General features: G+C 51.1%; 56 protein-coding genes (2 of these 56 cut by a window edge). 17 read left to right on the top strand and 39 right to left on the bottom strand.

The window, feature by feature from the left end; all coding sequences use genetic code 11:
* From fusA to fkpA, 8 genes are all read right to left on the bottom strand, one after another.
* Positions 1–761: the 5' portion of an elongation factor G gene (gene fusA / locus BZG81_RS01165; RefSeq protein WP_025744278.1), read on the bottom strand. It extends 1,336 nt beyond the left edge of the window; the window shows 761 of its 2,097 coding nt (coding positions 1–761); it begins with the start codon at positions 759–761; its stop codon lies off the left edge, out of view.
* A 75-nt stretch (positions 762–836) separates the two neighbouring features.
* Positions 837–1,307 carry a 30S ribosomal protein S7 gene (rpsG, locus tag BZG81_RS01160; RefSeq protein WP_025673237.1) on the bottom strand — a complete coding sequence of 157 codons (471 nt, stop codon included), beginning with the start codon at positions 1,305–1,307 and terminating at the stop codon, positions 837–839.
* A 97-nt stretch (positions 1,308–1,404) separates the two neighbouring features.
* Positions 1,405–1,779, bottom strand: coding sequence for a 30S ribosomal protein S12 (rpsL, locus tag BZG81_RS01155; RefSeq protein ID WP_025673238.1), 375 nt, complete (start codon positions 1,777–1,779; stop codon positions 1,405–1,407).
* Positions 1,780–1,956: 177 nt separating this feature from the next.
* Entirely contained in the window at positions 1,957–2,247 is a 291-nt protein-coding gene (gene tusB / locus BZG81_RS01150; RefSeq protein ID WP_077676571.1) for a sulfurtransferase complex subunit TusB, read from the bottom strand.
* Positions 2,248–2,256: 9 nt separating this feature from the next.
* On the bottom strand, positions 2,257–2,610 hold the full coding sequence (gene tusC / locus BZG81_RS01145) for a sulfurtransferase complex subunit TusC (RefSeq protein ID WP_025744274.1): 354 nt from the start codon (positions 2,608–2,610) through the stop codon (positions 2,257–2,259).
* A 9-nt stretch (positions 2,611–2,619) separates the two neighbouring features.
* Complete coding sequence (tusD, locus tag BZG81_RS01140) at positions 2,620–3,012, bottom strand: sulfurtransferase complex subunit TusD (protein WP_077676570.1); 393 nt, start codon at positions 3,010–3,012, stop codon at positions 2,620–2,622.
* Positions 3,009–3,698, bottom strand: a complete 690-nt coding sequence (locus BZG81_RS01135) for a helix-turn-helix transcriptional regulator (protein ID WP_174566330.1) — start codon at positions 3,696–3,698, stop codon at positions 3,009–3,011. The genes tusD and BZG81_RS01135 overlap by 4 nt, the downstream gene beginning before the upstream one ends.
* A 162-nt stretch (positions 3,699–3,860) precedes the next feature.
* Positions 3,861–4,643 (bottom strand): FKBP-type peptidyl-prolyl cis-trans isomerase, encoded by a 783-nt coding sequence (gene fkpA / locus BZG81_RS01130; RefSeq protein WP_077676569.1) that lies wholly within the window; start codon positions 4,641–4,643, stop codon positions 3,861–3,863.
* Positions 4,644–4,769: 126 nt separating this feature from the next.
* On the opposite strand from fkpA, the gene BZG81_RS01125 reads away from it, so the two are divergent.
* A complete protein-coding gene (locus tag BZG81_RS01125; protein ID WP_077676578.1) occupies positions 4,770–5,753 on the top strand; it encodes a WD40 repeat domain-containing protein in 984 nt (327 codons plus the stop codon).
* Between the two features lie 12 nt (positions 5,754–5,765).
* Positions 5,766–5,987: a SlyX family protein gene (locus BZG81_RS01120; protein ID WP_025744270.1), complete on the top strand. Its 222-nt coding sequence runs from the start codon at positions 5,766–5,768 to the stop codon at positions 5,985–5,987.
* A 113-nt stretch (positions 5,988–6,100) separates the two neighbouring features.
* On the opposite strand, the gene slyD is transcribed toward BZG81_RS01120, so the two are convergent.
* The 4 genes from slyD to kefG are packed head-to-tail and all read right to left on the bottom strand — an operon-like array spanning position 6,101 to position 9,229.
* A complete protein-coding gene (slyD, locus tag BZG81_RS01115; RefSeq protein ID WP_077660305.1) occupies positions 6,101–6,592 on the bottom strand; it encodes a peptidylprolyl isomerase in 492 nt (163 codons plus the stop codon).
* Between the two features lie 50 nt (positions 6,593–6,642).
* The gene (locus tag BZG81_RS01110; protein WP_025744269.1) at positions 6,643–6,846 is read right to left on the bottom strand and encodes a YheV family putative zinc ribbon protein; all 204 of its coding nucleotides are present in this window, start codon (positions 6,844–6,846) and stop codon (positions 6,643–6,645) included.
* A 9-nt stretch (positions 6,847–6,855) separates the two neighbouring features.
* On the bottom strand, positions 6,856–8,655 hold the full coding sequence (gene kefB, locus BZG81_RS01105) for a glutathione-regulated potassium-efflux system protein KefB (protein ID WP_077676568.1): 1,800 nt from the start codon (positions 8,653–8,655) through the stop codon (positions 6,856–6,858).
* Positions 8,645–9,229 carry a glutathione-regulated potassium-efflux system ancillary protein KefG gene (kefG, locus tag BZG81_RS01100; RefSeq protein WP_077676567.1) on the bottom strand — a complete coding sequence of 195 codons (585 nt, stop codon included), beginning with the start codon at positions 9,227–9,229 and terminating at the stop codon, positions 8,645–8,647. Before kefG ends, kefB begins: the two co-directional genes overlap by 11 nt.
* 192 nt (positions 9,230–9,421) lie before the next feature.
* Between kefG and BZG81_RS01095 the strand changes: the two genes are divergently transcribed.
* The 6 genes from BZG81_RS01095 (at position 9,422) to crp (ending at position 14,967) form a co-directional block, all read left to right on the top strand.
* Positions 9,422–11,350 carry an ABC transporter ATP-binding protein gene (locus BZG81_RS01095; RefSeq protein ID WP_077668930.1) on the top strand — a complete coding sequence of 643 codons (1,929 nt, stop codon included), beginning with the start codon at positions 9,422–9,424 and terminating at the stop codon, positions 11,348–11,350.
* A gap of 8 nt (positions 11,351–11,358) precedes the next feature.
* Entirely contained in the window at positions 11,359–11,838 is a 480-nt protein-coding gene (locus BZG81_RS01090; protein ID WP_101494532.1) for a TIGR02444 family protein, read from the top strand.
* Positions 11,822–12,793, top strand: coding sequence for a hydrolase (locus BZG81_RS01085; protein WP_077660310.1), 972 nt, complete (start codon positions 11,822–11,824; stop codon positions 12,791–12,793). Before BZG81_RS01090 ends, BZG81_RS01085 begins: the two co-directional genes overlap by 17 nt.
* 147 nt (positions 12,794–12,940) lie before the next feature.
* Entirely contained in the window at positions 12,941–13,159 is a 219-nt protein-coding gene (locus BZG81_RS01080) for a YheU family protein (RefSeq protein ID WP_025744266.1), read from the top strand.
* 56 nt (positions 13,160–13,215) lie between these two features.
* A complete protein-coding gene (locus BZG81_RS01075) occupies positions 13,216–14,085 on the top strand; it encodes a phosphoribulokinase (RefSeq protein WP_025744265.1) in 870 nt (289 codons plus the stop codon).
* Between the two features lie 249 nt (positions 14,086–14,334).
* Positions 14,335–14,967 carry a cAMP-activated global transcriptional regulator CRP gene (gene crp, locus BZG81_RS01070; protein WP_025673251.1) on the top strand — a complete coding sequence of 211 codons (633 nt, stop codon included), beginning with the start codon at positions 14,335–14,337 and terminating at the stop codon, positions 14,965–14,967.
* A gap of 119 nt (positions 14,968–15,086) precedes the next feature.
* On the opposite strand, the gene BZG81_RS01065 is transcribed toward crp, so the two are convergent.
* From BZG81_RS01065 to rpe, 9 genes are all read right to left on the bottom strand, one after another.
* Positions 15,087–15,878 carry a DUF1338 domain-containing protein gene (locus BZG81_RS01065; RefSeq protein ID WP_077646906.1) on the bottom strand — a complete coding sequence of 264 codons (792 nt, stop codon included), beginning with the start codon at positions 15,876–15,878 and terminating at the stop codon, positions 15,087–15,089.
* Between the two features lie 10 nt (positions 15,879–15,888).
* Positions 15,889–17,370, bottom strand: coding sequence for a succinylglutamate-semialdehyde dehydrogenase (astD, locus tag BZG81_RS01060; RefSeq protein WP_077577179.1), 1,482 nt, complete (start codon positions 17,368–17,370; stop codon positions 15,889–15,891).
* 1 nt (position 17,371) lies between these two features.
* Entirely contained in the window at positions 17,372–18,394 is a 1,023-nt protein-coding gene (gene astA, locus BZG81_RS01055; protein WP_077461564.1) for an arginine N-succinyltransferase, read from the bottom strand.
* Between the two features lie 28 nt (positions 18,395–18,422).
* Positions 18,423–19,640: an aspartate aminotransferase family protein gene (locus tag BZG81_RS01050; RefSeq protein ID WP_077668927.1), complete on the bottom strand. Its 1,218-nt coding sequence runs from the start codon at positions 19,638–19,640 to the stop codon at positions 18,423–18,425.
* Positions 19,641–20,046: 406 nt separating this feature from the next.
* Positions 20,047–20,625 (bottom strand): anthranilate synthase component II, encoded by a 579-nt coding sequence (locus BZG81_RS01045; protein WP_077461562.1) that lies wholly within the window; start codon positions 20,623–20,625, stop codon positions 20,047–20,049.
* Between the two features lie 96 nt (positions 20,626–20,721).
* Positions 20,722–23,067 carry an ExeM/NucH family extracellular endonuclease gene (locus BZG81_RS01040; RefSeq protein WP_077676566.1) on the bottom strand — a complete coding sequence of 782 codons (2,346 nt, stop codon included), beginning with the start codon at positions 23,065–23,067 and terminating at the stop codon, positions 20,722–20,724.
* Between the two features lie 222 nt (positions 23,068–23,289).
* Positions 23,290–24,303, bottom strand: a complete 1,014-nt coding sequence (gene trpS / locus BZG81_RS01035) for a tryptophan--tRNA ligase (protein WP_198533612.1) — start codon at positions 24,301–24,303, stop codon at positions 23,290–23,292.
* 60 nt (positions 24,304–24,363) lie between these two features.
* A complete protein-coding gene (locus tag BZG81_RS01030; protein ID WP_077676564.1) occupies positions 24,364–25,044 on the bottom strand; it encodes a phosphoglycolate phosphatase in 681 nt (226 codons plus the stop codon).
* A gap of 9 nt (positions 25,045–25,053) precedes the next feature.
* A complete protein-coding gene (gene rpe / locus BZG81_RS01025; RefSeq protein WP_025744259.1) occupies positions 25,054–25,728 on the bottom strand; it encodes a ribulose-phosphate 3-epimerase in 675 nt (224 codons plus the stop codon).
* Positions 25,729–25,878: 150 nt separating this feature from the next.
* Here rpe and BZG81_RS01020 point away from each other — a divergent pair, with 150 nt between their 5' ends.
* Positions 25,879–26,067 carry a DUF2970 domain-containing protein gene (locus tag BZG81_RS01020; protein ID WP_037367268.1) on the top strand — a complete coding sequence of 63 codons (189 nt, stop codon included), beginning with the start codon at positions 25,879–25,881 and terminating at the stop codon, positions 26,065–26,067.
* Between the two features lie 36 nt (positions 26,068–26,103).
* On the opposite strand, the gene BZG81_RS01015 is transcribed toward BZG81_RS01020, so the two are convergent.
* The 9 genes from BZG81_RS01015 to pilM form a co-directional block, all read right to left on the bottom strand.
* Positions 26,104–26,934: a Dam family site-specific DNA-(adenine-N6)-methyltransferase gene (locus BZG81_RS01015; RefSeq protein WP_077461556.1), complete on the bottom strand. Its 831-nt coding sequence runs from the start codon at positions 26,932–26,934 to the stop codon at positions 26,104–26,106.
* Positions 26,935–27,006: 72 nt separating this feature from the next.
* A complete protein-coding gene (locus BZG81_RS01010) occupies positions 27,007–28,608 on the bottom strand; it encodes an AAA family ATPase (RefSeq protein ID WP_077676563.1) in 1,602 nt (533 codons plus the stop codon).
* Between the two features lie 11 nt (positions 28,609–28,619).
* Positions 28,620–29,699 (bottom strand): 3-dehydroquinate synthase, encoded by a 1,080-nt coding sequence (aroB, locus tag BZG81_RS01005; protein WP_077676562.1) that lies wholly within the window; start codon positions 29,697–29,699, stop codon positions 28,620–28,622.
* Between the two features lie 19 nt (positions 29,700–29,718).
* A complete protein-coding gene (gene aroK / locus BZG81_RS01000; RefSeq protein ID WP_025739049.1) occupies positions 29,719–30,237 on the bottom strand; it encodes a shikimate kinase AroK in 519 nt (172 codons plus the stop codon).
* Positions 30,238–30,381: 144 nt separating this feature from the next.
* Positions 30,382–32,127, bottom strand: a complete 1,746-nt coding sequence (locus tag BZG81_RS00995) for a type IV pilus secretin PilQ (protein ID WP_077676561.1) — start codon at positions 32,125–32,127, stop codon at positions 30,382–30,384.
* Positions 32,128–32,139: 12 nt separating this feature from the next.
* Positions 32,140–32,652 (bottom strand): pilus assembly protein PilP, encoded by a 513-nt coding sequence (locus tag BZG81_RS00990; RefSeq protein ID WP_077676560.1) that lies wholly within the window; start codon positions 32,650–32,652, stop codon positions 32,140–32,142.
* 8 nt (positions 32,653–32,660) lie between these two features.
* The gene (locus BZG81_RS00985; RefSeq protein ID WP_077676559.1) at positions 32,661–33,266 is read right to left on the bottom strand and encodes a type 4a pilus biogenesis protein PilO; all 606 of its coding nucleotides are present in this window, start codon (positions 33,264–33,266) and stop codon (positions 32,661–32,663) included.
* Positions 33,266–33,844 carry a PilN domain-containing protein gene (locus BZG81_RS00980; protein ID WP_158011818.1) on the bottom strand — a complete coding sequence of 193 codons (579 nt, stop codon included), beginning with the start codon at positions 33,842–33,844 and terminating at the stop codon, positions 33,266–33,268. The genes BZG81_RS00985 and BZG81_RS00980 overlap by 1 nt, the downstream gene beginning before the upstream one ends.
* Positions 33,841–34,755 (bottom strand): pilus assembly protein PilM, encoded by a 915-nt coding sequence (gene pilM / locus BZG81_RS15445; RefSeq protein ID WP_108743451.1) that lies wholly within the window; start codon positions 34,753–34,755, stop codon positions 33,841–33,843. Before pilM ends, BZG81_RS00980 begins: the two co-directional genes overlap by 4 nt.
* A 141-nt stretch (positions 34,756–34,896) precedes the next feature.
* Here pilM and BZG81_RS00975 point away from each other — a divergent pair, with 141 nt between their 5' ends.
* Positions 34,897–37,395: a penicillin-binding protein 1A gene (locus BZG81_RS00975; RefSeq protein ID WP_077676557.1), complete on the top strand. Its 2,499-nt coding sequence runs from the start codon at positions 34,897–34,899 to the stop codon at positions 37,393–37,395.
* A gap of 68 nt (positions 37,396–37,463) precedes the next feature.
* On the opposite strand, the gene oxyR is transcribed toward BZG81_RS00975, so the two are convergent.
* Positions 37,464–38,372: a DNA-binding transcriptional regulator OxyR gene (gene oxyR, locus BZG81_RS00970; protein ID WP_077461548.1), complete on the bottom strand. Its 909-nt coding sequence runs from the start codon at positions 38,370–38,372 to the stop codon at positions 37,464–37,466.
* 147 nt (positions 38,373–38,519) lie between these two features.
* On the opposite strand from oxyR, the gene BZG81_RS00965 reads away from it, so the two are divergent.
* The 3 genes from BZG81_RS00965 (at position 38,520) to BZG81_RS00955 (ending at position 41,157) form a co-directional block, all read left to right on the top strand.
* Positions 38,520–39,251 carry a glutathione peroxidase gene (locus BZG81_RS00965; protein WP_025744251.1) on the top strand — a complete coding sequence of 244 codons (732 nt, stop codon included), beginning with the start codon at positions 38,520–38,522 and terminating at the stop codon, positions 39,249–39,251.
* 52 nt (positions 39,252–39,303) lie between these two features.
* Positions 39,304–40,755 carry a dihydrolipoyl dehydrogenase gene (locus BZG81_RS00960; protein WP_077676556.1) on the top strand — a complete coding sequence of 484 codons (1,452 nt, stop codon included), beginning with the start codon at positions 39,304–39,306 and terminating at the stop codon, positions 40,753–40,755.
* A gap of 162 nt (positions 40,756–40,917) precedes the next feature.
* Positions 40,918–41,157, top strand: coding sequence for a DUF3624 domain-containing protein (locus tag BZG81_RS00955; RefSeq protein WP_077676555.1), 240 nt, complete (start codon positions 40,918–40,920; stop codon positions 41,155–41,157).
* Between the two features lie 17 nt (positions 41,158–41,174).
* Here the strand turns inward: BZG81_RS00955 and argH are convergent, their stop codons facing one another.
* Genes argH through argC form a run of 4 tightly spaced genes read right to left on the bottom strand, consistent with a single transcriptional unit; the run spans position 41,175 to position 46,163 of the window.
* Positions 41,175–43,061, bottom strand: a complete 1,887-nt coding sequence (gene argH, locus BZG81_RS00950; protein ID WP_077676554.1) for an argininosuccinate lyase — start codon at positions 43,059–43,061, stop codon at positions 41,175–41,177.
* A gap of 35 nt (positions 43,062–43,096) precedes the next feature.
* Positions 43,097–44,308: an argininosuccinate synthase gene (locus BZG81_RS00945; RefSeq protein WP_077676553.1), complete on the bottom strand. Its 1,212-nt coding sequence runs from the start codon at positions 44,306–44,308 to the stop codon at positions 43,097–43,099.
* A gap of 55 nt (positions 44,309–44,363) precedes the next feature.
* The gene (argB, locus tag BZG81_RS00940) at positions 44,364–45,143 is read right to left on the bottom strand and encodes an acetylglutamate kinase (protein ID WP_077676552.1); all 780 of its coding nucleotides are present in this window, start codon (positions 45,141–45,143) and stop codon (positions 44,364–44,366) included.
* 9 nt (positions 45,144–45,152) lie between these two features.
* Positions 45,153–46,163, bottom strand: a complete 1,011-nt coding sequence (argC, locus tag BZG81_RS00935) for an N-acetyl-gamma-glutamyl-phosphate reductase (RefSeq protein ID WP_077676551.1) — start codon at positions 46,161–46,163, stop codon at positions 45,153–45,155.
* 532 nt (positions 46,164–46,695) lie between these two features.
* On the opposite strand from argC, the gene ppc reads away from it, so the two are divergent.
* The 3 genes from ppc (at position 46,696) to BZG81_RS00920 (ending at position 51,401) form a co-directional block, all read left to right on the top strand.
* On the top strand, positions 46,696–49,329 hold the full coding sequence (gene ppc, locus BZG81_RS00930) for a phosphoenolpyruvate carboxylase (protein WP_077461540.1): 2,634 nt from the start codon (positions 46,696–46,698) through the stop codon (positions 49,327–49,329).
* Between the two features lie 189 nt (positions 49,330–49,518).
* Positions 49,519–50,796, top strand: a complete 1,278-nt coding sequence (locus BZG81_RS00925; protein WP_077676550.1) for an O-acetylhomoserine aminocarboxypropyltransferase/cysteine synthase family protein — start codon at positions 49,519–49,521, stop codon at positions 50,794–50,796.
* A gap of 56 nt (positions 50,797–50,852) precedes the next feature.
* A complete protein-coding gene (locus BZG81_RS00920; protein ID WP_077660328.1) occupies positions 50,853–51,401 on the top strand; it encodes a PadR family transcriptional regulator in 549 nt (182 codons plus the stop codon).
* 104 nt (positions 51,402–51,505) lie between these two features.
* Here the strand turns inward: BZG81_RS00920 and metF are convergent, their stop codons facing one another.
* The 3 genes from metF to metB all read right to left on the bottom strand — a co-directional run bounded on the left by metF (position 51,506) and on the right by metB (position 56,364).
* Complete coding sequence (gene metF / locus BZG81_RS00915; protein WP_025744244.1) at positions 51,506–52,405, bottom strand: methylenetetrahydrofolate reductase; 900 nt, start codon at positions 52,403–52,405, stop codon at positions 51,506–51,508.
* Between the two features lie 281 nt (positions 52,406–52,686).
* A complete protein-coding gene (locus BZG81_RS00910) occupies positions 52,687–55,128 on the bottom strand; it encodes a bifunctional aspartate kinase/homoserine dehydrogenase II (RefSeq protein WP_077676549.1) in 2,442 nt (813 codons plus the stop codon).
* Positions 55,129–55,203: 75 nt separating this feature from the next.
* Positions 55,204–56,364: a cystathionine gamma-synthase gene (metB, locus tag BZG81_RS00905; RefSeq protein WP_077676548.1), complete on the bottom strand. Its 1,161-nt coding sequence runs from the start codon at positions 56,362–56,364 to the stop codon at positions 55,204–55,206.
* Positions 56,365–56,550: 186 nt separating this feature from the next.
* Here metB and metJ point away from each other — a divergent pair, with 186 nt between their 5' ends.
* Positions 56,551–56,868 carry a met regulon transcriptional regulator MetJ gene (gene metJ / locus BZG81_RS00900; RefSeq protein ID WP_025673335.1) on the top strand — a complete coding sequence of 106 codons (318 nt, stop codon included), beginning with the start codon at positions 56,551–56,553 and terminating at the stop codon, positions 56,866–56,868.
* Between the two features lie 83 nt (positions 56,869–56,951).
* Here metJ and BZG81_RS00895 read toward each other — a convergent pair whose 3' ends face one another.
* Positions 56,952–57,671, bottom strand: the 3' portion of a protein-coding gene (locus BZG81_RS00895) for a malic enzyme-like NAD(P)-binding protein (RefSeq protein WP_077461535.1). Its footprint extends 525 nt past the window's final position; the window shows 720 of its 1,245 coding nt (coding positions 526–1,245); the start codon falls outside the window, past its right edge; it ends in the stop codon at positions 56,952–56,954.

Genomic DNA, 57,671 nt, shown 5'->3' with positions numbered 1-57,671 from the left:
TGACGTAGCGCTTTCTTGATTTCTTCTTCGGACAATTCGCCTTCTTCAAGGTATTTGTCCATCAGTTCTTCAGACGCTTCAGCAGCAGACTCAACCAGGAAGTTGTGCCACTCTTCTGCTTGCTCTTTCAGATCGTCTGGAATTTCTTCATAGGTATACGTCATACCCATGTCTTCTTCATTCCAGTTGATCGCTTTCATTTTGATCAGATCGATAACGCCCTTGAACTGGTCTTCTGCACCGATGTTCAAGTGAATTGGCACAGGGTGTGCACCAAGGCGGTTTTTGATTTGATCAACAACGCGCAGGAAGTCAGCGCCCGCACGGTCCATCTTGTTGACGAATACCATACGCGGTACTTCGTACTTGTCAGCCTGACGCCATACGGTCTCAGACTGAGGCTCAACACCTGATGAACCACAGAATACAACCACAGCTCCATCAAGCACACGCAAAGAACGCTCAACTTCGATGGTGAAGTCAACGTGTCCAGGGGTGTCGATGATGTTTACACGGTGCTGTTTAAACTGCTGATCAGAACCGGCCCAGAAAGTGGTGGTCGCCGCAGAGGTAATAGTGATACCACGCTCTTGTTCTTGCGACATCCAGTCCATGGTCGCGGCACCGTCGTGTACTTCACCGATTTTGTGTGACAGACCTGTGTAAAACAGGATCCGCTCGGTAGTCGTGGTTTTACCGGCGTCTACGTGAGCACAAATACCGATGTTACGGTAGTGCTCGATAGGGGTTTTACGAGCCACAATAGTATCCTCTTGCTAAGGTTAACCTTAGAAAATGGGTTTGGCGTGCTCCGAGCGGAACACGCCATGAAGGCATTACCAGCGGTAATGTGCGAACGCTTTGTTCGCGTCTGCCATACGGTGAACGTCTTCACGTTTCTTAACAGCAGTACCTTTGTTTTCTGATGCGTCTAGCATCTCGCTTGCTAGGCGCTGAGCCATAGATTTTTCACCACGCTTACGAGCGGCTTCAACCAACCAACGCATAGCCAGGGCATTACGACGCACTGGACGTACTTCTACTGGCACTTGGTAAGTTGAACCACCTACACGGCGAGATTTCACCTCGACCGCTGGGCGTACGTTTTCAAGAGCTTGTTCAAATACAGCCAAGTGCTCTTTACCAGAACGCTCAGCCATGATGTCTAGAGCACCATAAACGATTTTTTCAGCAGTTGACTTCTTACCGTCAACCATCAGGATGTTTACAAATTTTGCCAGCAATTCGGATCCGAACTTAGGATCTGGAAGAATTTTACGCTGACCAATTACGCGACGACGTGGCATGGATTATCTCCGTTGTCTTCTTCAGGTTTTATCCAAAACTTTTCAGTTTTTTCAAAATTCAATTGTTTGAGTGTTTGGCCTTACTTAACGGAATCCATTAAGACTTAGGACGCTTCACACCGTACTTAGAACGACCTTGTTTACGGCCGTTAACGCCTGCACAGTCAAGTGCGCCACGAACAGTGTGGTAACGCACACCCGGCAAGTCTTTAACACGACCGCCGCGGATCAGAACAACACTGTGCTCTTGCAGGTTGTGACCTTCACCACCAATGTATGAGGTGACTTCAAAGCCGTTAGTCAAACGTACACGGCATACTTTACGCAGTGCGGAGTTTGGTTTCTTTGGAGTAGTAGTGTAAACACGAGTACATACACCACGTTTTTGTGGACACGCTTCCAGCGCAGGCACGTTGCTTTTCGCAACTTGCTTCAAGCGTGGTTTGCGGACCAGCTGGTTAATAGTTGCCATTAAATAGCTCCTGATATTACTTAACGTATAAGTGTGAAAAATCTAGCCCCAATACAACAGGGACGCGAAATTTTAGGCGTCGGGGTATAGGGTGTCAAGATTTATACAGAGATCTTTGCATTGTTTGTTTTTCAAGCAGCGCGCAGGGGGCGTTTTTACGCTATACAGGCTAAGGTATTACCATGTCATTTGCGTGACATGCTCGACGCTCAAGCTTACTAATTTGTTCATCTCAATCATCACCGCGCTGGGATGAAGCTTATCGCCGAGTCCTCGAGCGTGAACATCATCACTGAGCAAATAAACAACATGATTCCCGGTAAATAAGCGCGTCGTCCACTCGCTGTTATCTACTCCCGCCAGTACCGCATCACCGATTAGTACAATCACACTGTCCTGATCGATGTAGTTTAAGCACAACGTTAGCGCTTGGTCACGATAGGGAGACGATTTCACGATATGAAGCACGTCGACTCCTTAAAAATGTAGTATACGGTCGCACTCTGACAACCGCTTTTTGACTTGTTCAAGCGCCAGGACTTGAGTGGGTAAGACGGTCTCGGCGTGCTCCAGCCCACGAGATGCCAATGAAGCGCGGCATACATAGATGTCCTCGACGTCACACAGCGGTAGCATTTTAAAGCTGGCAATGTAATCGCGGCTCAGAATCTGTTGCGGTTGCTGGCCCGCTATAAGTTGTAGAACCCCATCACCAATAAAAAAAACCGATAAGGTGTCGCAAAACGCCGAGGTAGCGAGTAGCGCATCTAGCCCTTCTCGACCGCTCGCCGACCCGTGGGGCGATGTAGAAAATACAAACCCTATTTGCATAAAGCCCTCTTAAAATTGCATCACTCGGTCAGCGGTTAACAAAGCGTCAGCCAATGCGCCTAAGCCTGCCTGAGAGAATCCTTCTGCCAAGGTCGCCGTCGATAATTGATGCTGCGTCGCTTCTTGCTCACTGATAATCCCGCGTCGTAATGCCGCGGCAACACAAGTTTCCAGCACAACACCGTGATCGAACGCCAACCGCTGCCACGCTTCCACCAAATCAAATTCATCATTTGCGGGCACTGTGGTTGCGGCGCCATTCAGTACACCTTCTTGATAGAAGAAGACTTTACTCACCTGGTGCCCCGCCTTTATTGCTGCACAGGCAAACTGATAGGCGGTGCGTGCCAACTGTGATCCATACGCTGGCTCGGTCACGACTAACACATAACGCAGACTCATGATTCGATCTCTTCTGTTTTGCGCTGTCTAACGTAAAGGTAGACCGTATGTTTCGAGATGTTGAGACGAGATGCCACACGATGAATGGCATCTTTAATATCAAAAATCCCTTTGTCATAGAGCGCCATGACTATCTGACGGTTTTTAGTGTTGTTAGACACCGTTTTGTCGGCATTGACTTCTTCAACTGTCCGTTCAACGGTTTGATCCACCAGCTCTTCCACGTCACTGGCAAAGTTTACTGAAGAGGCCGCTTGTTTGGCGAGATCATCCGGAATGAAGGCTTGTAGTACCTGTGAAAAAGGCGCATCTAAATTGATGTTGATACACAATAGCCCGATGATACGATTATCCCCATTGCGAATCGCTACCGTGATCGACTTCATCAAGGTGCCACTTTTCGCTCGGGTAAAATAAGCCCGTGAAAAATTACGCTCTGAGCCTTCAATATCGCGCAGCATCCGCAGCGCAAGATCGGTGATTGGCGATCCCACTTTTCTACCCGTGTTTTCACCATTCGCGATCTTGATCGCTGATTTATTTAAATCGTCTAATGCGTGCAGCACGATTTCACAATGTTCACCAATCAGCGCCGCAAGCCCATCCACTACCGCCGCATAAGACCGCAGAATAACACTGTCTTGTTGATTCAATGGATTAGACTCAATGAGCTCATTTTCCGTCATCACGTTCGCGCCAAAGCCTTCTGTCGGTACCACGTACGCCTATCCTTATTCGACCGTCAATCTAAATGTCTCTGCGCACAGTTTAACAGAATTTAAGCCTAAAAATGCAAAAAGCCCCGGCGATGCCGGGGCGGATATTACACAGTCAGACGAGGCTGTCGTTTAGCCTTCGCTCGCCGCGTCTTTTTTGGTATCGTCTTTTATTTCAAGCAGTTCAACATCAAACACTAGGGTTGAGTTGGCAGGAATCGATGCGGTATCTTGATCACCGTAAGCCAACTCAGGTGGCACAACAAAGGTAAATTTAGAGCCAACAGGCATTAGCTGCACACCTTCAGTCCAGCCTGGAATCACGCGGTTAAGCGGGAAGGAAGCTGGCTCACCACGATCGTAAGAGCTATCGAACTGGGTACCGTCAGTCAAGGTGCCTTTGTAGTGAACAACCACGGTATCTTCTGCGGCTGGCTTATCGCCCTCGCCCATGCTATCCACTTTGTAAAGCAAGCCAGATTCCGTTTCTTTAACGCCGTCTTGCTGGGCAAAGTCAGCCCGGTATTTTTCACCTTCCGAAATCGCGGCTTCTGCTTTCTCTTTGGCTTGCTGTTGCGCCAGTTTAGTCACGCGCTGATCAAGCGATTGCAGCGCCGCTTGCGCTTGCTCATCGGTCAGTTTTGATTCCCCTTGAAAGACATCTTGCACCCCTTGCAGTACCACCTCTTTATCAAGCTCTAAGCCGATGTCTGCCTGTTGCTCTAAGTTAGCGTTGAGGTATTGGGCTAAAGACGCACCGATCGCGTAGGCTGCTTTGTCGTCATCGTTGGCAAACGCTGCTTCCGCTTGTTCGGCCGCTTGATTGGTTTGCTCTACTTTAGCGTCGTCTTGCTGACAGCCGACGGCAAAGGCAACGGTTGCCGCGAGTAGCGACATCTTCATTACTGATTTCATTGGGTACTCCGTTGATGACAAGGATAAATCCTCGTATGGTTGTTACTGACGCATCAACAATGCGAAAGCCTGATTCTATCAATATACTCGTGGTTATATGGCTGCAAACACTGGAACTCAAGCATGATGCCCAAAATCCGCCACATTATTTGCATTTTTATAGTTATTAACAGCTTAACCGGTTGTTGGCAGTCTGGCAAAGAAGCCCAGCGCTGGTCAATCCATCCGGAAGGGGCGACCAGTTTTAGCCTCAGTCGTGACGGCCGTTTTGCCCTGATCGCGTCTGAAGAAACGGATATTGTCCTGTGGGATCTGGTCACTAATCAGCAGCTGGCCGAACTCGGTGCGCAAGATCCGGACGCCAATCCGGTCGTTGTTAGTCATATTTCCGATAATAAGCGCTATGCCATTACCACAACAGCACAAAACTTTGCCGTCTGGGACCTGGCCTGGAGCCAAGCTCAAGGGTTATGGTCCATTTCTGAAGGCATCATACGCGATGCCGCGATCAGTAATAACGGTGAAAAATTGGTGCTAGCGTTGTCGAATGGAAAAGCATTATTTATCGACTTAGGCACGGGAAGGCGCTTAGAGTTCCTCGCCCACCGCGATAAAATCAATGCAGTCTCGATTTCCCCCAACGGCGCCTATGTGCTCTCAGGTGGCAATGACCATCACGCCTACTTCTGGGATACCCAGTCTGGCCAGATCATCAATGACTTTGCTTATGATCGGCGAGTGAAACAAGTCGCCTTGCATCGTGAGGGGAAGTACGCATTTGTCTCTGACGGTGGCAACCGCGCTGTGATTTGGGCCCTACCCAGTGGCGAGAAAGTCAGTGAATTGGATATCTTTGCCCGCCAAGCCATTTATGTCAGTGCCCGGTTTTCCGATGATGGTACCTTGCTAGCCACCGGTTCACCGTCACAACGGGTCGAATTGTGGGATGTGAAAACGGGTAAAAATATAGGTCGTTGGCAAGCATTGGCCCAGCCAGATACTCGCCCACCCAGCGCAGTGGTGTATGATGTAGCGATTGATCCAACTGGACGTGTTATTTCAGGTACCTCGGCCGGGATTGCCCAAGCTTGGTTAACCGACGCGCAATAACGAGAGAGCAATATGAGCGAGATAGATAAGTTACAACAGCAAATTGATGATCTTGAGTACAAAGTGGCGTTTCAAGAAGACACGATCGACCAGCTCAATACCGCATTGACGCGACAACAAGGTGATATTGAGCGCATGACGGTCCAAATCCAGTACCTTGTCAGCAAGCTCCAACATGTTGAGCCAGAGAATATTGCTAGCCAAGCTGAAGAAACACCCCCCCCGCATTATTGAAACCACACCGTATGCGTGACGATTAGCGCGCGGTCACGACGGCCAAATAAAAAAAGGCGCCAAACGGCGCCTTTTATTCGATGGGACTCACTACCACTCATCTATCGTCGTGATTAGTGGTCGTGGCCACATTCTTCACCGTCTTGGTGAATGTGCCCGTGTGAAAGCTCGTCTTCAGTGGCTTCACGCACATCAACGATTTCCACTGAGAAGGACAGGGTTTGGCCTGCAAGCATGTGGTTGGCATCAACAACAACTTCATCACCTTCAACCTCAGTCACTTCGACTGGGATCTGGCCTTGGTCGGTTTCAGCCATAAAACGCATACCAACTTCAACTTGATCGACGCCTTGGAACACGTTAGCCGGTACACGTTGTACCATGGCTTCTTGGTAATCACCGTAAGCTTCGTCTGGGCCTACCGTCACTTCAAAGTTCTCGCCTTTTTCACGGCCTTCCAGCGCGCTCTCAAGTCCGACGATCAAGTTACGATGACCGTGTAGGTATTGGAGAGGCTCTTGTGCTGTTGATTCATCAACAAGTGCACCGTCTTCATTTTTTACTTGGTAAGCCAGGCTGACTACCACATCTTTTGCAATTTTCATGCTCGCTCCGAGACCGGAAGGTAAATGGACTGCCGATGATAACGGATCCCCTACTCCGGTTTAAAGATCCCAATGACATTCTCTGCCGACTCGGCGCCAGAGTGTGACTGTTGTGCCGATTCCGGTAACCGACTATCATGGTAATCGCAGCTGACACATTCCACTTTGTCAATGTTATTCTCACGCCACACTCGCAATGTATCGCGTTGTTGGCACGACGGACAGGCAGCGCCTGCGATAAAACGTTTTTTCACATCAACACCTTATTCGTCTCGATTCCAACTTTGATGCCGCTCACTATCACCGCGCATTTCTCGGTCAAAAATTTCTTCCAGCTCTTTGCGCGCTTCTTTAACTCGTGATGCAGTCGCGACATCTTGACTGTGCTGAGGCAATAAATCTTCCAGCACCCGCATATCGAGTTTACGGAACAATATTTCTGCGCGTTTCGCTTTGTATGGGTGCATGCCTAGGGACTCTAACGTTTGCCGCCCAAGATCCAGCGCGCCCAAAAAGGTTTCCCGAGAAAACTGATCGACACCGTGCGCCATCAACTGATACGCCTCGACACGACTACGCGCACGCGCCATTACTTTTAGATTAGGGAAGTGATGGGCACAAAGATCAACAATCTCCATCACTTCGTCTGGCGAATCGGTACAAATCACGATCGCTTCAGCCGTCTTTGCACCAGCGGCACGTAATAAATCGAGTTGCGTAGCATCACCATAATACACTTCGTAGCCATAGCGGCGTAGTAACTTGATTTGAGTCGGATCACGTTCCAGGATGGTCACCCCGATTTTATTGGCGAACATCAAGCGACCGACTACCTGACCAAACCGACCAAATCCGGCAATGATGACTCGCGAGTCAGTCTCAGTAAATGGCGCTTGCGGAGGCAAGGATTCAGGCTCGTTAAAAGTACGCGCAAACCAACGCTGCTGGAGCGAGAGAATTAACGGTGTAGTCATCATCGACAAGCTCACGACCACAAGCAAAAAGGCATTTAATTCTTTATCCAATAGCCCTTGGCTACGCGCGGCAGTGAAAATCACAAAGGCAAACTCTCCCCCCTGACTGAGCAATACCGCCATTTGACTGCGCGCCTTGGGCGCGACACCAAACGCACGCGCCAGTCCATACAGTAAGCAGGCTTTACCACCGACTAACGCAGCCACGGCACCGATGATCGCCCAGGGATATTCCAGTAAAAGCCCTAAGTCGACCGTCATCCCGACCGCTATAAAAAACAGCCCGAGTAATAACCCTTTAAAGGGCTCAATTGCCGTCTCAAGCTCATGGCGGTATTCACTCTCAGCCAACAACACCCCGGCTAAAAACGCCCCCAGCGCCATCGATAGACCAAGGCTTTGCATGGCCAATGCAATCCCGATGACCAAGGCAAGCGCGGTGACATTAAACAACTCGGTGACGCCACTCATCGCGATCAGACGAAAAATAGGGCGCAAGAAAAAGTGACCGCCGGCCAAGAGAGCGCCAATGCCTAAAAACATCCAGAGGACATCAAACCAACTGCCTGCACTGCCACCGGCCAACGCTGGGATCACAGCCAGTATCGGGATCACGGCGATATCTTGAAATAATAAAACGGCAAATCCAGATTGTCCGGTTTCGCTGCGCATTAAGCGTTGGTCTTCGATGATTTTCATCGCAATCGCGGTAGAAGAAAGTGCCAGCCCCGCCCCGATCACCACGCCTTGTGGCAACGTGAGCCCAGCGAAGACACTTAATGCCCCTATCACGACCCCGGTCAGCACCACTTGACTACCACCAAGGCCGATAATGGGGCGCCACATTTTCAATAACTTTTTAGGGTTAAGCTCCAAGCCAATCAAAAACAGCAGCAGCACCACACCAAATTCGGCAAAATGCAGGGTTGAGTCGACATCATCGATTAAACCCAGCCCCCAAGGGCCAATCACAATGCCTGCTACCAAGTAGCCAAGCACCGAGCCCATCCCCAAACGCTGCGCCAAAGGCACCGCAATCACAGCTGCCAATAAAAAGATAAACGCAATGAGCAGAAAGCTATGATCCACGATGTGCCTCCTGCTTCGCTAAAGGGTTAGCCAACCAGTCCGCATAGAGTTCAGCAAAGGCATTGCGATCAGCATCGGTGACGCGGCGCGCCCAGTGAAGAACTAAAGGTGAGACCCAGTGCATGCGGCATAACGCCGCCGTCAGTTCAAAAGGTTGCAATAACTCCTCCATGGAATATTTGTTGTAGCCGATTTTACTGAACGCTTCTGCTGCTCCACCTGTGGTGACCACAAAACGACATGTTTTTCCCGCTAACGCATCCCCCCCTTGCCCATGAGCAAAGCCTTTTCCGAGTACCACATCAATCCACTCTTTCAATAACGCCGGGCATGAGTACATCTGTAGGGGGTGTTGAAACACCAACACATCGGCGTCAGTCACCAACGCACGCTCGTGATGGACATCCACCACAAAATCCGGATAAGCGGCGTAAATATCATGCACAGTGACATTCGCCAGCGGGCGTATCGATTCGAGTAATCGGCGATTGGCGACCGATTCATCCGGATCAGGATGCGCCACGATAACAAGCACCTTGGGAGAGCGTGGGTTGTCCTTCTTGTCTTGAGGCATACGCTTCCTTGTCGTTATGATTGGCCAAGCACACAATCTGTTCTTTATGCCATGTTTTTAACTTTAACATACAAAAAGGCCAACCCCCTGTCTAACCACTCGCGCCACCGGTGGAATTTGGCAATCTCCGCATCAAGCTGGTATAACGACCGCGCAACGTGCATCCATCAACCCAAGACAGACTGAGTAATCATGATTCGCTTCTCCGACATTCAATTGCTTCGTGGTGGTAAGCCCCTGCTTGACCACACCTCTGCCATCATCGCACCCGGCGACAAAGTCGGCTTGGTGGGTAAAAATGGCTGTGGCAAGTCCAGCCTGTTTGCCTTGCTACGCCACCAACTTTCTCTTGATGCAGGGCACTATGATTACCCCAGTCAATGGCAAGTGGCTTGGGTGGCACAAGAAACCCCCGCATTGGATAAAAGTGCGCTGGAATATGTGATTGATGGCGATACTGAATACCGTGAGCTGCAAGACGCGCTGCGTAACGCCGAAGCCAAAGATGATGGCAATGCAGTGGCGTTGTTACACGATAAGCTCGATGCGATTGGCGGCTATACCATAGAGGCGCGCGCCGCAAGTTTGCTGGATGGCTTGGGGTTCAGTCAGACGCAAATCCATTGGTCATTAACGCAGTTCTCTGGGGGCTGGCGCATGCGACTTAACTTGGCACAAGCTTTGTTATGTCGCTCAGATTTACTGCTACTCGACGAGCCCACCAACCACCTCGATTTGGACGCAGTGATGTGGCTAGAAAAATGGTTGCAGCAGTATCCGGGAACCTTGGTCTTGATCTCACACGACCGTGATTTTCTTGATCCTGTGGTCAATCGTATCATTCATATTGAGCACGCTAAGCTGAATGAATACACCGGTAACTACTCGGATTTTGAAAGCATGCGCGCGCAAAAGTTAGCACAACAGCAAGCGCAATATGAGAAGCAACAAAAGCAAGTTGCTCACATGCAATCCTACATTGACCGTTTCCGATACAAAGCCAGCAAAGCCCGCCAAGCGCAAAGTCGGATAAAAGCGCTGGAACGCATGGAAAAGGTGCTACCGGCTCAATACGATAATCCATTTAGCTTTACCTTTTTACCCCCTGATGCATTGCCCACTCCCATTCTTATGATGGATAAGGTGGCCGCTGGCTATAACAAAACGCCAATTATCGAGAACATTCGCCTTAACTTAGTGCCTGGGGCGCGCATTGGCCTGTTAGGGCGTAACGGCGCGGGCAAATCAACGCTGATCAAGTTATTGTCGGGCGATTTGCCGGCGATGGCTGGCGAGCTAAGCTACTCTCAAGGGGTGAAAATAGGTTATTTTGCCCAGCATCAACTCGATACCTTACGTATCGATGAAACGCCGCTCCAGCATCTAAATCGCTTAGCACCAACTACTGCCGAGCAAACCCTGCGAGATTTTCTCGGACGGTTTGGCTTTCAAGGTGACAAAGCGTTGGAAAACATTGGCCCTTTCTCTGGCGGCGAAAAAGCACGTTTAGTCCTTGCATTGTTAGTTTGGCAAAAACCGAACTTGTTACTGTTGGATGAACCGACTAACCATTTGGATCTCGACATGCGCCAAGCGTTAACGCTCGCATTGCAATCCTATGATGGCGCGATGGTGATCGTCAGCCACGATCGCTTTTTATTGCGTGCGACAGCCGATGACTTGTATTTGGTGGACAAGGGCGCAGTGCTACCCTTTGATGGCGACTTAGACGACTATCACCGCTGGCTGACCGAACAACAACGCGCTGATCGTGCGGAAAACAAAAAGCAAGCCGCAGACGAAAAGCTTGCCCCACAGCAAACGCAGTTAGATCGAAAAGCACAAAAGCGTCGTGAAGCCGAATGCCGAAAACAAACGGCGCCACTACGAAAAAAAATTGACCGTTTAGACACAAAGATCGAACAACTTTCTGCCATTATCGCAGAAGCAGAAAACCAATTAGCGGATCCCGCTATTTACCAGAGTGACAACAAAGCCCGTTTAACGGAGCAATTGCAACGCCAAGCCGATGCAAAGTCGACGCTCGAAGAGGTGGAACAAGAATGGATGGAGCAACAAGAAGCGCTAGAAGCCCTGGAGGCGACATTCAACCAACACTAACGCCTGGGATGGCAAACGCCGCCGATCTTTGGCAGTTTTGTTTGCACCACTATGCTAAGCAAGAGGTCAAACAAGCCTGCCTTAAATTACAAGACGAGCACCAAGGCAATGTGAACCTTGCTTTGTTGCTCGCTTGGATTGAAAGCCACGGTTACGGGCTTAGCCCCGAGAGCCTCACCCAGCTTAAGCACGCCTTGAGCCGGTCTGAACATTTGCTGATCGCTTATCGCCATCTAAGACGCGATCTCAAGCCACGCGTGGGCACCGGCCAATATAAAAAAATGCTCAACTTTGAACTCAGTTTAGAGAAGTTCCAGCAACAAGACTTGATTGAAGTGCTTAATCGTCAATCCTGGCTCACACAAGCCGCGTCTCCCTTGGCCTATTATTGCCGCCAGCTATCCCCCTCTGCCCGTAATCTCTATACACCACTACGGGTAGACCGGCCTACAAAAGAGGATGGAGCAGACGATGATGACACCCTTTAACCCCATTCCAACTGCCCGTAATGCGCATCTGCAAACCTTACTGCCACGCCTGCTGCGCCGGCAACCGCTTTTTGCGCCTATTTGGCAAGCGTTTGATCTGCCTGACGGTGACTTTGTCGATCTTGCATGGACGCATCATCCCGAGGTAGGACAGCCTATTATTGTCTTGTTTCATGGCCTGGCAGGAAGCTTTGATAGCCCTTATGCCAATGGATTATTGGCCGCTTTTAAACAGCAAGGCTGGTGCGGTGTGGTGATGCATTTTCGCGGTTGCAGTGGCCGTCTTAATCGCGCGCCGCGGACTTATCATTCCGGCGAAACGGAGGACGCTCGGGCATTTTTGACCTATTTACGCCAGACCTACCCGAACAATGAGATTGCCGCTGTGGGAGTCTCTTTGGGAGGAAACATGTTGGTGCGCTACCTGGCCGACTATCAGCATGATCCGATTGTCAGTTGTGGTTGTGCTATTTCTCCCCCGCTCGATTTAGCGGCGTGCTCGACCCGTATTCAACAAGGGTTTTCCCGTGTTTATCAAGCGTATTTGCTACGGTCGATGCGACAAACCTTATCGGAAAAACTTACCCGACACCAAAAAGTGGGTCGGTGGCATGCTGGGGAGCGGCCAAAGATTAAAACTCTGTTCGAGTTTGATCAAACGGTCACCGCACCGCTGCATGGCTTTGACGATGCTCAACACTACTATCAAAGCTGTAGTGGTTTATCTGTCCTTGACGCTATTACGGTCCCACTTGCGATTATCCATGCGAAAGACGATCCCTTTATGACCGACGCAGTGATCCCAACCTCGCCTCTGCCCGCGAATATTGACTATCAACTGAGCGAACATGGTGGGCATGTTGGTTTTGTTACCGGCAGTTGGCGCCAGCCACAGTTCTGGCTGGAGCAGTCGGTGCCTCACTGGTTAGCCTCACGCCTTTGCTCGTCCCGTTAAAAAAGGACGCCACGCAAAGCAAAAAAGACCGACGCACATTGATCTACTGCATTGTGTTGAATGATTGGGTAAAATGCGAGCTGATTCACAATATCAGCATCAAGCACCCTAACGTCTCAGCCATAAATCAACAAAAGGTGATGTAGTATGATGGTTCCTTGGCAATCGGTCCCTGAGGAAACACTGACTCGTTTAATCGAGCACTTTGTGTTACGGGAAGGAACCGATTATGGTGAGCAGGAAGTCAGCTTTGCACAAAAAGTGGCGGATGTTCGCCAACAACTGCAATCCGGCGACGCCGTGATTGTGTATTCTGAGTTGCACGAGACAGTGGATATTCGTCGTAAAGAAGCACTCAGATCTTAGCATCGCTGTACGCAATAAACAGCGATACACATTCAGACTGAATGACAGGGCGCGTCATGTCGGCTAAACATCCAATCATCGCGGTCACCGGCTCTTCAGGAGCAGGGACCACCACCACATCCGAAGCATTCCGTAAGATGTTCCAGATGATGAACATCAAAGCGGCGTGGCTAGAAGGGGACAGTTTCCATCGCTTTACGCGACCGGAAATGGACGTCGAGATCCGTAAAGCACGTGAGCAAGGACGGCACATTAGTTACTTTGGCCCCACCGCCAATGATTTTCCGCGATTAGAGCAGTTTTTCCGTGAGTACGGTGAACTCGGCACAGGCAAATATCGCCGCTACTTGCATACCTTTGACGAAGCGGTGCCCTACAATCAAATGCCAGGGACCTTCACACCATGGCAGGATTTACCCGACAATACCAACGTACTATTTTACGAAGGCTTGCACGGCGGTGTGGTTGATGGTGAGGTCAATGTCGCTCAACATGTCGACCTATTGATTGGTATGGTCCCGATCGTCAACCTTGAGTGGATTCAGAAGTTTGTCCGCGATACCCGCGATAGGGGCCACTCACGCGAAGCGGTCACCGACTCGATTGTGCGGTCGATGGACGATTATTTGCATTATATTACGCCGCAATTCTCACGCACTCACATTAACTTTCAACGGGTGCCGACGGTCGATACCTCCAACCCACTGAACGCCAAAGGCATTCCTTCGTTGGATGAGAGCTTTGTGGTGATCCGCTTTCGAGGGATGAAAAACGTCGACTTTCCTTATCTGCTGCAAATGATCACGGGGTCTTTTATGTCACGGCATAATACACTCGTCGTGCCAGGCGGTAAGATGGGCTTTGCGATGGAACTTATCATCCGTCCATTGATTCAGCAGCTAATCGAAAAAGGCAAGATTGGCTAGGGCGTAGCGCATCTATCGTGTATTACTTCTCAAGCCGTGATCTTAGCCACGTTTTTGCCAGTTTTTTAGGCGGTTGGCCTAGATCAAAATCAAGAAATTGCTAACAAAAAAAGATACACTCTTGTTAACATACAGTGAGCTTGTAGCCCGCGCCCAGACTTCGTATTCTGTGCATAGATCTGGTGGGTTACCCCTCAGACAAAGATAGGACGTTGTTGCCGGGCAACACATGCAGAGGAAATAAGTTATATGGTTCCAGGAAAACCTCAAACAGACCCTACACTCGAGTGGTTCCTTTCACATTGTCACATCCACAAGTATCCGTCTAAAAGCACGCTGATTCATGCAGGCGAAAAAGCGGAGACCTTGTATTACATCGTGAAAGGGTCTGTCGCCGTTCTAATCAAAGATGAAGAAGGCAAGGAAATGATCCTGTCTTATCTTAACCAAGGTGATTTCATCGGTGAGCTAGGCCTTTTCGAAGATGATCAGGAGCGTACCGCTTGGGTTCGGGCTAAGTCTCCTTGTGAAGTGGCAGAAATCTCATTCAAAAAGTTCCGCCAACTGATCCAGGTTAACCCCGATATATTGATGCGTTTGTCCTCACAAATGGCGCGCCGTTTGCAAGTGACCAGCCAAAAAGTGGGGGATCTTGCCTTCCTGGACGTCACGGGCCGTATTGCGCAAACCTTGTTGAATTTAGCGAAGCAACCCGATGCCATGACGCACCCTGATGGCATGCAAATTAAGATCACACGTCAAGAAATTGGCCAAATCGTTGGCTGCTCGCGTGAAACCGTGGGGCGTATTCTTAAAATGCTGGAAGAGCAAAACCTTATTTCAGCCCATGGTAAAACCATCGTGGTATACGGTACCCGCTAATCACAGCGCTCTCTGTATTCCCAACCGACGCCCTGGCGTCGGTTTTTCTTTTTAAAACAAAAAAAAAGGAAGAGCGAACTCTTCCTTAACCGTTTAGGCCTCGTTATATCCACTATTTGTTAGTGCGTGCTCTCAAAAATTTTATCCGCTGAAGCGGCAACAAACCCCTGGTACAACTCACCGTTGGGCAACACATAACGCTTAGCAAACTCATAAAACCCACCTGGAATGGTTTGCGTGCCATCAGAGAAAACAACAGGGACACGGTCAGCCATGGTGGAGGATTGCTCCAGATAAACGGATGCGTCCCCTTTTACTTCCCCACCCGCTTCGTTAATTGCAAAGCCATTGTCTCGCAGCTTTTGATTAACCGATTGGCAATGATCATGAGCCTTTAACTGATTGACACTCACTGTGAAATGATTCGCGCCATAACCGTGCGCGGCTACCCAGGACGCGTATTCACTCTCCTCAGCAAGCGCTTGATAGGTGGCGCTATCGATGTCCCAAAGCCGCCCCTGATGAAGAAAATCGCTCCCTGTTAGTGACGACGCATCGACTTGTGCCACCAGCTTATGAACAATGGCTTGCAGCGCAGGCGAGCATTGCTCGACCATCAATTCACTGATAAACACTTTCGGCATCAAAGGATCGGGGTGCTCGAAATGGCAGGCATTGAGCTTTTTCGCTTCAAAGGTATAGTCCCCTTTTTGCTGATAGCCTAGCGCCAGGAAGGGGCGCGCCAAGACCTCAAGCCCAACCTTGGGCAAACCAAATGTCCGCAAGGCAATATGATCATTGATTAAAGGCTGCCCTTCTTCGAGCAAGGCATGTACCTGATGTGCCGATGGGCAAAGACGGTTAATATAGTCTTGCCATAATTTATCGAATAACGCTTGGCCACTGTCCATATTGGTCTCCTTAATCTTGTTGAGTCGGAATACCGGGGGCGAACGTCTCAGGCAGTACCACCTGCTCCCCTTCCATTGATGCCATGGGATAAGCGCAATAATCGGCGGCATAGTAAGCGCTTGGACGTAAATTACCCGACGCACCTGGCCCGCCAAATGGCGCATCACCGCTTGCCCCTGTCAACTGACGATTACGATTCACAATCCCTGCGCGAATATGATCGAGGAAGTATTGCCATTCGCCCTCGTCTTCACTGATAAGGCCTGCCGACAAACCATAGCGGGTATCATTCGCCTTCGTGATCGCATCAGCCATATCCTGATAGCGCTGCACTTGTAGTAGCGGACCGAAATACTCTTCGTCGGGTAACGCTTGAATGCCACTCACATCTAAAATCCCTGGAGAAATCACCGCATCGTGTAAATGCTCGCACTCTATGACGGGGGTAGCTCCCAGATCGATCAATTTCTGTTGTGTGGCCAAAATCCCCTCGGCGGCAGCCATTGAAATTTGGGCGCCCATGAAAGGCGCGGGATCATCAAACTGGCCACCCACTCGCACGGTTTTGGTCCATTGTGCTAGGCGAGTCAAGATCTTGTCACCCACTTCTCCCTCAGGCAGCAGCAGGCGGCGTGCACACGTACACCGCTGACCGGCACTGAGGTAGGCCGATTGAATAATGGTGTATACCGTGGCGTCTAAATCACCGAACTGATCACTCACCACCAAGGGGTTATTGCCCCCCATTTCCAGCGCCAGCATTTTATCGGGCTGGCCAGCAAACTGACGATGAAGAATATGCCCCGTATTGGCGCTACCGGTAAACAATAAACCGTCAATACCGCGCGCTTGGGCCAGCGCCTCGCCGGTATTGCGCCCACCTTGTACCAGGCTGATCAGTCCTTGCGGTAATCCCGCTTCGAGCCAATAGCCCAAGGTCTTCTCTGCGACTTTTGGCGTCAGCTCAGAGGGTTTAAATACTACGCTGTTGCCCGCCAATAAAGCTGGAACAATGTGGCCATTAGGTAGATGCCCAGGGAAATTGTAAGGCCCGAATACCGCCATAACGCCAAGTGGACGATGGCGTAATACCGCTTGGGTGCCATTGACGTCTTTTTCACGTGAGCCTGTTCTTTCGTGGTACGCGCGCAAGGAGATCGCCACTTTGCCTACCATGGCCCCGACTTCGGTTTTGGTTTCCCACAAGGGTTTGCCCGTTTCTTCGGCAATGACCCGAGCCAGTTCATCGGTATTGGCTTTCACTATCTCGGCAAAGCGCTCCACCAGCGCTTGGCGCTCAGAAAAATCGGTATTGCGCCAACGCAAAAACGCGTCGCGTGCGGCGCTGACCGCTTGCTCCACTTGCGAACGACTCGCTTCTGCACCTTGCCAAATACATTGACTATCAAAGGGGTTTTGCGAGGTCATGATCTCGCCCTCGCCTTTCACCCACTCGCCATGAATCAAATGGCCTGCTGATTGCTTTGTCATTTTATCCCCCCATGGCAATCAAACGCAGTTGATCGCCGTTTTTTACATTCAATGCATCGGCAACCGCTGGGCTAATCACAACTTGATTGGTTTCGTGATCGATCGCAGCTTTCGCCGCGGTGGCACGGAAGCCAGCAAAATCGGTATTCGATATTAAATAATCCTGCGCGCTACTGTGCTCTCTTACGCGCGCTGAGGCGGTGAAAGAGTGACGTACAGACTCAATATTGGGGCGTAAGCATTCTACCGTTGGGCCCGCATCAAAGATGTCGACATAACCACGGCAAGAAAAGCCCTCTTTTTCCAACAAGCGTAATGCTGGACGGGTATTCGGGTGCACTTGACCGATAACTGCACGAGCTTCCTCACTCAGTAGGCTCACATAAATCGGCAATTTAGGCATTAAGTCGGCAATAAACCCTTTGGCACCAATCCCGGTGAGATAATCCGCCAAGGTAAAGTCAATGTTAAAAAAGTTGTCTTTTAGCCACTGCCAAAATGGCGAGTTGCCCTCGTCATCCGACACACCGCGCATTTCGGCAAACACCACGTCAGCGAAGCGCTCTGGAAATTGCGCCAGCATTAGGAAGCGGCATTTAGACAATAACTTACCGTTTAACCCGCCACGAAACTCTGGACGCATAAACAGGGTGCAGATTTCTGTCGCCCCCGTGTAGTTGTTGCCAAAGGTCAACACTTCAACAATGTTGTGCACGTTCAGTTTGCGTGATGAATGTACCACCTTGGTCAGATGGTAACTGTAAAACGGGTTATCAAGGCCAATGGCGGCTTCGATGCCCGTGGTCCCTGCGATTTCACCGGTTTCTAAATCTTCGGCGACCATCAGATATCCCTCTGGCCCCGGCTCTGTCACCTGTTTGGCAAAACTCTCAAGCGAATTATTAATCCGCCCCTGTAGCAAATCGGCATCGACCGGCAAGGAGGTAAATCCATGCCCGGACGCTTCCGCACACAACATCAGTGCATCAAAATCTGATGCACGGATCGGCCGAATAACTAACATCTCAAATCCCTCCGAGTGAGTCAGGTCGCTATCCTGCGACGACCTTGGCAATCGCACGTTCTAGGCGTGCCATTCCTTCTTCAATATCCGCTTTGGTAATGACCAGTGAGGGAGTAAAACGCACCACATTAGGCCCGGCAACGAGAACCAATAAGCCTTCTTCGCCTGCCGCAACCAAGATATCGCGTGCTCGGCCTTCCCAGTTTTGGTTCAGTGCCGCACCGAGTAACAAGCCTTTGCCACGCACTTCACTGAAGATGCCATATTTATCATTGATCGCTTCTAACCCGTCACGGAACCATTGCTCACGCTCTATGACACCGGCAAGCACGTCGGGTTTGGTCACTTCATTAACCACCGCTTCTGCCACCGCACAGGCCAGTGGATTACCGCCATAAGTAGAGCCATGAACCCCCGGCTTCATATGCGCAGCCAAGGCGTCGGTCGTTAACATGGCACCAATTGGGATCCCGCCACCGAGTGATTTTGCGGTGGCTAAAATATCGGGCTCGACCCCAGACTCTTGATAAGCATAAAAAGTACCGGTGCGCCCGTTCCCCGTTTGCACTTCATCAAACACTAAAAGCGCATTGTGTTTATCACACAGTTCACGCACGGCTTGGAGAAAACCTGGCTCTGGCGGCACAATCCCACCTTCACCTTGTAAAGGCTCCATCATCACCGCACAGGTTCGGTCCGAAATATGATCGGCCAATGCGGCAATGTCATTGTAAGGAAGGTGTGTTACATCGCCGGGTTTGGGCCCAAAGCCATCGGAATACGCGGGCTGACCACCTACGGTGACAGTAAAGAAGGTGCGACCATGGAAGCCTTTGGTAAAGGCAATGATTTCACTTTTATGCTCACCATGTTCTTCTTTTGCCCAACGACGTGCCAGTTTCAGGGCCGCTTCGTTCGCTTCAGCGCCCGAGTTAGCGTAAAACACGCGGTCGGCAAATGAGAGTTCGGTGAGGCGTTTAGCCAGACGCAACGCGGGCGCATTGGTCATGACATTACTCAAATGCCACAGTTTCTGGGCTTGCTCGGTTAACGCATCAACCATGACCGGATGACAATGGCCTAAACAGCTCACCGCGATACCACCGGCAAAATCGATATACTCTCGGCCTTCTTGGTCCCAAATGCGCGACCCTTTACCGTGATCAGGAATCATCGGCATTGGGTTGTAACATGGCACCATGACTTCATCGAAGAGTTTACGTTCTACTTTGTGCTCCATTGTCATCACTCAATCCTTCTATGTTTTATCTATGAGGCATAGTATTTACATTATTTTAACCGCAGCAATAGCAGATTATGTTTTGTTTTCAGCATGGTAACAAAGCTCATGCAGTTTAAAGAGATAGTTATGCATAAACTGTGAGCAAAGAGAAGATGAAAGTGAGTAAGGCTATGATGCTAAGAAGGCAAGATTAACGGACTAAAGACCGACAGTTGCATAAGGTTGCAGCCGTTGACAAAGTGATTAAAAACAGCGAAATGTAAAATTAGTGATAAAGATCGCTATTTTTTGCAACCATTGCTGAAAAAAAAGACTCAAGAAAGGAAGACATACGGTAAAGACTGTACGATAGAGGCCGCCACAGATAGAGCGTCAAAAGACGAACATATTAACCTGCCCGCCCCGCTACCTAAGATTGTTGAAGAAAATTGGCTAACAAGGCATGGCCCTGCTCCGTCAGAATACTTTCCGGATGAAATTGCACCCCCTCAATCGCCAGCTGCCGATGTTTGAGCGCCATTATAATCTCACTGCCATCGTTATCGATAGCGGTCGCTGTGACGGCCAAACAGTGAGGTAGGCTTTGAGGTTCAACTAATAAAGAATGATAACGCGTGACAGTGACAGGGCTAGGCAGGCCAGCGAAGACCCCTTCTCCTTGGTGGGTAACTTGGGACGTTTTGCCATGCATTACCGTACGAGCTCTCACGACGTTCGCGCCAAATACTTGTGCCAGCGCCTGATAGCCAAGACAGACCCCTAAAATTGGAATTTTCCCGGCAAAGTGTGCAATCACCGCTAAGGAAATCCCCGCTTCATCCGGGGTACAAGGGCCAGGGGAGATAACGATGTGCGAGGGAGCCATCACCTCAATATCCGCCACACTAATGGCGTCATTTCGCGCAACATGGACCGATGCGCCCAGCTCACAAAAGTACTGATAAAGGTTATAGGTAAAGGAATCGTAATTATCGATGATAAGAAGCACTGTGCTACGCCATGCGATGGAAAACCGGCATGATGCTACCACAGTGCTGAATAGGCGTCATCCAGGTGCGAGCAACCTTCGCTGCCCGCCACAAGATTACGGCTGGGTGAGCTGACAGCGAAATCCGGTGTATTTAACCGTCATCGCGCTATCTGCAGGTGCACGGCCGCAGTAAACCGGGATCAGCCCTAGCGCTTTCACGGATACCCTTATCGAATCATCCGGCTGCAGCGCCAAGGATTGAACTAAAGGGCTAGCCTGGTCAAAGGTGCGCGTCGCGCGCCATTTCATCCACGCATGATCCGGACTTTTTTGTCCATTAAGTAAGGGGATAATAGGCAAGAAACTGCGATTATTGATCGTCACCGAGACGGGGACCACGGGCTCAGGATAATCGAGTGAGATCAGCACAGGATCGTGATCGGATGACGAGAATGGATTACTCGATTTCACCAATTCTCCGCTATATTGTCGGCTGTACTCAAACAGAGTGCTCTCTACCGAGTTAATATGCCACTCTTCCACCCCGACCACTTTGCTCGCCAAACTGGCATTGGCGAGTGCATGATCTAACGCGCCCAGTTCTCCAGAAAATGAGTACGAGTAGGCTTTATCCCCTAACCACTGCGTTGCGAGGTTGGTATAACCAAGACCTTGCTCAACGACGCTTGGCGTTGGATGCATAGGCACACCACGAATTTCAGTGCCCGCCGCGGTGATAATATCGCGCTGGCCCTCAGTACGCTGATAATCCGTTAGCACCCGCACCGGATCTTCTTGCGCATAAGCATTGAGATCACCCAAAATTAATACGTCACCGTCGACCGCTTTGAGATGGTCACGCAATGCAACGGCGGCAGACACGCGAAACGCATTGCAGTGTCCCTGCATATCCGCGGTATCAGTATCAAACTCACCCGCAATCCAGTCTTCATAGCAGCCTGAGCCTTTCGATTTAAAGTGATTCACCACCACACTGAGCGGCTGGTCATTAACCATAAAACGTTGAATTAGGCTATCACGCTGGTATTTGTCGAGTGTCTTAGTTTCTCCGTCTGGACTTTCGCCGCTGATATGCTGCTCTGGCATGGGTACCGCTTGCGCCTCACCTGCGAGATTGACCTTCGCGGGGCGATAAATCATGCCCACCATAATCGCATCTGAGCCAAAATAGGCGCCCTGATTTTTCTCTTGGTCACTGGGTTCGACAAATTGGTAATGATCACGCGAGTCAGCAAATTGCGCATTTAAATGGGTCACCAGATCAGCAATGGCGCTGCCAGACTCAAAGCCATTATTCTCAATTTCCATCAAACCGACAATGTCGGCGTCCATCGCGGTGAGTGCATTGACAATTTTAGTGCGTTGCAACCCAAACTCAGCCGCCGTTTTCGCCCCACGGTTACAGCCACGATTCGCATCGGCATCGGCACGATCATCACAGGTCACGTTGAGTGGGCCACCGACCGCACTGGCGCTGGTGAAATAGTTAAGTACGTTAAAACTCGCCACCTTAATGTCAGCGCCAGGCACGTTATTCGGTGCCGGTTGACGATCATTTTGGTGCACAATATCACCGGCAGTGATGGTGTTTGTTGCAACAAGTCGGTATTGGTCGTAGCTATAACCCATAACACCGCTCAAACGCTCGACCCGAGCGCCAATACGTAGATATCCCTGCTCGGCATCTAAGCCTGGAAAATACGGGATCTCGCCGTCTCTCGCTTTTTGATCGCTCTCGATATACAGCTGGTTATCGCTATTTTTCGCGGCTAATGCCTCAGCGTCAGGCGTTAACGCGGGATACTGTTGCGTGGGTTTGTATAAAGGGGATTGATGCGATAACACCATATTGTTACGGAAGGCATCGTAGTCAAAGCCAAAGTTACGCGTGATCACCAAATCGCTATCCGCGTCCATGGTGACGTACATCCCTTCGTAGCGCTCAAGTGCCTCGTGCAAAGTCTCATCGGGTTGAACACGGAGTGCCGTCGGTGCAATCGTCCCCTGAGGTGTCCCCTTAGCCACTTGTTCATCGGTAACACCCAGTTGGGTATGGCCGTAATACTCGTTGATGTAACCACTGGCACATAAGGTGTCACCGGGCTGCAAGTTGAGGTCATCAGCGCCTCGCAAGTAAACAAATAAGCCATCGGAAGTGGCACGATTACCATCGCCTTGCGGATCTTGTATCCAGGCTCCTTTATACAAGCCTTGGGTAACGGCAGTGACTACGCCTTGTACCGCATAAGTTTTATCTGAGCGGTACTGCCCGTCTGGAACCAATGGGCTACGCGCGCCGTCACCTTGAATCGCGTAGATGGGGGTTGGGGTTGTCACACCACATTGATAAGTTTCAGTCGGTGGGGCTTTTGCCGCCGCGGGCAGTGCAACGCCGGCCAGCACCAAAGCAAGGGGCGACCACATCAATGGCTTTTTCATACCTGTTCCTTCACGTAAATTGAGTGTTTACTCGAAAATCGGATGCATTATTCATGATAGATACAGAATATGACGTGATATGAATCGCATCGAGGCTAGCGATTATTGATGAATTCGTTAGAAGTGAGAGGCCGGTTCAGCCTTGATCAAAAAAGCAGCGAGACTGGCCCGCTGCTTACTTGTTTTGTGATTGTACCAGGTTTGTACTATTACAAACGCGTGCTACACACGTGGCACAAAACCGACCGCATCATAAACTTTGCGTAAGGTGTCTTGTGCCCGTGCAGAGGCATGCGCCGTCCCTTTTTGCATCACATTATCGAGCATTGCGCGATCAGCTCGAAACGCATGATAGCGCGCTTGCAACGGCTCTAGCATCGCGACGACGGCGTCTGCAGTGTCTTTTTTCAGGTGGCCATACATCTTGCCTTCATACGCTTTTTCTAGCGTATCAATTGACTCACCCGTCGCCCCAGACAATAACCCAAGCAAGTTGGAAACACCCGGTTTTTGTGCACTATCAAAACGGACACGCGGCGGCTCTTCTGAGTCCGTGACCGCACGTTTGATTTTTTTCGCAATCGCTTTTGGATCTTCGAGCAGCCCGATCACATTGTTACGGTTATCGTCAGATTTCGACATTTTTTTGGTCGGATCTTGCAGGCTCATGACCCGCGCATTGACATCGGGTGTGTAAGGCTCAGGCAGAGCAAACACATCGCCATAGCGATTATTAAAACGGGTCGCCACGTCACGCGCCAGTTCAAGGTGCTGCTTTTGATCGTTACCCACCGGCACTTGGTTGGTTTGATACAAAAGAATGTCTGCCGCCATCAATACCGGATAACTAAACAATCCCGCGTTAATGTTCTCAGCATGGCGCTGCGACTTATCTTTAAACTGGGTCATCCGATTCAACTCACCCATTTGGGTGTAGCAGTTTAACACCCAGCTGAGTTGAGCATGCTCAGGCACGTGGGACTGGACAAACAAGTTGCTTTTTTCTGGACTGACTCCCACCGCGAGACACAGCGCCAGCGCATCTAAAGTCGCTTCGCGCAAGGCATCCGCATCTTGGTGAACCGTAATGGCATGTAAATCCACCACACAGTACTGACAATCATAATCATCTTGCATCTGTTCCCACTGACGCAACGCGCCCAGATAATTACCAATACTCAGCTCGCCTGAGGGCTGCACACCACTCAATACAATGGGTTTCGAAGATTGACTCATGATGATTCGGTTCCTTTACATGTTGCCCGTGTGGGCGGTCTTATTTGCTGGTTGAAAGCGTTACGCGGAGTAATTAGCCACCACTGCCTCTAGTTGGCTAAAATGGTCCAGCACATAGCTGGGTTGGCTGTCACTGATTGGCTCACCGTAGTTGTAGCCATAAGTGAGGCCAACGGAGGCCATTCCCGCATTGTGTGCTGCTAAGATATCATTTTTTGAGTCACCGACCATCAACATCTGGGCATTGGTTAACCCATACTTATCGCGCAACAGGTGCAAGCCTTCTGGGTCAGGTTTGCTGGTTGACAGACTATCACCACCAATCACATCACTGAACAAGGGCGCTAAACCTAAATCCTCTAAAATAGCGGGCACGAAAGCGATCGGTTTATTCGTGACGACGCCCAGCTGATATCCCTGCTGGTGCAATGCGGTTAGGGTCTCTTTCACGCCAGGGTAGAGCACGGTTTTTTCGTGACCATTGTGCTCATAATGGTAATTAAAACGCGTGCGTGCAGTTGCGACCAGCTCAGGGTCAAGCGCTGGATCATGATCATGCGCACGGGACAATGCGCGACGAATCATAATATCCGCACCATTCCCTATCCAACCGGTCACCTCGGCTACACTCACTGTTGGCCGGTCCAAATCCGCCAGCATCATCTGCAGCGCTTGGGTCAAATCGGGCACGCTATCAACCAAGGTGCCATCTAAATCAAATGCAATATAACGCAGGCTCATACGACTTCATTACCTTTCTACTTTTGCCAGTTCGGCACGCATTTCTTCAATTGCGGTTTTATAATCCGGTTGACCAAAAATGGCCGACCCTGCGACAAACATATCCGCGCCCGCTTGGGCAACGTCTGCAATGTTATTGGCCTTTACACCGCCGTCAATTTCCAGACGAATATCTCGCCCGCTGGCATCAATACGCTGACGGACCTCACGCAGTTTATCTAAGGTGGTGGGAATAAAAGACTGGCCGCCAAACCCAGGATTGACCGACATCAGCAGGATCATATCGAGCTTATCCATCACATAATCTAAGTGGTGGAGCGGCGTTGCCGGGTTAAAGACCAAACCCGCTTGCATGCCGTGCTCTTTGATCAACTGCAACGTGCGGTCAATATGCTCACTGGCTTCAGCATGAAACGTCACCATGTTCGCGCCCGCTTTAGCAAAATCAGGAATAATGCGGTCGACCGGCTTAACCATCAAGTGAACATCAATCGGTGCGGTGATCCCATAGTCACGTAAAGCCTGACAAACCGGGGCACCAAATGTCAGGTTCGGAACGTAATGGTTATCCATCACATCAAAGTGAATCACATCTGCACCCGCCGCCAATACGTTTTCAACTTCTTCGCCCAATCGGGCAAAGTCTGCAGATAAAATCGATGGCGCAATCAAAAAATCCTTCATAGTGCGGTCGCCTCAATTGCCAAAAAGTCGCCGTAATTCTACCCGATATCAGCCATGAAGTCTTACCTTAACCATGCTTAATCTCAGCGAACACTGGCAAGTGCCAGAGAATTAACTAGAGTAAAAACAGAGGCTGAAAATGGAGGCAGGATGGGCGAAAAACCTAGACTGAAACAGGTAGTAACAAGTGTCATCGCTGCTTTGTTTGGGGTGCAATCACAACGCAATCGCGAGCGAGATTTCGGCTATGATTCACCGGCAATTTATATCATTACCGGCGTTATCATGATCGGACTCGTCATTGGCGCGCTGCTGGTGATCGTGAGCTGGTTGACGTGAGCGCTTTGGGGCAACAGCGCTTTGATGCAACAGCGCTTAAGGCGTGGATGGCTGAGGGGAAAAAAGTGCCAATAGCTCATCTACCTTATTACGACCATTGCCATTACGGCTGATGGTACGCTTAACTTTCACCACATTAAAACTCGCGCCACGATATAAACGGCGTGTATAGGGCGTATCGTGATTGGAGATTAATACCGGCACCCCTTGGGCCAACGACGCTTGCTCAGCATGCTCAGCCAGCAAGGCTTGATCATCCAGCGTAAAACCATTGGTGGCGTAGGTGGTAAAATTCGCCGTAGCAGTTAAAGGCGCGTAAGGAGGGTCGCAATAAATCACTGTTCCTTTCGTCGCCCGAGCAAAACTCTCCCCATACCCTTCACATACAAATTCTGCACGCTGGGCCTTTTCTGCAAAGATCGCGAGCTCTTTTTCCGGAAAATATGGCTTTTTGTACGACCCAAATGGGACATTGAAGCCGCCTTTTTTATTGTACCGACACAAGCCATTAAAGCCGTGACGATTCATATACAAAAAGTACAGCGAGCGTAAATAAGGGTCTGTGGTAAGGTTAAACTCCCGGCGGACATCTAGATAGCGCTCTTTTTGGTTGTACTCTTGGCAAAAGAAGACGCGCGCATCCGCCACAAAACGCAACGGCGTTTGCTTAATAATATTGTATAGGTTGATAAGATCTGGGTTGATGTCAGCCAGAATGTAATGTTCGTAATCGGTGTTTAGAAATACCGATCCAGCACCGACGAAGGGCTCGATAAGCGTGTTCCCTTCGGGAAGATGACGACGAATGTCATCGACTAGCGAGTATTTGCCACCAGCCCACTTTAGAAACGCGCGATGCTTTCTCATTGCCCCTGATCTATCTCTGCGGTGTGAAAAGGGGCGGATTGTACCCTATTTTGGCTCATCAATCAGCGGATTTTACTGCCCATTTGCGCGGTTGATTTCACGGTGAACCTGACTAAAAGACTTCACAAACGGCTGCAGCGCCCGCAGATTATCCGCCAATGTCAGTTCCGCACGACGCGCATCCGTGACGCTGGCATAATCACCCAGTAACACCATGTACCAGTCAGCATTGTTGCGTTGGGTTTGATACACCTGAACCCGATCACTCAGTTGGTAGTTAGCGATAAAGTCTGTCGCATCTTGACGTGAACGCAACGCTGCGAGCTGCAGGGCATAACGCTGGGCAGGTACATCAAGCAAAGCTTGCGCGTCAAAAGACAAGCGATTATCACTGGCCGCGTCCGCTGTCGACGCTGTCTCTGTAGATGCTGTCTCTGTAGACGACAAAGCGGCGCTATTTTGCGATTGCGCCTGCGTCACATCTGAGGGCTGATCCGGTGTCGCGGGCGCAGGAATCGCTTGGTTAATCTCGCTAGCAAGTGGTTCCTCAACCGCCTGGGTGCCATCGCCACCGGCATCTTGTTCGTTAATAATGGCGTCGACAACATCATCAGGTAAAACCACTCTCTGGCCCGCATCATTGCGACCGACGGTTAACCCCTCACCGTTGACTTCCTGCGGTAAATTCGCCTGATCATCGGTCACCGCTGCGTTCGATCCCGCCACGGTGTCGGTTTGATCCGCTGCCGAGTTGCTATCTTGGCCCGTCACTTGCCCATCAAGGGTTTGTGGGTCAGTGGTCGCTTGCTGCTCGTTGAGTAAATCATCCAAGTTTTTTAACCCGTCAGGGAGCATTGTCTCAGCCGACGAGGCGTCATCTTGACTCGGAAAAGCCCACCAGATCGCACCGGCACCCACAATCATCAGCACCACGGCCAACAGCAGCATTAAAAAGGGTTTATTATTTTTCGCGGGCTTTTTATTGTCTTTACTCACAGCGCCTATCTCCTGATTGTCCTTTCCCATGATGGTGCCGGGGTAAACGGTTTGATTAGCAAGCTTAGCTAACCACTGTTTTTTGCCCGCTGCATCAATACGTTGCGTAACGGCTAACACATCGATGAACATCTCTTCTTCACCGTCATTAAGCGGCGAAATCTCGAGCTCCAGCGGCTTTTGGTCGTGCCCGTAAGACACCTGACGTAGCCACTTGTTCAACTTTCCTGGCAAGGCAAAGAGTACAACATTAATCCGCCAGTGTGCTTGATGCTGTGCATATTGCACCAACGCCCATAGCTCAGACAGTAATCCAGGAGTCAGCCGATGCGCATCATCAATCACAATGAGTGCATCACACCCAGCCCCGTCAAGCATCATCGTCAAGCTATCTAGCAGCGGATCCGCTTGATTAAAAACACCGTCTTTGACAATTTGTCGCAGCAAGATAGCGCGACGTTGGTCATCGCTTTGTGCCGTATGGCACGCGAGTAAGGCATGAACATGGGCATCCGCCCACTGCTCCATGTAGCGCTCACTTAACCAGGTTTTACCCGCCCCATCAGGCCCGGTGACTTGGATCAGATTCGCGCTAAATCGAGTGATAAATTGCAGTCGAGAAAGGAGCTGGGTTTGGCTTTCCAGATCCAGAGCTAGCGTATCAAACGTGTCTGTCATGCATTCAATGGTTAACCGGCATCAATCACATCAGCGATTAGCTGGTGTGGAACATCTGCAACCACTTGAGCCTGGCCTATCGCCGTTGGTAAAACCAGACGCAACTGTCCTGAAAGCACTTTTTTATCACGCATCATGTGCTTAATAAAAGCATCGTAGTCCATTTCACGGGGAGCCTTCACGGGAAGATGTGCACTTTGTAACAGGACCGTGATGCGAGTAACCGTTTTTTCATCAATCAAGCCATGCTGGCACGCCGTTTTTGCCGCCAACACGGTTCCAGCCGAGACCGCTTCACCATGAAGCCAATTGCCATAGCCCATTTCGGCTTCAATCGCATGACCAAACGTGTGCCCCAAATTCAACAGCGCGCGTACGCCTGTTTCGGTTTCATCTTCGGCCACCACATCGGCTTTGATTTGACAACAACGTCTTATCGCATAAATCAATGCATCAGGAGAGAGCGCGGTCAGCGCCACCATTTCACTGTCAAGCCAATCAAAGAAAGGGGCATCGGCAATCACACCATACTTGATCACTTCTGCCATCCCCGCAGCAAACTCACGACCGGGCAAGGTGCTTAGCACCTGCGTATCAATCACCACCGCTTTGGGTTGATAAAATGCGCCAATCATGTTTTTGCCAAGAGGATGATTAATTGCTGTTTTCCCACCGACGGACGAATCGACTTGCGACAGTAATGTCGTGGGAACTTGAATAAAATCAACGCCGCGCTGGTAACAAGCACTGGCAAATCCAACAATATCGCCAATCACGCCGCCCCCGAGGGCGACGAGCACGACATCACGGTTATAATTATTTTCTAAAAGAAAGGTGTTGATGGTGTTAAACGTTTCGAGCGATTTATACGCTTCACCATCAGGCAAGCTAAGGCAGGCTACATCAGTTGCGCCTGCCCGCTGAAGGGTTGAGACCAGAGTGGTGCCATAAAGCGGCATCACTGTCTCATTGCTAATGACAGCAACCCGACGGGAATGGACGCCCTCAAACAGGCTCGCATCTGCTAAAAGCCCTTCACCAATCGAGATAGGGTAGCTACGTGCCCCTAAGTTAACGTCTATCCGTTCCATGGTCGGGTCCTGTGGTCGGTTATTGCTGCTCTAAGAGCGCCATGATTTGATTTGCCACCACTTTAGCGCTTTGATCATCAGTTCGTACAACGTAATCCGCAATTTCTTGATACAAAGGATTACGTTCTTCTGCCAATGACTCCAGCACTTCACGTGGTTGGTCAGTTTGCAACAATGGTCGTTTCTTATCGCGTTGGGTACGTGCGAGCTGCTTTTCGATGGTGGTTTCCAAATACACCACCACCCCACGAGCAGAGAGGCGATTACGGCTTTCTTTGCTCATAATCGAGCCACCGCCAGTCGCGAGAACGATACCTTGCTCTTCAGTGAGGTCGTTTATCACGTTTTCTTCGCGTTTACGGAAACCTTCTTCACCCTCAACGTCAAAGACCCATGCAATGTCTGCTCCAGTACGATCTTCAATCACTGAATCAGAATCATAGAATTCCATGTGAAGTTGCTGAGCGAGATGACGACCAATTGTGCTTTTACCAGCCCCCATAGGGCCTACCAAAAAGATGTTTCGTTTTTCAGCCATTTTAAGCAATTTTACGCGCGGTTAAATAAGACAACACCGCCCGCAGGCTTAATGTAAAAAGCCCGAGGCGCCAATTCCTCACAGATATTTCGTGATCAGATTAAAAATTATCTCAGGACAGTGACCCCTTTGGCAACACCTAACCTACCCTGTGACGATTTTAGGGGTCACAAAGATCAGAAGTTCGCGTTTTGCATGGTCTTTTAACTGATGCCGAAACAAACCTCCGAGCAAGGGAATATCCCCAAGGAGAGGCACTTTGGTTTCTTTGTTGATCATCGTGTGCTGAAAAATGCCACCTAAGACCACGGTTTCGCCATTCCGCGCCAAGACTTGGGTATTGATCCGTTTGGTACTGATCGACATCGCCTCACCTTTTCCGGCCACGACCGACTTTTCCGGCATATCTTGGGTCAGCTTTAAATCCAGCACCAACGTATTATCCGGCGTGATCTGAGGCGTGACCGACAAACTCAACACTGCTTTCTTAAAAGAGACGGCCACCGCCCCACTGGAAGAAGCTTCTAAATAGGGCAACTCCGTCCCTTGTTCAATATAGGCGGCTTTTTTATTGGTGGTGATTAATCTTGGGCTCGAGACCACTTCGGCTTTTCGTTCGCTCTCGAGCGCAGAAAGCTCCAAATCGAGCAGTAAATCGTTGCCTAACTTAGCCACTTGAAAGGCCATGCTCGAGGCAGAAGGATTGACTGCAGCTAAATTAACATTGAGGAAATCACCAATACTGCTCCCCTCACCGGCGGCTTCATTTAGGCTGTCAGGACCTTGCTGCGCCAAATCGCTATCCCACATGATATTCCCTTCGACCGACGATCCCACCGTGGTTGAGCCGTTGCGATTCAAAAGCCCCCAACGTACGCCAAGCTCGTCGACCGAACCTTGCTCTACCGTGACAATACGCGCTTCGATTTCCACCTGCTTAACCGGCACATCGAGGTGCTGAACCAAGGTGCGGATACGATCAATGTTCTTGTCAATATCGCGAATGATGATCGCATTGGTCCGCTCATCCAGCGACACCGCCCCCCTTGGAGATAACAAGCTCACGCCTTGCGTTTGACCGCGAATTAATGCGGCTACCTCGCTGGCTTTGGCATAATTTACCGTGATAACCGCCGACGATAGCGGCAACAAGGTTTCTGCTTGCTGCGCCATTTCCAAATCCTGCTTTTCTTGCGCCATCAGCTCTCGACGAGGGGCAACAAGCATCACCTCGCCACGTTGACGCTTGTCCAACCCTTTCACTCTTAAGATAACCTCTAACACGTCTTGCCAAGGCACACCGTCAATCCGCATGGTGATATTGCCCTGAACACTGTCTGAGGTGACTAAATTAAACTGATTTTGCTCGGCAATCAGTTGGAGCACAGCACGAACTGGAATGTCTTGGAAGTTGATCGATATCGGTGCATTCGGATCAAAGGATGCAGGTGTCGTCGGTTCGGTGGCTTGTATGGTTACCACTAACTGTTGTTTTTGTTGATGGTAATCAAAGGCGATCGCTTGCGCCGCTTGCAGATAAATTTTTGCGTGTCCAGAGGATTGCGACACATCGATCGCCGTAATTGCCGAATCCCTGTCTTGGGCATCGATCCGCTTCATTAATGACGGTTTAATCGTTACCTGCGGTAATCGGATATGGAGTTGATCGGCGCTGGGCTGACGAAAATCCGCCATGATCGCAGGGCTGTCGAAGCCCAAAATCAGTTGCGCCTCTCCCTGAGCAGAGCGGGTTAACTGCAACTGGCTCAAGGTTGTCATCTCCGCAGCCTGAGCGGACGCGCCCATAAAACACACCAGGATCAGCGCCACGCGCACAAGCGACCACGGTATAAGGGTATATCGGGCGTTATACGCCGCGAAAATCATCATAACAGTTATCCTTTACGACAGGTTAGGTTCGATTGAAAGCGTCACGGTCCGTTGCTGCCAGCATCCTAAACCATCAGGTAGTGCCTGGTTTATCGCGACATGATCACGCGTCACCGCCATCACTCGGCCGTGGTGTTCACCAAGCCGGTCGCCACGTGCGACTTGCTTGACCATCCCATTCGGCAAAGCAATGAGTGCCTGTTTTTGCCCCCCTTTCGTGAGGCTTCCTTTCATTTCAAGTTGTGCTAAAGGTAAGGTTGAAAGCGGACTGTCACGCCAATGCAAGGCCGGTTGCCAGCAGTCACCAGGAGACATCCGTTGTGGGTCCGATGCGACCGACAGAACAAATGGATCGCGCGTTTCTTTTGCAAAAGGGACAGGTTGATAAACACTAGGCGGCGGCGTGCGTGTCGCGGTAACCGTCGCTTGCGCTTGCACCTGGCGCATAAACTGATGAATGTCATCATCCGTTTTTTGACAACCACTCAAGATCACGATCAACACAAATACACAGGCTCTTAACATGACGCGTCCTAGTTTGTGGGTTGATTGAGCGCGGGGCGGCCGGTATAGCGATACGTCGTCGCAGACACCGAAAATTGCAATGGCGCTGCAGACGGCGGCTGTTCGGTCTCGCGCGCGAGGACAAAGTCCTGCAATGACACTAAGCGAGTCATCGCGGCAATATCGGCACTGAACGCGCCAATATCTCGATACTGGCCTTCAAGGACAATGTTGATTGGAATGGCGTCTAGCCAGCTTCCTTGCTTTCTCGGCTGCCATGCGAGCGTTTCAAACTGCAACTGGTGACGCATCCCCACCTCGTTCACACCAGCCAGCAGGCCCGCGAGCTCTTCTTCCTCAGGCAATTGCTGAATCAGTCTTGCGTAGCGTTGATTAAGCGTCTCTATTTGCGCCTGGACATCGGGTAACGCAGCCACCTCATGCGCTAACTGTCGATAACGTGCTTTCAGGTGAGACTCTTGCCGGTGAGCATCAAGCAAGGTCGCTTGATTTGGCTGTCCAGCGCCTAACCAGCCGACATACCCCATCACTGTCAGTAAAGCACCCCATAAACTCAGCTTTACCGACCAAGGCGCAAACGGTAGTCGTCGCCACTCCCATGCCATCGAATCCATCACTGTTCGTCCTCCTCGCGCTCCGGTAATTGGGGGGAAACATAGTGTGTCAGTGAAAAGCTCAGTCGAAACCGTTTATTGGGCCCGACGGTGTGATCACCCGTCACTACGGTATCGATATCGAGCGCCTCTACCGCTTGCTGCGCTTCCAACGCGGCCAGCAAACGCGCGAGCTCTGCGTTTGAATTCACCCACCCTTCTAAACGGATATGGCCTTTTTGTTGAGCCAACCGGGTTAAATAGGCACCAGCAGGCATCACCGTCGGTATAAAGTTGAGTACCCCAGTGACATTATTACGCTGTCTTTGCAGTTGATTGACCAACCCGAGCCGTGATTGCAAGGCGCGACGTTTAGTGTCTTGTTGCTCAAAGCGCACTAAGGTTTGTTTAAACTGCGTGATGCCTTGTTCAAGTTGTTGATTACGGTGTTGCTGCCCCACTATCTGATAATGCTGCCACTGGATGAATCCCATCACGATGATCAGTGCGCTCCCCGCAACCGCAAGGGTTTGCAGGATAAAATAGCGTGCCTGTCGACGTTGCACTTGCGCGCGCCAGGGGAGTAAGTTAATCCTCATGAACCGCTCGCTCCTCGGAGCGCAAGCCCAAGCGCCGAGCAAGCATGAGGGCTTAGAGAGGACGCGCCAAAGGGTTCGCCAGGTTGAATAAACACACGTTGGGCAGATGAGGGGCAGAGAATGTCGCTGGGCCAGTGACCGCTTAGCCATAGGGTTGAGATAGGCACCGCGTGTTCGCTCTCCACGCGTTGATAGGCATGTTCCAAATGTTGTTGTAGAACGCGAGAGGACGCTGTTGCCTCGCCTTCTGAGCCAGATCCTCCTAGCGGCATTGCGACGGTCAAAGATTGTTGGTACAGCCCGCCATCGGATAACGCGCGCACCGCCGTCAACTTGCCGGCATCAAGATGTAGCCATAGCGGTGAAGTCTGTGGTTGGTAGTGACCTATCAACGCATCATAAACTGCTTGCAGCCCATGCTGCTGCGTATCGACAACACTTACCTTTAATCCCACGTCTTTCAACGCCGAAAGTATTGGCGTGAGTGTCTGTTGGCGACAGGCCACTACCTGGTACTGCGCCTGTCCTGACTGATGGTTCAACGCATGCTGTTTGGTGAAATCGAAGAAAAGACCACTAATTTCCATATTGAGCGCCATGCCTAATGCTTGTCCGACCACGGCTTCCTGCTCGAGAGGATCATCCACATCGGCTGCCATCAGGGTCTTACTGATCACGGTGTCATCCTCAACGCCTACCACCACACTCGGTGACAAACGTTGATACCAGGATACTCGGCTCAATAGTGTGTCTTTGAGCGTTTTCATCGTGGTTGTCAGGGTGTCTTCATCACCAGCGGTCAAGATATGATGCCCGGAAACCTTGAAGGATGAAGGGGACGGGCATAGCGCAATCGCGTGGCTTTCCGTTTGGCCCAAAGCGATACCTAAAACTGCCGAACTTGGAATCATTTCGTGTTAGGCTCCAACGTCAGAGTAAGGTCAGTATTTACAAAACTGTCCTCATCACGGGTTATTTTTTATGCTGGTGCCTTTATACTACTCACGTATGATTATTAAACGGCTAAACGGCAACGAAACGGGAAATCTCAGGTGAAGTTCATAAAGCGTTTGCTTATCTTTGCACTGGTTTGCACAGTGCTTGGAGTCACAACAATCTTTGGGTTTTACCTTTATGTGAAACCCGACCTCCCCGATGTGGCGACATTGCAAGATGTTGAGCTACAAACTCCGATGCAGGTCTATAGCGCAGATGGTGAGTTAATCTCGCAATTCGGCGAAAAACGGCGTATTCCAGTCAAACTCGAGGATATACCTCAACCCATGATTGATGCCTTAATTGCCACCGAAGATAGCCGCTTTTATCAACACCCAGGCATTGATCCTATTGGTATTGTTCGTGCCGCGGCGGTTGTCGCCATGTCTGGCAGTGCCAAGCAAGGTGCCAGCACCATCACCCAACAGCTAGCACGAAACTTCTTCCTGACCAACGAAAAGCGAATTATGCGCAAGATAAAAGAAATTTTTATCGCGGTGCATATCGAACAATTGCTCAGTAAAGAAGAGATCCTTGAGCTCTATTTCAACAAAGTCTTCTTGGGGTATCGCTCTTATGGCGTAGGGGCAGCCGCACACGTGTATTTTGGCAAAACCTTAGATCAACTGACCTTAAGCGAAATGGCCGTGATCGTGGGGTTACCCAAAGCGCCCTCCACCATGAACCCACTTTACTCGCTTTCACGCTCAACCGAGCGACGGAACGTAGTGCTCGGCCGGATGTTGAATGAGGGCTACATTTCTAATGCGGAATACCAGCAAGCGAAAAACGAGCCTATTGTCGCCAGCTACCATGGCGCCGAAATAGAACTCTCAGCACCCTATGTTGCTGAAATGGCTAGGGCTTGGGCGGTCGATGCGCTTGGCGAAGACGCCTATACCTCAGGGGTACGTATTTTCACCAGTGTGGATGCGGATATGCAGCGCGCGGCCAATCACGCCGCCATAGAGAATATCCTCGCCTATGACCGACGCCATGGTTTTCGTGGCCCAGTAGCCACGCTTTGGCAAGCACCTAGCGAACGCTGGCAACATCAACGTATTGTTGATCACCTTGCCAAGCAACCCAGTTACGGCCCCTTGGAGCCTGCGGTCGTGACCGATGTAAAGGCACAATCGGCTCAGGTTGTCGGCCCTAATGGTCGTGATATCGAGCTGCCTTGGAAAGGACTCGACTGGGCGCGCCCATACATTACTGATAGCCGTCAAGGGCCGGCCCCTAAACGCGCTGATGCGTTCCTCGCCAGTGGCCAACAAGTGTTTATTCGTCGCGTCAATGACAGCTGGCATTTGGCGCAAGTACCTACCACCAATACGGCCTTAGTTTCTATGTCTCCGTCAACGGGGGCAATCAAAGCCTTGGTCGGTGGGTTTAACTTTGTCCACTCCAAGTTTAACCGTGCCACACAGTCAGTTCGCCAAGTGGGCTCAAGTATCAAGCCCTTTATTTACTCCGCCGCAGTCAATGAGGGAATGACGCTAGCCAGCCTTATCAATGACGCGCCCATTAACCGTTGGGATCGCAGCCAAGGGGTGGCATGGCGTCCGAAAAACTCGCCGCCACGTTATGAAGGGCCACTACGTGCTCGCCTTGGACTGGCACAATCGAAAAACGTGATGGCTGTGCGTGTCCTCCGTCGTGTTGGCTTGGACGATACCTTAGATTATCTGACTCGCTTTGGCTTTAAACGTGATGATCTCCCTCGCGCCGAAGCCATTGCACTCGGCGCAGGCAGCTTAACCCCCGTCGAAATGGCACAAGGCTTTAGCGTGTTTGCCAATGGCGGCTATTTTATGGAGCCTTTTATCATTGATCGCGTTGAAACCCCCTTCGGCGCGGAGATCTATCGTGCCAACCCACCGGTTATATGCGACCACTGTGAGCGCAAACCGGAAAAGGCTGACCCGTTTAATGAGCAAAACTTATTGACGGACAATGGTAATGACCAACCAACAGCGAGCAATGCCAAGCAAGTGATTGATGAACAAAATGCCTTCTTAGTGCGCGAAATGATGCAAAGCAACATTTGGGGCGGCGGCGATTGGCGTTATGGCACCGGTTGGAACGGCACGGGCTGGCGCGCTCAAGCGCTTAAACGTCGCGATATCGGCGGTAAAACCGGGACCACCAATGACTCAAAGGATACTTGGTACACTGGCTATGGCCCAGGTATCGTCACCACGGTTTGGGTTGGCTTTGATGATCATTCGCGTGAACTCGGTCGCACCACTCGTAATGCTAATTTAGGCGACGAGCGTCAACCGATTTATGGGGCGGAATCTGGCGCGAAAACCGCAGAACCTGCTTGGATTGACTTTATGCAACAAGCTCTCGCTGACGTGCCAGAGCAAAATAAAGTGGTGCCGTCCGGCATAGTCAAAGTACGGATCGATCGCGAGACCGGACTGCTGACAAGAAAAACCGATCATACCTCGATGTTTGAGTACTTTATCAAAGGCACCGAGCCGACAGAATATGTATCGGCTCAGCCTGATGGCAACATTTACGAGTCCAGCACGGAATCCTTGTTTTAACTCGATAAACGCTTAAACCACAACGCCCACATCCGTGGGCGTTGTCACCTCAATGCCAGTATCTTGTGTTAGCGGTGATTTAAGCCGCTCCTTATCGCGGTCATCTGGCCACCAATGGCGTCCGCAAGCTGTTCATATCGTCCTCGTAACGGTGATCCAGGGCGATAATCGAGCGTGATTTGTCGCGACGGCGTCGGTGACGTAATGGGGATATACACCACACCATCGCGTTTATCGGCAGGCACGGACAGCTGAGGCAATAAGGTAATCCCACTTCCTGCGGCCACCATGTTGCGTAACGTTTCTAGACTGGTCGCGCGGAAACGTTGATCCTCTTGCGCACCGACTTTAAAACAAAAGCCCATGGCTTGATCGCGCAAACAGTGGCCATCGCCCAGCATCAACAAGGTTTCCCCGTCTAACACATCAAGCGCAACTTCAGCACATTCCGCCAACCGGTGCTTTTCGTTGACCGCAAGCAACATCGGCTCATCATAGAGTGGCAGCTCTTTAAGGTGCTGTGTTTCTTCGACAGAGGCCAGGATAACGCAATCGAGCTTGCCTTCTTCCAACTGCTGAACCAGTTGCTGGGTTTGTCCCTCATGAATAAACAGCTCTAAATCTGGGAAACAATCTCGCAGCATCGGAATGATTTTGGGTAATAGATACGGCCCCACGGTGGGAATAAAGCCAATATGTAGGGGGCCGGTCATACTTTCACCTTGCTCACTGGCCAATTCGGTTAAAATTGTGACTTCCCGCAATACGTTACGTGCTTGCTGTACTAACCTCATACCGGCATCGGTGAACAGAACCCGACGACTGGTACGCTCAAGTAAGCTGACGCCGAGTTCATCCTCCAGTTTACGAATTTGGCCACTCAAGGTCGGCTGGCTGACAAAGCAAGCCTCAGCGGCTTTGCGAAAATGTCGGTGTTCAGCCAACGCAACCAAATACTCCAAGTCACGAATGTTCATCGTTGTCTCTTCTATAGGGGATAACTATCAAAACCATAGCATCAAGCGATTAGAACTATCAATCTTATTTAGCAATACTAGACCCATCAAAACACAGCGAGTCACTTCTCGCTTAACAACTTTAATTGAAAACAAAAGGAACGATTCATGACAGCAACCAAAGAAGGCCAGCCAGTACCACAAGTAACCTTCCGCACTCGCGAAGGCGATCAGTGGAAAGACGTGACCAGCGATGACATCTTTGCCAACAAAACCGTCATTGTGTTCAGCCTGCCAGGCGCGTTCACCCCGACGTGTTCTTCTTCGCATCTACCACGCTATAACGAGCTGTACCCTGTCTTTCAACAACACGGCGTTGATGACATCGTTTGTGTCTCGGTCAATGACACCTTTGTAATGAACGCATGGAAAGCCGACCAAGATGCTGACAACATCCATGTACTACCTGATGGTAACGGTGAATTTACCGATGGCATGGACATGCTGGTCGACAAAAATGATCTTGGCTTTGGCAAACGCTCATGGCGCTACAGCATGCTGGTGAAAAACGGCGTGGTCGAAAAAATGTTTGTTGAGCCAAACGAACCAGGTGACCCGTTCAAGGTCTCTGATGCCGACACCATGCTGGGCTATATTGCTCCTGAGCATAAACTGCAAGATTCGATCACCGTGTTTAGCAAGCCAGGCTGCCCATTCTGTGCCAAAGCAAAACAAGCACTGATCGATGAAGGACTTCAGTTCGAAGAAATCATCCTCGGTAAAGATGCCACCACGGTCTCTTTGCGCGCAGTCACCGGCCGTGCCACGGTGCCACAAGTATTTATCGGTGGCCGTCACATCGGTGGCAGCGAAGAGCTCGACACTTACCTAAACCAGTAATCCGCTGTTTGGGCGGCAGCCTTGCCGCCCGTTATTTTCCCAGGAGAAAGCAATGAAGACATTAACGGTTGATGTGGCTGTGATTGGTGGCGGGACCGCCGGACTCGGTGCCTATCGCGCGGCAAAAGCACATACAGATAGCGTGGTGATGATTGAAGGCGGCCCGTATGGCACCACCTGTGCACGTGTTGGCTGCATGCCATCCAAACTGTTAATTGCGGCCGCCGAAGCGGCGCACCATATCGACAAAGCGCCCGGTTTTGGTGTCTACCCAGGCGGAAGTACCGAGATAAATGGTCGTGAGGTAATGGATCGGGTTAAACGCGAGCGTGATCGCTTTGTCGGCTTTGTATTGGAAAGTGTCGACGACATCCCCGCCCAAGACAAAATCGATGGCTATGCACGTTTTGTCGATGATCATACCTTGATGGTTGACGATCACACCACTATCCATGCTGACCGCATTGTGATTGCGACCGGCTCGCGTCCGAGCTGGCCCGAGGCCTGGAATCACCTCGGTGATCGTTTGGTGGTTAACGATGATATTTTCGAATGGGATGACTTACCTGAATCGGTCGCCGTGTTTGGTCCGGGCGTGATTGGCCTTGAACTGGGTCAAGCGTTACACCGCCTCGGTGTCGAGATGACTATGTTTGGCGTCGGCGGCCAAGTGGGTCCACTCACCGACCCAGATATCATGGCATATGCGGATAAAACCTTCAGCGAGGAGTTTTATCTCGATGCCGATGCCAAGGTTGAAGAGATGATCCGTGAAGGTGATAAGGTCCAAATCCGTTACCGCGACAAAAACGGCGAAAGCCAGTTGCGTTGGGTTGATTACGTGGTTGCCGCCACCGGTCGTCGCCCCAATGTCGACAAACTTAACCTTGACGCGACGAGCATCAAAGTGGACGCACGCGGTGTCCCAGTAGCCGATAGCTACACCCTGCAAACCACCGCAGCGCATATTTTTATTGCCGGTGATGCTAACAACCAAATTCCACTACTGCACGAAGCGGCTGACCAAGCCAGAATTGCCGGTGACAACGCGGGGCGCGGCAAAGATATCCGTGCGGGACTGCGCCGTAGCAAGCTATCCGCGGTCTTCTCCGATCCACAAATTGCGATGGTGGGCGAAAGCTATAAAGCAATTACCGATCGTCTCGGCCCATGTGGCTGTTTTGAAATCGGTGTGGTTTCCTTTGAGGGACAAGGTCGCTCACGGGTCATGCTACGCAATAAAGGCTTATTGCATGTTTATGCCGAGCAAGGCACAGGGCGTTTCTTGGGCGCAGAAATGATTGGGCCGAACGCCGAGCACTTAGCACACTTACTCGCCTGGGCTCACCAAAACCAAATGACCATTTCGCAAATGTTGGATATGCCCTTTTATCACCCAGTGATTGAAGAAGGGGTACGTACCGCACTGCGTGATGTCAACGCCAAACTCAAACTCGGGCCAGAGATGATCAAACACTGCATGGATTGCGGCCCAGGCTGCTAATTCACTGTCCTTTTCGCCGAACGCTCGGCGCTTTACAGGCAATGCCTGTTGCTTCCCCAAGCACTTGCTTACCTTTTGCCCTCCTTCGTGGAGGGCTTTTTTGTATCCAACGACTCACTGCGCCACAATGGCGTATCGCCCTCACTGACCAAGAGAGCCCATATGGCTTATAAATATTGTCAATCTGGCATTTGGAAGCAGAAGTTAGGACACTGCACGCGCTGTATGACCCAACTTGCTGTCATTTCTGCCATACTTTGGCCGTTTTGGTGGTGGGCCTATGCCGACACGCCACGGCAAGTTGAATCGATCGCATTACTGTTCGCCGCTGGCAGTGCCAGCGCGCTGCTGCTGCTTCATTTGCTGATTTATCCGTTTCGGCGCAACAGAAAGCGGCCCTAAAGCCGCCCCACACTTTTTCACTCAATCTCTGCATGTGAGAAGGTCGAGATCGTCGCCGGTCCCGCAATGTTATAGGTCAGAGCCACTTCATCACAGGCGTGGAAGCGCGGACAGATTTCACAATCTTTCATCACTTTCTCTGGCAATTGCGATTTCGACACTGAGGTAAAGCCCAACTGGGTGAAAAACTCGGGCACCCGGGTGAGGACAAAGACTTGCTCAATCGCCATTTGCTTGGCTTTTTTAATCAAGTGCATCATCAACGCCGTGCCGTGTCCTTGGCGCTGCCAGCCCGCTTCAACCCCTAAGGAGCGAATTTCTGCCAGCCCTGAGTCGTAAATATACAGCGATCCGCAGCCGGTCAAATCTCCTTGATGCTCAGATACTGCAAACAGGCCAATACTACGCACTAATTCATGACGGTCGCGCGGTAAGTTCTCCCCCAATTTCGCCCAATACACCACCATGCCTTCAATGGTATCCAAATCGGTGAGCCGCGCCGAGCGCACCGTGACTTTGGGGGTAAAGCGCTTATCCAAGCGCTTTTGCGCTTCTTGAATAGCAAAGCTGACCTGCTCAGGTGCCACCCCTCCCAGTGCCCGACGTTGGGCCAAGCAGGATTCAATCGTGAGCATGGCATACACATCATCTTCAATCACCGGTGAGAATTGCTGCAAGGTTTCTAGCGGCAGCGCTTCCAGCGCACACCCTTGCTCAATGGCTGACACCACCGCCACGCCAACAATATGGTGGGCTTCACGGAACGGGATCCCTTTGCTCACCAAATAATCGGCCAGCTCGGTCGCATTGGCATGACCTTGCTGCGCCGCTTGCAAGGTTTTGTCTTTATGGATGGTGATGCCTTCAAAGCACAGGGCCGCCATGTCTAAGCAGTCATGCCAGGTGTCCATGGCATCGAATAGCCCTTCTTTGTCTTCTTGCATGTCCTTGTTGTAGGCCAGCGGCAAGGCTTTCACTGTCATCATCATTGCCGACAAGGAACCATACACCCGACCCGTTCGACCACGTATCAGTTCTAACGCATCGGGGTTTTTCTTCTGTGGCATCAGCGACGAGCCTGAGGTGACGGTATCGGCCAGCTCGATAAACCCGGACTCGCCCGAGTTATAGAAGATCATGTCTTCGGCCATCCGTGACAGATGCAACATCGACATGGATGCAGCAGACATCATCTCCATCACATGATCGCGGTCCGAGACCGAATCCAAACTATTACGGGTGGCCCGTTTAAATCCCAGATTTTGTGCCAAGGCATCACGGTCAATCGGATACGCGGTCCCTGCCAGCGCCCCCGATCCGAGAGGGCAGGTATCCAAGCGACTAAGCGCATCTTGCAAGCGGGTGGTATCGCGCTCAAACATCTCCAGATAGGCCAGACACCAATGGGCAAAGGTCACAGGTTGTGCACGCTGCAAGTGGGTGTAGCCAGGCAGCACGGTACCATGGTGCTGACCCGCCACATCCACCAGCTGCTGCTGAAGCTTATCGAGAGACAGCAAGATTTGCTGGCCTTGCTGGCGACACCACAGCTTGAGATCCGTGGCCACCTGATCGTTGCGCGAGCGTCCGGTATGCAGCTTTTTGCCCAAATCCCCGACTTTGTCGATCAGTTGCTGCTCAACCCAGCTGTGAATGTCTTCAGCCTCCGAGTTTAAGATCTGCTCAGGGTTTTCCATCACCGACAACTTGAGCTCGTTAAGTGCGAGCTCTAATTGCTGTTGCTCGTCTTCACTCAGCACGCCCACTGAACGCAAGGCTTTCGACCAAGCAATGGAGCCCACAATGTCTTGCTCTGCTAAGCGATAGTCAAAGCGCAGCGAATCATTAAACGCTTGAAACCGTTTGTCTGCTGCTTGACTAAAGCGTCCGCCCCATAATGCCATGCTGTCTCTCCTTACTGCTCACGATGCTTTTTTAATTAGGATTGTTTTTGTTTGTTCAGTGTCCGAATCCGGCTCGACAGCGAATACAAACGGATAAAGCCTTCGGCGTGGCTGTGATCGTAGACGTCATCATCACCAAAAGTGGCAAAGTCTTCCGAGTACAAGCTATTGGTCGAGCGCTTTTGTACCACCGTCGCTTGCCCTTTATAGAGTTTGATTACCACCTCGCCCGTTACCGGCGCGGAGAGAGAATTGGCCGCGGCAACAATCGACTGACAAAGTGGCGTAAACCAACGCCCATCATAAATCAGGTGAGAGGCTTTTAAACCGAGTTCCTCACGGAACTGATAACTCTCTTTATCCAGCACCAATTGTTCAACGCCGCGCAGTGCTTCCATGATGATGGTGCCACCCGGGGTTTCGTAGCAGCCGCGGGATTTCATCCCCACCAAACGGTTCTCAACGATATCAATCCGTCCCACGCCATGTTCGGCACCTTTGTCATTCAATAGCGTTAGCACGTCATAAGGCGACATGGATTCACCATCGACCGAGACCACTTCCCCGCTTTGTACTCCCAAGGTGACAAACTCGGGCGTATTGGGCGCCTCTTCCGGCGCGACAGTCCATACCCAGCAATCTTGGTTGGCCGCCGTCCAGGTATCTTCTAACACGCCGCCTTCGGTTGAGACGTGCCAAGCATTGGCATCACGTGAATAGATTTTCTCAAGGCTCGCCGTGCACGGAATATCACGGGCGGCCAAGTAATCGAGCAGGGCTTCACGACTGGTGAGATCCCACTCACGCCAAGGCGCAATCACTTTCAGCTGCGGCGCCAGCGCGGAGAAGGTGCTCTCAAAACGGACTTGATCGTTCCCCTTTCCGGTACAGCCGTGGCAAAGCGCATCCGCGCCGACCTCGAGGGCGCACGCGACCTGCGCTTTGGCAATGATAGGACGCGCCATCGAGGTGCCAAGTAGGTACTTGCCTTCATACACCGCACCGGTTTTCAGGCTGGGATAAATATAATCCGCCACCATTTCGTGTTTTAGATCGGCGATAAAACACTGTGATGCCCCCGAAGCGAGCGCTTTTTGCTCAATGCCTTCGAGCTCTTGCTCGCCTTGACCGACGTCGGCGACAAAGGCGACGACTTCACAGTCATAGTGTTCTTTTAGCCAGGGAATGATGGCCGAGGTATCCAATCCACCCGAATAGGCCAGTACCACTTTGTTGACTTTGCTCATCTTGCTCTCCTTAAATCATGATGCGACGGTTTGAGTAGCGTCGTTATACGTCTTATTAACTGGCGCTAAACCGGGTGCCGATTTGCTGGCCATCGAATAATTGGGTGAGTTTTTCTGGGTAACGCCAAGTGGCAATCTCCACCGGTTTACCCAGTTCGCGGGCGGCGGCAAACGCCGCGTTGACCTTGACCACCATGCCATCGGTGATCACGCCTTTTTCTATCAGGTGTTGCGCATCCAGCTCGGTCAAACAGGGCAGCAGATGGCCTTTGCCATCCAACACACCACTGACATCTGACAGCAGCACTAGCTCCGCCCCGAGAGTGGTCGCCACCGCGACCGCTGCTTGGTCGGCATTAACGTTCATCAGCTCACCTTGGTCACTGATACCAATCGAGCTAATAATGGGGACACAATCTGCGGCCAGTACCGCCTGCAGCAGGCTGGGATCGCCGGCGCTGGCTTCTCCCACCGCACCCAGCTCAGGATCCAACTGGCTGACCTGACACAGGCCACCATCGGCCAAGCTCAAGCCACAGCTTTTAATGTTCGCCTTACGCGCTTCGGCTAACAGCAACTTGTTTGCTGTCCCTGCCAACGCACCGGTGACATAATCAATCTGGTCGGCGGGCGTGACCCGTAAGCCTTGTTTTTTCACACTGGTGAGGTTGAGATTTTTAAGCAGATCATCGACCAAGTAACCGCCACCATGCACCAGCACTAACGGGCGCTCCGCCTCACTGCGATAGGTATTGATCGCGCCGAAAACCTTGGCGAGGGTCTCGCTGCAGCTCAGTGCCGCACCGCCTAATTTAATCACTAATGGCGTTTTCATCCGTTTCTCCTAGACAATCGCGGTAGTTTCGGCAAAGCCAAACTTCAGGTTTAAACACTGCACGGCTTGGCTGGCCGCGCCTTTCAGTAAATTATCAATCGCACTGGTAAGGATCAGATGCCCATGCGCGGCCTGATAGCCAATATCGCAAAAGCCGGTATGTTGCACCGCGTGTAGCTTGGCCACCTCACCGGTAGGAAGCACCCGTACCAAAGGCGCCTCTTGATAGGCGTGAGAGAGTGCCTGCCCTACCTCGGCCTCACTAACACCTGGCGCTAATTTGGCGGTAATGGTGGCAAGAATGCCGCGCTTGTAGCTGCCAAGGTGCGGGGTGAAAATCACCGGCGTATCTAGGTGTGCGGCAATCTCTGGCTGATGACGATGAGAAAACACCCCGTAGGCATGCAGGCTCACTTCGCAAAAACTGTTGGTCAGACTCGCTTTGCGCCCCGCGCCCGTCACGCCGCTGGTAGCATTAATCACCGGCCACATTTGTTTATCCAACAAGCCTGCATCCAGCACAGGTTTGAGCGCTAATTGACTGGCGGTGGGGTAACACCCAGGTACGGCGACTAGCTGCGCTGCTTGCAATGCCTCACCCTGCCACTCGGCCAATCCATACACGGCTTGCTCAAGCCATGTCGGCGATTGGTGCGCAAAACCGTAGTGTTCGGGATAAAAATCGGCTTGATTGACCCGATACGCCCCCGACAAATCAAACACCACGCAACCTTGAGCCAGAAAAACCGGCGCCAATTCATGACTGACCGCATGCGCGGTGGCTAAAAACACCACATCAGCTTGCTTGGCGACATCCTGTGGCGAGGACAATGGCATCAGTGGCATATCCACCACGCCACGCAGTTGCCCGTGCAACGCGCTCACAGGACGATTAGCGTCTTCACTGCCTGCCGAGACATATAAACCGGCCAAGTGCAATTGCGGATGGCGATGGACAAGGGCGACAAGCTCGGCTCCTGTGTAGCCACTGGCACCGACAATAATGGTGTTAAGTGTCATGGGTGTCTCTCTTTATGGATATTTAAGGCGTGCTGCGGCGCAGCAGAGTATCGAGGGCGTAGCGGATAGCCACGCAAAGCAGGCTAGCGTCGTCGAAGGGCAAGGATATTGTGTTTGGCGGTACCTAGTATCATGGTCGACTCGTCTTAGAAAATATTTTTATTCATAAATAGTGAATGGTTATTTTTTATCGCATTCCCGTTTACCCGTCAACCCCAAAAAGCGTAAAAAATCACTTTTAATCTCTATTTATTCATATTAGAGCAATAATTCTATCTAACCATGCAAATAACACGGTCGTCATTTACGACAAAATCCCACGATGACGAGCGCGGAGAGACCCTCTAGAAGCTAGCAAACATGAAAGCTGAAACTTTTTTTCATCTTTTGAGGTGGCTCTATGATAAGCATCAAATCCGGTAGCCAGTTTTCGCGCTAACTTGCGGTTAAGTTGACCCGATCACGCAACATTCGCTAGATTGGGTCTTTACAGTCACAGTAGGATGTAACTTTGTTACAGAATGGATACGCTATGAACGAAAAGTACTCTGCCTTAAAAAGTAACGTCAGTATGCTTGGCCATCTGCTGGGCAACACCATTGAAGATGCCCATGGCCCCGCACTTTTAGAAAAAGTTGAGGAAATTCGTCAGCTCTCAAAATCGGCTGCAGCAGGTAATCAGGATGATCATGCTAAGCTGAAAACCGTGCTGCAAAACTTACCCGCAGACCAACTGCTTCCGGTCGCCCGCGCCTTTAGCCAATTTTTGAATCTGACTAATATTGCTGAGCAATACCATACGGTGTCGCGCCAATCTGACACCCATGAGTGTAGCCCCGATGCGATTGATAACCTGCTCCGACGCGTCAGCCAAGGTGAGATTGATGCCAATGACGCGCAGAAGGCGATCGCCGATTTAAAAATTGAGTTAGTCCTGACCGCGCACCCCACTGAAATTGCGCGCCGTACCACCATTCATAACTTGGTGCAAATCAATAAATGCTTATCCAAACTCGAGCTGAGCGACTATTTAGGCGCCGACGAGCGAGCCAAAACCGAGAAACGCCTTGAACAGTTGATTGCACAAGCCTGGCATACCGATGTGATTCGCCAAGAGCGCCCGACACCGCTCGACGAGGCCAAGTGGGGCTTCGCGGTGATTGAAAATTCATTATGGCAAGCAGTGCCCGCATTTTTACGCCAATTCGATCAGCAGCTTGAGAGCCATTTAGACATCAACTTGCCCATTGATGCCAAGCCAGTACAAATTTCCTCTTGGATGGGCGGTGACCGCGACGGCAACCCGTATGTCACCAGCGAGGTCACCCGTGAAGTGATGCTGCTTTCACGCTGGAAAGCCGCCGACCTGTATTTGCGTGATGTGCAAGATCTGATCAGCGAACTGTCGATGACTCAGTGTGATGACACCGTGCGCGAGATGGCCGGCGAGGCGCACGAACCGTATCGCGCGATCTTGAAAACGCTGCGCAGTCAGCTCAATCACACATTAAGTTATTTAGATGCCAAGCTGAAAGGCGAACGCACGTCATCACAGGGCATTCTGACCGACACCCAGCAGCTGTGGCAGCCATTACTGGCGTGTTATCAGTCACTCCACCAATGCGGCATGGGCATTATTGCCGACGGTAAGTTGCTTGATTTGCTTCGCTGCGTGCAATGTTTTGGTGTTCACTTAATCAAGCTCGATATTCGCCAAGAAAGCACTCGTCATGCCGATGTGCTCTCAGAAGTGACCCGCTATTTGGGGATGGGCGATTACGCACAATGGAGCGAGCAAGACAAACAAGCCTTCTTGATCCGTGAATTGTCCTCGAAACGGCCGCTATTACCCCGTGATTGGACCCCGTCGGATGACGTCAAAGAGGTGATCGACACCTGCCGGGTGATTGCCCAGCAGCCGCGTGAAGCGCTTGGTGCCTATGTGATTTCAATGGCGAGGACCGCCTCGGACGTGCTGGCGGTACATTTGATACTCCAAGAAGCCGGCTGCCCATTCCGCATGGATGTGTGCCCGTTATTCGAAACCTTGGACGACCTGAACAACGCGGAATCAGTCATTGGCGAGCTCATGGCGATTGATTGGTACCGTGGCTTTACTCAGAACTTCCAAATGGTGATGATAGGCTATTCGGACTCAGCTAAAGATGCCGGGGTGATGGCAGCCGGTTGGGCGCAATATCGCGCCATGGAAGCACTGGTCAACTTATGCGATGACCAAGGGGTTGATTTAACCCTCTTCCATGGCCGTGGCGGCACCGTAGGCCGTGGCGGTGCGCCCGCCCATGCCGCCTTGTTGTCACAGCCCCCTCGTAGTTTAAAAGGTGGCCTCCGTGTGACCGAACAAGGCGAGATGATCCGCTTTAAACTGGGGCTGCCCGATGTCGCGGTCAACAGTTTGAACCTCTACACCAGCGCCATTTTAGAAGCTAACCTGCTACCGCCACCAGAGCCCAAACAAGAGTGGCGTGCGCTGATGGATACCTTGAGTGACATTTCTTGCCAAGCCTATCGCGATGTGGTTCGCGGCCATGAGCAATTTGTGCCTTACTTCCGCTCCACCACACCAGAGCTTGAGTTAGGCAAATTGCCACTGGGATCGCGCCCTTCCAAACGTAACCCCAATGGTGGTGTCGAGAGCTTACGGGCAATTCCTTGGATTTTCGCCTGGAGTCAAAATCGCCTCTTACTTCCAGCTTGGCTGGGCGCTGGACAAGCGATCGATCATGCCATTTCCAAAGGCCATAAAGCCCAGCTAGAAGAAATGTGTCGTGAGTGGCCATTCTTCTCCACCCGGCTTGGCATGCTGGAGATGGTGTTTACCAAAACCAACCTCGATATTGCCAAATACTATGATCAGCGTTTGGTCGATGAAAGCCTCTGGCCTTTGGGTGAATCACTCCGCGATCAATTACGCCAAGACATTCAAGTGATTTTGGCGGTGGAAAACAGCGATAACCTGATGGAGCAAAACCCATGGGGCGCTGAGGCGATTCGCTTACGTAATATTTACGTCGAGCCACTGAATATGCTGCAAGCTGAGCTGTTATACCGTACACGGCAATGTGAAGAGGACGATCAGTCGCTTGACGATGCCTTGATGATCTCCATCGCGGGCATTGCCGCAGGCCTGCGTAACACTGGCTAATCGACTCAAGCCGTACCCTCGGGTGCGGCTTTTTTTTTGTATCAAGCGAGCGAATAGAAACCGACGCACACGCGAGATTTTTTATCCATAGCCACGTCTAAGGCTTGCTGTTACATTGATAGTATTATTACTATGGAAGGTCGCGGTGACGCGATTTAACAACGCAAAGGAAAACGCAAAGGAATTGCCATGAAAGACGAAACCCTCTCGATTCATCACGGTTATCAGACCGATCCGACCACCAAATCAGTCGCTACCCCCATCTATCAAACCGTCGCCTATGAGTTTGATAACGCCCAACATGGTGCTGATCTGTTTAACCTCGATGTGCCGGGCAATATCTATTCGCGGATCATGAATCCCACCAACGATGTATTAGAACAACGTGTGGCGGCATTAGAGGGCGGTATCGCAGGCCTATGCGTCAGTGCTGGCGCCGCGGCAATTACCTATGCAATCCAAACCCTGGCCAAGGCCGGTGATAACATTGTCGCCACGCCACAGCTTTACGGCGGCACCTATACGCTATTTGCCCACATGCTTCCTGAGCAAGGCATCGAGGTACGTTTTGCCCAAAGTGACGACGCCAGTGCGATTGAAGCGCTGATTGATGCCAATACCAAAGCGGTGTATTGCGAATCGGTTGGTAATCCGGCCGGCAATATTGCCGATATCCCCGGTCTTGCCAAGGTTGCCCACGCGCACGGTGTCCCTTTGGTGGTCGACAATACCGTGGCGACGCCCGTGCTATGCAAACCGATTGAACATGGCGCCGATATCGTGGTGCACTCGCTAACCAAATACATTGGCGGCCATGGCACCACCCTAGGCGGTATGATCGTTGATGGCGGCACCTTTGATTGGGTGGCACATCAAGCCCGCTTCCCGCAATTTTCACAGCCCGAGCCGGCGTATCACGGCGTGGTCTATAGCGATACCTTTGGTCCGGCGGCATTTATTGCCCGCGCGCGTACCGTGCCTTTACGTAACAGCGGCGCCGCCTTATCGCCGATGAACGCCTTTATGTTGATGCAAGGTCTCGAAACCTTGAGCCTGCGTATGGAGCGTCACTGCGAGAATGCCAAAGCGGTGGCGGATTACCTTGCCAGTCATCCAGCGGTGGCATGGGTGAACTATGCCGGTCAACAAAATCATCCTCATTACCAACGTGCCCAGTCGCTTATCCGCGGTGGACTGCCCGCATCACTGCTGTCTTTCGGCTTAAAAGGTGGCTTTGATGAGGGGGTACAGTTTTATGATGCGCTGAATGTATTTAAACGCCTGGTCAATATTGGTGATGCTAAGTCACTTGCTTGCCATCCCGCCTCTACCACCCATCGTCAACTGAATGAGCAAGAGCAAGCGAAAGCCGGGGTGACCCCAGAAATGATCCGTCTTTGTATCGGCATTGAGCATATTGATGACATCATTGCCGACCTTGAACAAGCATTGAGTGCAGTAAAATAGCCCGAGATAGGCGACTCATGCGAACCGATTGTCATAAATAAATGTGGATATAAAAGATGTCACTTCCCCATGTCATACTGACGGTACTCAGCAACTGCGAAGCCACGGGTTATGATATTACCAAGGCGTTTTCTACCACTATCAGTAATGTGTGGAAAGCCAGCCATCAACAGGTATATCGTGAACTGACTAAGCTCGCCGAGCGAGGTGCTGTGACCTATCGACTTGAGCCGCAAGTCGGCAAACCAGATAGAAAAGTCTATGCCATCACCCCTGTCGGCACCGAGGTGTTAGAGGCGTGGTTTATCCAAGCGCCTAAGCTGGCCCCGCCTCGCGACGAGTACGTCGCACGCCTACTCAGCTGTGAGGTCTTGGATCCCGCGCCGATGCTCGAGCATATCAATAACTTGATTGCGGAATCACAACAACTACTTAATCATTATGCTCTGCTTGAGCAGCGTGATTACGGTCAATCCACATCATTAACGCAACAGCAACGCCTCATGCGATTAGCATTACGACGCAGCATTCATCAACGTCGCGCTTGGATGGCCTGGGCGCAAGAAGTGCGCGATGAGCTTACGATGCTGGCCGCCAGCGCCTAATCAAAACAATAAACACAACTCGCAACCTAGGCGCCCCACGAAACGGGGCGCTTTTTTTGGCTAAAGGTAAACCGGTTTAGCGGTTTAGCGGTTTAGCGGTTTAGCTAAGGTGCGACAGCCAATGGGCGAACCCCCAAAGTATGGCAAAGTGCATAGGTCAATTCGGCCCGATTGAGGGTATAAAAATGAAAATCTTTTACTCCTTCACGGCTGAGCACGCGCACCATATCGATAGCAATCGAGGCACCGACCATCTGCCGGGTCACAGGGTCATCCTCAAGACCTTGATACTGTTTGTGCATCCACTGTGGGACACGCACATGCGTCATTTGCGCAAACCGAGAAGCTTGCTTAAAGTTGGAGACGGGCAAAATCCCCGGCACAATCTCGACATCAATCCCCGCCGCCACACAGCGGTCACGAAAACGTAGGTAGCTTTCCACATCAAAGAAAAACTGGGTAATGGCACGACTGGCACCGGCATCGACTTTCCGTTTCAGATTAATGAGATCCGCTTGCGCACTTTTCGCTTCCGGATGCACTTCAGGATAAGCGGCGACAGAAATATCAAAGTCATGTTCTTCTTTGAGCAACCGCACCAAGTCAGCCGCATACATAGTCGGCTTTTTCTCCGGCGACGGTAAGTCTCCGCGCAAAGCCACAATGTCACGAATACCATTTTGCCAGTAGTCACGGGCAATATGGCGCAGCTCATCTTCAGTGGCATCGATACAGGTTAGATGGGGCGCCGCCGCGACCCCCGTTTGATCATGAATACTTTTCACGATGTCATGGGTGCGATCACGCTCACCAGAATTGGCGCCATAAGTCACTGACATAAACTTAGGTTTAAGCCCTTTGAGGCGATGCACGGAATTCCAGAGGGTTTCTTCCATACTGGGCGTGCTGGGCGGAAAAAACTCAAATGAGACGTTAATATCACCGTCTAAGTCGGCAATATTCTGATTAAGTGCATCAATGTGGCCTGCGTGCGTATAGCTCATACCCTCTCCCTGCAACCGGTTTTATTCGCGATGATGTGCGTTTTTGGTTTATACGTTTAGACGTCCATATGTCTAAAGGTTGTCGTTATTTGGGTGAAATGTCAACGATCTCGGCCATGAAAAGAACTCATAGTATTATGAAGATAGTCAACATGCAGGAAGCAACCGAGAGCAGCAGCCAAAAGCGCGTCATATAACGTGATCTTCAGATAAAAAAAAGCTGTCTTATGTGGAGTAAGACAGCTTTCACGTTTGCGAAGATCACGTTTACTAAAAGGACATTAGTGAAGACGCCCAATTAAGCGATTCAAATCCGATTGTATCGCCCCAGCGGTGACATCCCGCCCCGCCCCCGGTCCGCGGATCACTAATGGATTTTCACGATACCATTGGCTTTCAATCGCAAACACATTATCACAGGGCAGTAGATGCGCCAGCGGATGCTCACTCGGTAAGGTTTCTAAGCTCACCTGCGCATTACCATTGGCTTCTAGACGCGCCACATAGCGCAACACGGCGCGATCTTGCTGCGCTTTTTCCAATCGCTCCTGTAAACACGCATCCATTTGATGGGCGTTATCGAGAAACGCATCTAACGACAAAGATTGCAGCGCTGGCGGTATCAGTGACTCAACCTTGACCTGCTCGGGCTCCAATGACAGGCCCGCCTCTCTTGCGAGAATCACTAATTTACGCACCACGTCGGCACCCGACAGATCGTCACGCGGATCAGGTTCAGTTAGCCCTTGCTGCCATGCCTGTTCAAGTAAAGCACTGAACGGGACCTCGCCGGTGAATTGCAAAAAAAGCCAGGATAACGTGCCGGAAAAGATCCCTGAGAGTGCGAGGATATGATCACCGCTTTCACGTAAGTCTTGAACCGCATAGTTAATCGGCAGCCCAGCGCCTACCGTGGCGTTATATAACCAATGGCGCCCCGTTTTCGCAAACGCATGTTGAATCGCATGGTATTGTTCGGCCGGTGCCGCGCCGGCTTCTTTGTTGGCGGAGATTAAATGAAAACCATGCTCGGCGAGACGCGGATAGAGAGCTGCCAGTGAGGTATTGGCAGTGACATCCAAAATCACCACATCATCATAAGGATGATTCAATAAGCGTGTTAACCATTCATCATCAAAGTATGGCGTGCCATTGTCATCAAAGTCATCCCTGATCTGCATTGGATCGATGCCAGCAAAATCTAACCATTGATTACGACTATCTACCACAGAAATCAGTGACACCTCCTTGCCATGACGCTTTTCGAGGTGCGATTTTTGCTCGGCAAACAAGCTGAGCCAACGCGCGCCAATGTTTCCTTTTCCTACCAACACCAAGCCAATGCGACGTTGGGCTTGGAACAGCGCATCATGCAAGCTGGCCACAAGGGCAGGCGTATGCACTTGACGCAAAATCGCCACCATGCTCAGTCCAGATGCAGATTCACTGATAAACTCTACAGGCTGTGACTTCAGCTGCTGATAAAAACCATGACAGTGCACGGGATTATTGACCACGCCGGCTCCGACGGCAGCAACCATGTTAAACCCTTCGCGCAGCTTCAACTCCGCGGATAGCCCGGCATCCTGGATCTGGGCCATGACCGAGGCCACGACCTCCGCCGTAAAGGCCAGCAAGATACGATACTGATCATCTTGATAATCCGTCGCCAGTGGTTGCACTTTCAGCTGAGAGAGGATGCGGCTCAACTCTTGTTTAATTGCCTGAAAATCTTGCCCGCGGGCGACATCAAACTGCAATAGGCACACATCATCCAAAGATGTAATGATTTTTGCCCCGCGTCCGGTAGCCAGTACACGCTCTATATGGGTCGAGCCACTATCGGGGGCCTGGGTACAACGTAAGGTCAGATCGGTCGCACTTTGCGCCACTGGCTGTAAAGTACGGCTATGAAGCACGGGCGCCGCCAAGCGTGCCAATTCGCCTGCTTCATCCAATCGGATTAAGGGTAACAAGCAAGCATTCTCGACGTGGCGTGGATCCGCACTGTATACACCGGCAACATCACTCCATATAGTCACGCGGCGGACCCCCGCTAACGCACCGAGTACCGTGGCCGAATAATCTGACCCGTTACGCCCCAAAAGCACGGTTTCCCCAGCTTGATTTTGCGCCATAAATCCCGTAATCACGACGTGAGATTGCGTGTGCTGAGAAAGTTGCTGCCGTAATAGTGGCCATGATGCGCCGCGATCGACCTCGGGTTGAGCCGCACGTTCCGCGCGTAAACAGTGGCGCGAGTCCAACATCACCGCCTGACGACACTGCTGATTAAGCAGCGCGGCTAATAAACGCGCCGACCAAACCTCTCCGAACCCTTGCACATCGGCTTGTACGCTGTCGCTCAGCGCTGTCTCCCCGAGCGACGCGATCGTCGCGATGTCAGCAGATAAGGCATCAACCAACTGTTGTTTGTGATCACCGTTGATCAGATTTTCAATCAAGTCTTGCTGAAAGGCACGGACGCCTTGCAAGGTCTCATGCGCCAACCGGCCATCTTTGCCCAGTTGAGCGAGCCAAGCAATGAGCTGATTGGTCGTTTTCCCCGCCGCAGAGACCACAATTAAGTCGTGCGCCTTTGCATGCCCCGTCAGCACATCGACCACACGGCGATAACAATCTGGGCTCGCTAAACTGCTGCCACCAAATTTATGCAATTGGCGTTGTGATTCGGGGGCGGTGTCCATCGGTTGCGCGTGCATGGCGAGGTCTCTCTTGGTCTCAATAAATATCAATAAAGCGGCGTGCTATGACAGCAACACCTATAGCAATCGGTTTTACTGGTTAGCTAAATGGGCGAAGGCATGCGCCAAATCGGCCACTAAGTCTTCTGCGTCTTCTAGTCCAATAGAAAAACGCAGCAACGTCGGGGTAATGCCAGCCTCGGCTTGCGCGTCATCACTCATCGCACGATGGGTCATTGACCCTGGATGCGTGACCAGACTTTCTACCCCGCCCAGCGACTCGGCAAGCGCAAATAAGGATAAGCCTTCAATAAAACGTGCGATCCCAGCGGAGTCCGTGTCCAGCTCGAGGCTGAGCATACTACCAAATCCAAACTGCTGACGGGCGGCAATGTCATGGCCTGGATGTGTCGCCAAACCGGGATAATAGAGTTGCCGCACCGCAGGGACTGTTTGCAAATAGGCTAATACCGCTTGCGTATTTTGTTGATGTTGTTTAACCCGAGCGCCCAAAGTACGCAACCCTCGCAATGTCATATAACTGTCAAAGGCGTTGCCTGTTGCGCCCAAGCAGTTGCCCCACCACGCTAATGTTGCAGCCAATTCAGGCGTCTTCGCCACTACAGCGCCACCGACAATATCAGAGTGACCATTAATAAATTTAGTAGTGGAATGCACGATGATGTCCGCACCCAGTGAAAACGGCTGTTGGAGTGCTGGCGATAAAAAGGTGTTATCGACCACCACCCATGCCCCCACTTGGTGGGCCTGTTGGCAGATTTTAGCAATATCGACCACACGCAATAGCGGATTAGAGGGTGTTTCAACTAACACCAGTTTCGGCTGTTTTGCCAGCGCAGCGGTTAACGCCTGGTGATCAGATTGATCGATAAAACTGACCTGCCAAATCCCTTGCTTGGCGCGTGACTCTAACAAGCGATAGGTACCACCATAACAATCGTGCGGTGCAACAATATGATCCCCTGCATCCAGTAAAGACAACACCAAGTTAATGGCTGCCATCCCACAGTTGGTCACCACGGCACCGGCTCCGCCTTCCAGTTCCGTTAACGCTTGCTCTAACTGAGCTCGAGTTGGATTGCCCCCACGGGCATAATCATAAGTGGGAACGTCGCCAAAAGCAGGAAAACGATAGTTGGTTGATAAATACAAAGGCGGCACAACCGCATGATGTTGCGTGTCAGTGCCAATTCCTGTTCGAACGGCAATGGTGTCGGTTTTTTTACCTGTCATGGTTCATCCTTGCTCTTGTTGCGCTGGCACGGTTTACGTGATCCAGTCGTCATCATACTACTTTACCTCGGCGCTTTTGGGACGTCAACACTTCTAGACGTCTAAACACCTTTGCATGTGGCGGTTAATATAGCTAAAATCTCCGCAGCATCATTCTGGGTATTCCATAATCAAGATAGGTGAGACATGGCGCAGTGGAACGGCGATTACATTAATCCGTATGCCGAACATGGTAAAAAGAAAGAGCAGGTAAAGAAGATCACCGTCTCTATCCCACTTAAAGTATTAAAAATTCTTACTGATGAGCGCACTCGCCGTCAGGTTCATAACCTGCGTCATGCGACCAACAGTGAGCTATTGTGTGAGGCATTTTTACATGCCTATACCGGGCAGCCTCTGCCAACCGATGACGACATCCGTAAGGATAAACCCGATAGCATTCCTGCCGAGGCACGTCGGATCATGGAAGAGTTGGGTATTGAGTTTGACGACAGTGAATACTAAACAAAAAAACCGCCATCGGCGGTTTTTTTATGGTAAGACACTGTTTTCTAATTACAACATGTTTTCTTTACAGCATGTTTTCTTTACAACATATAGTTGTCTGGCATCTCAATACGGGCTACGCCGGTTTCGACGGCCGCAAGCGCCACGGCACGTGCTACCTTGGGCAGTAAACGGGCATCCATCGGCTTGGGAATGATGTAATCCGGGCCAAAACTGAGTGAAGACAAGCCCGCGGCATCTAAGACCGATTGTGGTACAGGCTCTTTCGCCAAACCACGAATCGCTTCAACGGCGGCCAACTTCATCGCATCATTAATCTCACTGGCACGCACATCTAATGCTCCCCGGAAAATAAACGGGAAACACAAGACGTTATTCACCTGATTCGGGTAATCCGAACGCCCCGTTCCAATGATCAGATCATCCCGGACTTGGTGCGCAACCTCTGGGTTAATTTCAGGATCTGGGTTTGAGCAGGCAAACACGACAGGCTTATCCGCCATCAGTTTTAATGCCTCAGGCGAGAGCAAATCCGGGCCTGATACGCCAACAAAGAGATCCGCACCTTCAATCACATCTTCGAGGGTACGCTTATCCGTGTTATTGGCAAACAGCTGCTTATACTTGTTAATGTCATCACGACGGGTGTGAATCACCCCTTTGCGATCCAGCATGTAAATCTTTTCGCGCTGGGCGCCACATTTAATCAATAGCTCCATACAGGCCACCGCAGCGGCACCCGCACCGAGACACACGATGGTGGCTTCACCAATATCTTTGCCTTGCAACTCGAGCGCGTT

It is taken from the genome of Salinivibrio sp. MA607 (assembly GCF_001996245.1).
Taxonomy (GTDB): domain Bacteria; phylum Pseudomonadota; class Gammaproteobacteria; order Enterobacterales; family Vibrionaceae; genus Salinivibrio; species Salinivibrio costicola.
The sequence above is the reverse complement of the archived record's forward strand: the minus strand, read 5'-3'. Positions and strand labels throughout refer to the sequence as shown.

Excerpts from the sequence above, each read along its gene's own strand:
- argH (WP_077676554.1), bottom strand. The coding sequence starts at position 43,061 with ATGGCATTATGGGGCGGACGCTTTAGTCAAGCAGCAGACAAACGGTTT.
- trpS (WP_198533612.1), bottom strand. The coding sequence starts at position 24,303 with ATGAGTCAATCTTCGAAACCCATTGTATTGAGTGGTGTGCAGCCCTCA.
- astA (WP_077461564.1), bottom strand. The coding sequence starts at position 18,394 with ATGTTAGTTATTCGGCCGATCCGTGCATCAGATTTTGATGCACTGATG.
- BZG81_RS00955 (WP_077676555.1), top strand. The coding sequence starts at position 40,918 with ATGGCTTATAAATATTGTCAATCTGGCATTTGGAAGCAGAAGTTAGGA.
- BZG81_RS01065 (WP_077646906.1), bottom strand. The coding sequence starts at position 15,878 with ATGGACAGTGGCCAAGCGTTATTCGATAAATTATGGCAAGACTATATT.
- BZG81_RS00910 (WP_077676549.1), bottom strand. The coding sequence starts at position 55,128 with ATGCACGCGCAACCGATGGACACCGCCCCCGAATCACAACGCCAATTG.
- BZG81_RS00980 (WP_158011818.1), bottom strand. The coding sequence starts at position 33,844 with ATGAGGATTAACTTACTCCCCTGGCGCGCGCAAGTGCAACGTCGACAG.
- oxyR (WP_077461548.1), bottom strand. The coding sequence starts at position 38,372 with ATGAACATTCGTGACTTGGAGTATTTGGTTGCGTTGGCTGAACACCGA.
- rpe (WP_025744259.1), bottom strand. The coding sequence starts at position 25,728 with ATGAAGGATTTTTTGATTGCGCCATCGATTTTATCTGCAGACTTTGCC.
- metB (WP_077676548.1), bottom strand. The coding sequence starts at position 56,364 with ATGACAGGTAAAAAAACCGACACCATTGCCGTTCGAACAGGAATTGGC.
- astD (WP_077577179.1), bottom strand. The coding sequence starts at position 17,370 with ATGACAAAGCAATCAGCAGGCCATTTGATTCATGGCGAGTGGGTGAAA.
- BZG81_RS00995 (WP_077676561.1), bottom strand. The coding sequence starts at position 32,127 with ATGATGATTTTCGCGGCGTATAACGCCCGATATACCCTTATACCGTGG.
- pilM (WP_108743451.1), bottom strand. The coding sequence starts at position 34,755 with ATGATTCCAAGTTCGGCAGTTTTAGGTATCGCTTTGGGCCAAACGGAA.
- slyD (WP_077660305.1), bottom strand. The coding sequence starts at position 6,592 with ATGAAAATTGCAAAAGATGTGGTAGTCAGCCTGGCTTACCAAGTAAAA.
- BZG81_RS01095 (WP_077668930.1), top strand. The coding sequence starts at position 9,422 with ATGATTCGCTTCTCCGACATTCAATTGCTTCGTGGTGGTAAGCCCCTG.
- BZG81_RS00945 (WP_077676553.1), bottom strand. The coding sequence starts at position 44,308 with ATGAGCAAAGTCAACAAAGTGGTACTGGCCTATTCGGGTGGATTGGAT.
- ppc (WP_077461540.1), top strand. The coding sequence starts at position 46,696 with ATGAACGAAAAGTACTCTGCCTTAAAAAGTAACGTCAGTATGCTTGGC.
- metJ (WP_025673335.1), top strand. The coding sequence starts at position 56,551 with ATGGCGCAGTGGAACGGCGATTACATTAATCCGTATGCCGAACATGGT.
- BZG81_RS01050 (WP_077668927.1), bottom strand. The coding sequence starts at position 19,640 with ATGACAATGGAGCACAAAGTAGAACGTAAACTCTTCGATGAAGTCATG.
- BZG81_RS01010 (WP_077676563.1), bottom strand. The coding sequence starts at position 28,608 with ATGACAGACACGTTTGATACGCTAGCTCTGGATCTGGAAAGCCAAACC.
- tusD (WP_077676570.1), bottom strand. The coding sequence starts at position 3,012 with ATGAGTCTGCGTTATGTGTTAGTCGTGACCGAGCCAGCGTATGGATCA.
- argB (WP_077676552.1), bottom strand. The coding sequence starts at position 45,143 with ATGAAAACGCCATTAGTGATTAAATTAGGCGGTGCGGCACTGAGCTGC.
- rpsG (WP_025673237.1), bottom strand. The coding sequence starts at position 1,307 with ATGCCACGTCGTCGCGTAATTGGTCAGCGTAAAATTCTTCCAGATCCT.
- tusC (WP_025744274.1), bottom strand. The coding sequence starts at position 2,610 with ATGCAAATAGGGTTTGTATTTTCTACATCGCCCCACGGGTCGGCGAGC.
- BZG81_RS01075 (WP_025744265.1), top strand. The coding sequence starts at position 13,216 with ATGTCGGCTAAACATCCAATCATCGCGGTCACCGGCTCTTCAGGAGCA.
- BZG81_RS01015 (WP_077461556.1), bottom strand. The coding sequence starts at position 26,934 with ATGAGAAAGCATCGCGCGTTTCTAAAGTGGGCTGGTGGCAAATACTCG.
- BZG81_RS01085 (WP_077660310.1), top strand. The coding sequence starts at position 11,822 with ATGATGACACCCTTTAACCCCATTCCAACTGCCCGTAATGCGCATCTG.
- BZG81_RS00965 (WP_025744251.1), top strand. The coding sequence starts at position 38,520 with ATGACAGCAACCAAAGAAGGCCAGCCAGTACCACAAGTAACCTTCCGC.
- metF (WP_025744244.1), bottom strand. The coding sequence starts at position 52,405 with ATGAGCTATACGCACGCAGGCCACATTGATGCACTTAATCAGAATATT.
- aroK (WP_025739049.1), bottom strand. The coding sequence starts at position 30,237 with ATGGCTGAAAAACGAAACATCTTTTTGGTAGGCCCTATGGGGGCTGGT.
- BZG81_RS01090 (WP_101494532.1), top strand. The coding sequence starts at position 11,359 with ATGGCAAACGCCGCCGATCTTTGGCAGTTTTGTTTGCACCACTATGCT.
- BZG81_RS01125 (WP_077676578.1), top strand. The coding sequence starts at position 4,770 with ATGCCCAAAATCCGCCACATTATTTGCATTTTTATAGTTATTAACAGC.
- fkpA (WP_077676569.1), bottom strand. The coding sequence starts at position 4,643 with ATGAAATCAGTAATGAAGATGTCGCTACTCGCGGCAACCGTTGCCTTT.
- kefG (WP_077676567.1), bottom strand. The coding sequence starts at position 9,229 with ATGCCTCAAGACAAGAAGGACAACCCACGCTCTCCCAAGGTGCTTGTT.
- argC (WP_077676551.1), bottom strand. The coding sequence starts at position 46,163 with ATGACACTTAACACCATTATTGTCGGTGCCAGTGGCTACACAGGAGCC.
- BZG81_RS01080 (WP_025744266.1), top strand. The coding sequence starts at position 12,941 with ATGATGGTTCCTTGGCAATCGGTCCCTGAGGAAACACTGACTCGTTTA.
- aroB (WP_077676562.1), bottom strand. The coding sequence starts at position 29,699 with ATGGAACGGATAGACGTTAACTTAGGGGCACGTAGCTACCCTATCTCG.
- BZG81_RS01040 (WP_077676566.1), bottom strand. The coding sequence starts at position 23,067 with ATGAAAAAGCCATTGATGTGGTCGCCCCTTGCTTTGGTGCTGGCCGGC.
- BZG81_RS01020 (WP_037367268.1), top strand. The coding sequence starts at position 25,879 with ATGGGCGAAAAACCTAGACTGAAACAGGTAGTAACAAGTGTCATCGCT.
- BZG81_RS01135 (WP_174566330.1), bottom strand. The coding sequence starts at position 3,698 with ATGACGGAAAATGAGCTCATTGAGTCTAATCCATTGAATCAACAAGAC.
- BZG81_RS00985 (WP_077676559.1), bottom strand. The coding sequence starts at position 33,266 with ATGGATTCGATGGCATGGGAGTGGCGACGACTACCGTTTGCGCCTTGG.
- crp (WP_025673251.1), top strand. The coding sequence starts at position 14,335 with ATGGTTCCAGGAAAACCTCAAACAGACCCTACACTCGAGTGGTTCCTT.
- BZG81_RS00990 (WP_077676560.1), bottom strand. The coding sequence starts at position 32,652 with ATGTTAAGAGCCTGTGTATTTGTGTTGATCGTGATCTTGAGTGGTTGT.
- BZG81_RS00920 (WP_077660328.1), top strand. The coding sequence starts at position 50,853 with ATGTCACTTCCCCATGTCATACTGACGGTACTCAGCAACTGCGAAGCC.
- BZG81_RS00960 (WP_077676556.1), top strand. The coding sequence starts at position 39,304 with ATGAAGACATTAACGGTTGATGTGGCTGTGATTGGTGGCGGGACCGCC.
- BZG81_RS01120 (WP_025744270.1), top strand. The coding sequence starts at position 5,766 with ATGAGCGAGATAGATAAGTTACAACAGCAAATTGATGATCTTGAGTAC.
- BZG81_RS00925 (WP_077676550.1), top strand. The coding sequence starts at position 49,519 with ATGAAAGACGAAACCCTCTCGATTCATCACGGTTATCAGACCGATCCG.
- rpsL (WP_025673238.1), bottom strand. The coding sequence starts at position 1,779 with ATGGCAACTATTAACCAGCTGGTCCGCAAACCACGCTTGAAGCAAGTT.
- BZG81_RS01030 (WP_077676564.1), bottom strand. The coding sequence starts at position 25,044 with ATGAGCCTGCGTTATATTGCATTTGATTTAGATGGCACCTTGGTTGAT.